Annotated in this window: 43 protein-coding genes and 1 pseudogene; 32 read left to right on the top strand and 12 right to left on the bottom strand. The window is 58.7% G+C overall.

Going from position 1 to position 45,211, the window contains the following annotated elements; all coding sequences use genetic code 11:
- The 3 genes and pseudogenes from QMX84_RS14070 to QMX84_RS14060 form a co-directional block, all read right to left on the bottom strand.
- Window positions 1–1,456: pseudogene (locus QMX84_RS14070) on the bottom strand (RHS repeat protein); the annotation flags it as partial.
- A gap of 254 nt (window positions 1,457–1,710) precedes the next feature.
- Window positions 1,711–2,355 (bottom strand): TetR/AcrR family transcriptional regulator, encoded by a 645-nt coding sequence (locus QMX84_RS14065; RefSeq protein ID WP_194289213.1) that lies wholly within the window; start codon window positions 2,353–2,355, stop codon window positions 1,711–1,713.
- 114 nt (window positions 2,356–2,469) lie between these two features.
- Window positions 2,470–3,846 carry a glutamine synthetase family protein gene (locus QMX84_RS14060; RefSeq protein ID WP_048371112.1) on the bottom strand — a complete coding sequence of 459 codons (1,377 nt, stop codon included), beginning with the start codon at window positions 3,844–3,846 and terminating at the stop codon, window positions 2,470–2,472.
- A 278-nt stretch (window positions 3,847–4,124) separates the two neighbouring features.
- Between QMX84_RS14060 and QMX84_RS14055 the strand changes: the two genes are divergently transcribed.
- The 8 genes from QMX84_RS14055 to QMX84_RS14020 all read left to right on the top strand — a co-directional run bounded on the left by QMX84_RS14055 (window position 4,125) and on the right by QMX84_RS14020 (window position 13,363).
- Complete coding sequence (locus tag QMX84_RS14055; RefSeq protein ID WP_262125319.1) at window positions 4,125–4,901, top strand: gamma-glutamyl-gamma-aminobutyrate hydrolase family protein; 777 nt, start codon at window positions 4,125–4,127, stop codon at window positions 4,899–4,901.
- A gap of 36 nt (window positions 4,902–4,937) precedes the next feature.
- On the top strand, window positions 4,938–6,296 hold the full coding sequence (locus QMX84_RS14050; RefSeq protein ID WP_262125317.1) for a glutamine synthetase family protein: 1,359 nt from the start codon (window positions 4,938–4,940) through the stop codon (window positions 6,294–6,296).
- A gap of 58 nt (window positions 6,297–6,354) precedes the next feature.
- Complete coding sequence (locus QMX84_RS14045) at window positions 6,355–7,719, top strand: aspartate aminotransferase family protein (RefSeq protein WP_123750750.1); 1,365 nt, start codon at window positions 6,355–6,357, stop codon at window positions 7,717–7,719.
- 184 nt (window positions 7,720–7,903) lie between these two features.
- Window positions 7,904–9,016, top strand: a complete 1,113-nt coding sequence (locus QMX84_RS14040) for a polyamine ABC transporter substrate-binding protein (RefSeq protein WP_282364056.1) — start codon at window positions 7,904–7,906, stop codon at window positions 9,014–9,016.
- A gap of 236 nt (window positions 9,017–9,252) precedes the next feature.
- Window positions 9,253–10,347, top strand: coding sequence for a polyamine ABC transporter substrate-binding protein (locus QMX84_RS14035; RefSeq protein WP_282364055.1), 1,095 nt, complete (start codon window positions 9,253–9,255; stop codon window positions 10,345–10,347).
- Window positions 10,348–10,416: 69 nt separating this feature from the next.
- The gene (potA, locus tag QMX84_RS14030; RefSeq protein ID WP_153390027.1) at window positions 10,417–11,559 is read left to right on the top strand and encodes a polyamine ABC transporter ATP-binding protein; all 1,143 of its coding nucleotides are present in this window, start codon (window positions 10,417–10,419) and stop codon (window positions 11,557–11,559) included.
- Complete coding sequence (locus QMX84_RS14025) at window positions 11,556–12,476, top strand: ABC transporter permease subunit (RefSeq protein WP_048371123.1); 921 nt, start codon at window positions 11,556–11,558, stop codon at window positions 12,474–12,476. Before potA ends, QMX84_RS14025 begins: the two co-directional genes overlap by 4 nt.
- Window positions 12,473–13,363: an ABC transporter permease subunit gene (locus tag QMX84_RS14020; protein ID WP_262125313.1), complete on the top strand. Its 891-nt coding sequence runs from the start codon at window positions 12,473–12,475 to the stop codon at window positions 13,361–13,363. Before QMX84_RS14025 ends, QMX84_RS14020 begins: the two co-directional genes overlap by 4 nt.
- Before the next feature lie 79 nt (window positions 13,364–13,442).
- Here QMX84_RS14020 and QMX84_RS14015 read toward each other — a convergent pair whose 3' ends face one another.
- Window positions 13,443–13,820: a hypothetical protein gene (locus QMX84_RS14015; RefSeq protein ID WP_153336157.1), complete on the bottom strand. Its 378-nt coding sequence runs from the start codon at window positions 13,818–13,820 to the stop codon at window positions 13,443–13,445.
- A 151-nt stretch (window positions 13,821–13,971) separates the two neighbouring features.
- Between QMX84_RS14015 and phoB the strand changes: the two genes are divergently transcribed.
- The 7 genes from phoB (at window position 13,972) to QMX84_RS13980 (ending at window position 22,912) form a co-directional block, all read left to right on the top strand.
- The gene (phoB, locus tag QMX84_RS14010) at window positions 13,972–14,664 is read left to right on the top strand and encodes a phosphate regulon transcriptional regulator PhoB (protein WP_048371134.1); all 693 of its coding nucleotides are present in this window, start codon (window positions 13,972–13,974) and stop codon (window positions 14,662–14,664) included.
- A 64-nt stretch (window positions 14,665–14,728) separates the two neighbouring features.
- Window positions 14,729–16,051 carry a phosphate regulon sensor histidine kinase PhoR gene (gene phoR / locus QMX84_RS14005; protein ID WP_048371136.1) on the top strand — a complete coding sequence of 441 codons (1,323 nt, stop codon included), beginning with the start codon at window positions 14,729–14,731 and terminating at the stop codon, window positions 16,049–16,051.
- Window positions 16,052–16,174: 123 nt separating this feature from the next.
- The gene (locus QMX84_RS14000) at window positions 16,175–17,515 is read left to right on the top strand and encodes a hemolysin family protein (RefSeq protein ID WP_048371137.1); all 1,341 of its coding nucleotides are present in this window, start codon (window positions 16,175–16,177) and stop codon (window positions 17,513–17,515) included.
- A gap of 231 nt (window positions 17,516–17,746) precedes the next feature.
- On the top strand, window positions 17,747–19,405 hold the full coding sequence (locus tag QMX84_RS13995; protein ID WP_282364053.1) for a Na/Pi cotransporter family protein: 1,659 nt from the start codon (window positions 17,747–17,749) through the stop codon (window positions 19,403–19,405).
- A 109-nt stretch (window positions 19,406–19,514) separates the two neighbouring features.
- Window positions 19,515–20,897 (top strand): pitrilysin family protein, encoded by a 1,383-nt coding sequence (locus QMX84_RS13990; protein ID WP_282364052.1) that lies wholly within the window; start codon window positions 19,515–19,517, stop codon window positions 20,895–20,897.
- An 88-nt stretch (window positions 20,898–20,985) separates the two neighbouring features.
- Window positions 20,986–21,912 (top strand): serine O-acetyltransferase EpsC, encoded by a 927-nt coding sequence (gene epsC / locus QMX84_RS13985; protein ID WP_048371143.1) that lies wholly within the window; start codon window positions 20,986–20,988, stop codon window positions 21,910–21,912.
- A gap of 574 nt (window positions 21,913–22,486) precedes the next feature.
- A complete protein-coding gene (locus QMX84_RS13980) occupies window positions 22,487–22,912 on the top strand; it encodes a Bro-N domain-containing protein (RefSeq protein ID WP_282364051.1) in 426 nt (141 codons plus the stop codon).
- A gap of 158 nt (window positions 22,913–23,070) precedes the next feature.
- Here QMX84_RS13980 and trpA read toward each other — a convergent pair whose 3' ends face one another.
- Window positions 23,071–23,877 (bottom strand): tryptophan synthase subunit alpha, encoded by an 807-nt coding sequence (gene trpA / locus QMX84_RS13975; protein WP_048389165.1) that lies wholly within the window; start codon window positions 23,875–23,877, stop codon window positions 23,071–23,073.
- On the bottom strand, window positions 23,877–25,097 hold the full coding sequence (trpB, locus tag QMX84_RS13970; protein WP_123750742.1) for a tryptophan synthase subunit beta: 1,221 nt from the start codon (window positions 25,095–25,097) through the stop codon (window positions 23,877–23,879). Before trpB ends, trpA begins: the two co-directional genes overlap by 1 nt.
- 113 nt (window positions 25,098–25,210) lie before the next feature.
- On the opposite strand from trpB, the gene QMX84_RS13965 reads away from it, so the two are divergent.
- The gene (locus tag QMX84_RS13965) at window positions 25,211–26,101 is read left to right on the top strand and encodes a LysR family transcriptional regulator (RefSeq protein WP_048389163.1); all 891 of its coding nucleotides are present in this window, start codon (window positions 25,211–25,213) and stop codon (window positions 26,099–26,101) included.
- On the opposite strand, the gene QMX84_RS13960 is transcribed toward QMX84_RS13965, so the two are convergent.
- Complete coding sequence (locus tag QMX84_RS13960) at window positions 26,098–26,421, bottom strand: DUF883 family protein (RefSeq protein ID WP_048371150.1); 324 nt, start codon at window positions 26,419–26,421, stop codon at window positions 26,098–26,100. The genes QMX84_RS13965 and QMX84_RS13960 overlap by 4 nt on opposite strands.
- A 155-nt stretch (window positions 26,422–26,576) precedes the next feature.
- On the opposite strand from QMX84_RS13960, the gene QMX84_RS13955 reads away from it, so the two are divergent.
- Both QMX84_RS13955 and QMX84_RS13950 read left to right on the top strand, forming a co-directional pair.
- Window positions 26,577–26,792 (top strand): dodecin, encoded by a 216-nt coding sequence (locus QMX84_RS13955; protein ID WP_048371152.1) that lies wholly within the window; start codon window positions 26,577–26,579, stop codon window positions 26,790–26,792.
- A gap of 118 nt (window positions 26,793–26,910) precedes the next feature.
- Window positions 26,911–27,135: a DUF1161 domain-containing protein gene (locus tag QMX84_RS13950; protein ID WP_048371153.1), complete on the top strand. Its 225-nt coding sequence runs from the start codon at window positions 26,911–26,913 to the stop codon at window positions 27,133–27,135.
- A 78-nt stretch (window positions 27,136–27,213) separates the two neighbouring features.
- Here QMX84_RS13950 and QMX84_RS13945 read toward each other — a convergent pair whose 3' ends face one another.
- Window positions 27,214–28,218, bottom strand: coding sequence for an LLM class flavin-dependent oxidoreductase (locus QMX84_RS13945; RefSeq protein ID WP_048389157.1), 1,005 nt, complete (start codon window positions 28,216–28,218; stop codon window positions 27,214–27,216).
- A gap of 215 nt (window positions 28,219–28,433) precedes the next feature.
- On the opposite strand from QMX84_RS13945, the gene QMX84_RS13940 reads away from it, so the two are divergent.
- Window positions 28,434–28,865, top strand: coding sequence for an OsmC family protein (locus QMX84_RS13940; RefSeq protein WP_262125305.1), 432 nt, complete (start codon window positions 28,434–28,436; stop codon window positions 28,863–28,865).
- A 144-nt stretch (window positions 28,866–29,009) separates the two neighbouring features.
- Window positions 29,010–29,243 carry a DUF1161 domain-containing protein gene (locus tag QMX84_RS13935; RefSeq protein WP_048371159.1) on the top strand — a complete coding sequence of 78 codons (234 nt, stop codon included), beginning with the start codon at window positions 29,010–29,012 and terminating at the stop codon, window positions 29,241–29,243.
- A 4-nt stretch (window positions 29,244–29,247) separates the two neighbouring features.
- Here QMX84_RS13935 and QMX84_RS13930 read toward each other — a convergent pair whose 3' ends face one another.
- Window positions 29,248–29,664 (bottom strand): hypothetical protein, encoded by a 417-nt coding sequence (locus QMX84_RS13930; protein WP_262125303.1) that lies wholly within the window; start codon window positions 29,662–29,664, stop codon window positions 29,248–29,250.
- Between the two features lie 125 nt (window positions 29,665–29,789).
- On the opposite strand from QMX84_RS13930, the gene QMX84_RS13925 reads away from it, so the two are divergent.
- Complete coding sequence (locus QMX84_RS13925) at window positions 29,790–30,857, top strand: aminopeptidase (protein ID WP_282364050.1); 1,068 nt, start codon at window positions 29,790–29,792, stop codon at window positions 30,855–30,857.
- Here QMX84_RS13925 and QMX84_RS13920 read toward each other — a convergent pair.
- A complete protein-coding gene (locus QMX84_RS13920) occupies window positions 30,854–31,492 on the bottom strand; it encodes a dual specificity protein phosphatase family protein (RefSeq protein ID WP_153372500.1) in 639 nt (212 codons plus the stop codon). The genes QMX84_RS13925 and QMX84_RS13920 overlap by 4 nt on opposite strands.
- Before the next feature lie 296 nt (window positions 31,493–31,788).
- Here QMX84_RS13920 and QMX84_RS13915 point away from each other — a divergent pair, with 296 nt between their 5' ends.
- From QMX84_RS13915 to QMX84_RS13905, 3 genes are read left to right on the top strand one after another with little or no spacing between them, the layout of a single operon-like run.
- A complete protein-coding gene (locus tag QMX84_RS13915) occupies window positions 31,789–32,535 on the top strand; it encodes a gluconate 2-dehydrogenase subunit 3 family protein (protein WP_123750736.1) in 747 nt (248 codons plus the stop codon).
- A gap of 2 nt (window positions 32,536–32,537) precedes the next feature.
- Complete coding sequence (locus tag QMX84_RS13910; RefSeq protein ID WP_048371167.1) at window positions 32,538–34,322, top strand: GMC family oxidoreductase; 1,785 nt, start codon at window positions 32,538–32,540, stop codon at window positions 34,320–34,322.
- Between the two features lie 12 nt (window positions 34,323–34,334).
- A complete protein-coding gene (locus QMX84_RS13905) occupies window positions 34,335–35,588 on the top strand; it encodes a cytochrome c (protein WP_282364049.1) in 1,254 nt (417 codons plus the stop codon).
- Window positions 35,589–35,638: 50 nt separating this feature from the next.
- Here QMX84_RS13905 and QMX84_RS13900 read toward each other — a convergent pair whose 3' ends face one another.
- Window positions 35,639–36,139: a transporter substrate-binding domain-containing protein gene (locus QMX84_RS13900; RefSeq protein WP_262125300.1), complete on the bottom strand. Its 501-nt coding sequence runs from the start codon at window positions 36,137–36,139 to the stop codon at window positions 35,639–35,641.
- A 138-nt stretch (window positions 36,140–36,277) separates the two neighbouring features.
- On the opposite strand from QMX84_RS13900, the gene QMX84_RS13895 reads away from it, so the two are divergent.
- Window positions 36,278–36,703, top strand: a complete 426-nt coding sequence (locus tag QMX84_RS13895; RefSeq protein ID WP_282364048.1) for a DUF4399 domain-containing protein — start codon at window positions 36,278–36,280, stop codon at window positions 36,701–36,703.
- 56 nt (window positions 36,704–36,759) lie between these two features.
- Here the strand turns inward: QMX84_RS13895 and serA are convergent, their stop codons facing one another.
- On the bottom strand, window positions 36,760–37,989 hold the full coding sequence (gene serA, locus QMX84_RS13890) for a phosphoglycerate dehydrogenase (protein WP_048371173.1): 1,230 nt from the start codon (window positions 37,987–37,989) through the stop codon (window positions 36,760–36,762).
- Window positions 37,990–38,195: 206 nt separating this feature from the next.
- Here serA and QMX84_RS13885 point away from each other — a divergent pair, with 206 nt between their 5' ends.
- The 7 genes from QMX84_RS13885 to QMX84_RS13855 all read left to right on the top strand — a co-directional run bounded on the left by QMX84_RS13885 (window position 38,196) and on the right by QMX84_RS13855 (window position 45,108).
- On the top strand, window positions 38,196–39,590 hold the full coding sequence (locus QMX84_RS13885) for an FAD-binding oxidoreductase (protein WP_123750734.1): 1,395 nt from the start codon (window positions 38,196–38,198) through the stop codon (window positions 39,588–39,590).
- Window positions 39,591–39,613: 23 nt separating this feature from the next.
- Window positions 39,614–40,279, top strand: coding sequence for a fumarylacetoacetate hydrolase family protein (locus tag QMX84_RS13880; RefSeq protein WP_282364047.1), 666 nt, complete (start codon window positions 39,614–39,616; stop codon window positions 40,277–40,279).
- A 206-nt stretch (window positions 40,280–40,485) separates the two neighbouring features.
- A complete protein-coding gene (locus tag QMX84_RS13875) occupies window positions 40,486–41,529 on the top strand; it encodes a DUF2914 domain-containing protein (protein WP_262125296.1) in 1,044 nt (347 codons plus the stop codon).
- A gap of 79 nt (window positions 41,530–41,608) precedes the next feature.
- Window positions 41,609–42,739, top strand: coding sequence for an MlaE family lipid ABC transporter permease subunit (locus QMX84_RS13870; RefSeq protein ID WP_153390078.1), 1,131 nt, complete (start codon window positions 41,609–41,611; stop codon window positions 42,737–42,739).
- Window positions 42,736–43,539: an ABC transporter ATP-binding protein gene (locus QMX84_RS13865; RefSeq protein WP_048371183.1), complete on the top strand. Its 804-nt coding sequence runs from the start codon at window positions 42,736–42,738 to the stop codon at window positions 43,537–43,539. Before QMX84_RS13870 ends, QMX84_RS13865 begins: the two co-directional genes overlap by 4 nt.
- Window position 43,540: 1 nt before the next feature.
- The gene (locus tag QMX84_RS13860; protein ID WP_262125294.1) at window positions 43,541–44,479 is read left to right on the top strand and encodes an MlaD family protein; all 939 of its coding nucleotides are present in this window, start codon (window positions 43,541–43,543) and stop codon (window positions 44,477–44,479) included.
- Window positions 44,476–45,108 (top strand): ABC-type transport auxiliary lipoprotein family protein, encoded by a 633-nt coding sequence (locus QMX84_RS13855; RefSeq protein ID WP_153331247.1) that lies wholly within the window; start codon window positions 44,476–44,478, stop codon window positions 45,106–45,108. Before QMX84_RS13860 ends, QMX84_RS13855 begins: the two co-directional genes overlap by 4 nt.
- The last annotated feature ends 103 nt before the right edge of the window (window positions 45,109–45,211 follow it).

The following is a 45,211-nucleotide window of genomic DNA, read 5'->3' as shown; positions in this document are numbered from 1 at the left end:
GCCCAAGGCCGTCATAGGCATACATTTCATCGTCACTGCTGCCGTTGTCCCGGGTCACCAGCGTCACGGCTTGCAGGTTATTGTTCACATTCCATTGCAGGGTCTGGCCGCGCACTAACGCCAGCTGATTGCCGTTTAAATCAAAATCACGGCCTAACCCCGGTGGTAACGCTGGGGTGTCCGTGCTTTTCAATACAGCATGGTTGCTGGATTGGGCTATCAACATCGAACGGGTGTAACCATGACCTGTGCTGACGTGGTGTTTTAACTCTGCAAGATTGCCGCCCGCATCGTAGGTATAGGTCTGGGTGTAATTGCGCCACACACTGTTATCGGTCGCGCCGAACTGAACCAGCCCTGGAATGTTCGAGGTTGAAGTGTTGTGCGCATTTTCCCGACCCGTGGCACTGATCAGCTGGTACAGCGAGTCATACAGATAGGTACTGACAGCATTGATTTGTGCATTGTTCGACCACTGCGTGGGTTGGGCCGTATCGCTGACCCGCAGCACATTCCCCACGTGGTCATAGTCGTAGGTCAAATCCTGCAACGGGGTTTTTTTCTCGCCTGAACGATAGGTCGTCAGACGTTTCAAACGGCCATCCAGGGGGGAATACTGCATCGTCGTCATGACATTGTTGCCTGAGCGCTCGGACTCCAGTTGCCCCCTTGCATTGACCACGCGCTGGTCAACCAACACTTGCTGGCTGCCGCCCTTGAGCGTCAGGGCATGTTGCTGCAATTGGCCATCGACTGCGTACTGGGTGTGTTGCGAGTTGCCCTTGGCGTCGATGTGTTCGACGACCTCTGCGAAGGCGTTGTAGTGCCAGGTGGTGCTGTAGCGCGGCGAGTCTGCTTTTAGATCATGCTCTGTCAGTGACGGGTAGAACATCCGCTGCTCGCTCAACAATTGGCCCTGCAACGAATACCCTTCGTACAGCAATGCCCCTGAAGGGTCATCGTGACGAATGAGTCGACCACTGCGGTTGGCCTGACGATTGGGCGCATCACTGGCGCCGTAGGTAAACCGTTCGGCATGCCGGACCGTGGCCTCATGCGCTGCCTGCTCGAACACATCCGTTGGCCGGAGCAACGCGTCGAACTCATAACGTTGCTCAGCACCGCGAGAGTCCCAGCGAGCGAGCACTTGCCCCGCCATGCCTCGTAACAACACACGCGTTCCCGCGTCGACACTCTGCGTGCGCAAGGTTTTGCCCGTCAGGCTGTAATGGGTTCGTTGATTGGGGCGCGTTTGTGGACGGTCAAGGCACAAGGCATACAAGCGTGGGTCCCATTGAGTTTCCAGCAAGCCCGTCGCCCCGTAAGTGTGTCGGCGGATGCGCGCCTGCGGCGCAGTGTCGGCTGACGCTCGGTGATAGGCCACACTGCGCAGCACCAGACCACGCGGGTCCATGGCCGCAAGCGTTGGCGTGTGCCGGTGTAGAAGGCTGGGCATGACAATATCCTTAAAGGAGAAATGGCCATGCGAACGTACAAACTCGGCTGAGTGGGCGGGTGGTAAATAATGCTGTGGTTGTGTGTGAATGAGTGGGGGAGCCCTTTGCCCCTCACCCCAGCCCTCTCTCGAGGGAGAAGGCGCTTTATCGCGGTGTTTTCAGGTTCAGTGCATGGCTTGCAGACCGCAGAACCTCTACAACATCCCCCAATCGGTTCCTTCTTCCTCCGGGAGAGGGCTAGGGTGAGGGAGCTTTACGGTTGTCGTTTTGGCAAAAACGGCGGCAGGTATAACCCCAAATACGCATCCACCACGCGCAGGCCTTCTTCGGCCATGCGCGGGGTGATGCTGTCGTGCAGCTGGATCGAGCGTGCATACACCCGATCACCCAGTTCCATTGCCAAGGCAAATACGTCGACGTCCTGCGGCAGTACCGGCAATTCAAAATGGCGCATAAACAGCGCGTGCAGCAGTTGCCCCAGTTCCAGGTCGTGCTGACGGTCGGCCCGGGTGACTTCGGTGAGGCCGTGCTGCGCCAGGATCAGTTGCCGGGCCGCTGCGTCTTCGCTGTAGATAGTCATCATGCGCTGCTCGACCACCCGTGACAGATCACGCCAGGTCGCCAATGCGTCGTGGTCGATGGGCGCTTGCAGGCAGGCGCGGAAAGCACCGTGCACATCCTCGGTCAGCGCTTCGAGCAAGGCCGGCACGCTGGCGAAGAAGTGATACACCGATGACGGCGGGATACCGGCATGCTCGGCCACGCTGTAGATCGACAGGCTGGCGACGCCCTGTGTCGCCAACAAGGTCCGGGCGGCCGCAAGGATCGAATCAATTCGGCCCTGGCTGCGTGCGCGGGGTTTGCGAGGGGTGGCTCGTGGTGTGGCGAGGCGCGTCATGGGTGTCTCCTGCGGGGCTGCAGGCATTGTACGAGCCGGGTTAACCGATTGCACAGCGCAAAAAAAACGCCACGGGCGGTAAAGCCCGTGGCGTTTCTTGGGTACTGCAATCGCTTATACGGTATGCAGGTACCAGTTGTATTCGAGGTCGGAGATGGAGTGTTCAAACTCTTCCAGCTCGCTCTCTTTACAGGCCACAAAAATATCGATGTATTTTGGATCGATGTATTTGGCCATGACCTCGCTATCGTCCAACTCACGCAGTGCATCACGCAGGTTGTTCGGCAGGCTTTGCTCGTTTTGCTCGTAGGAGTTGCCTTCTACAGGAGCACCCGGTTCGATTTTGTTGGTCAGACCGTGGTGAACACCGGCCAGCACAGACGCCATCAGCAAGTACGGGTTGGCATCGGCACCGGCAACCCGGTGTTCGATACGCACGGCATCGGAGGAACCAGTCGGTACGCGGATCGCTACCGTACGGTTATCCAGGCCCCAGCACGGCGAGTTCGGCACATAGAACTGTGCGCCGAAACGACGGTAGGAGTTGACGTTAGGGCAAAGGAACGCCATCTGCGCCGGTAGGGTCTCGAGCACACCGCCGATCGCGTGACGCAATGCGGCGTTCTGCTCGGGATCCTCGCTGGCAAAAATATTTTTGCCATCTTTGTCCAGAATCGAAATATGGACGTGTAGCCCGTTGCCTGCCTGGCCTGGGTAAGGCTTGGCCATGAACGTGGTGTCCATCTCATGGTCGTAGGCGATGTTTTTGATCAGACGCTTGAGCAGTACCGCGTAGTCGCAGGCCTTGATCGGGTCGGCAACGTGGTGCAGGTTCACTTCGAACTGCGCCGGGGCACTTTCTTTAACGATGGCGTCAGCCGGAATGCCTTGCTCTTTGGCACCTTCCAGAATGTCCTGGAGGCAGTCGACGTATTCGTCGAGGTCGTCGATCAGGTAAACCTGTGTCGAGTGCGGGCGCTTGCCGGAAATCGGGGAGCGTGGAGGCTGTGGGCGACCGTTTACGTTCTCCTGGTCGATCAGGTAGAACTCCAGCTCAAAGGCTGCGCAAATGGTCAGGCCAAGATCGTCAAATTTGGTAACAACTTGACGCAGTACTTCGCGCGGATCGGCGAAGAAAGGGTCACCTTCAAGTTCGTGCATGGTCATCAGCAGTTGCGCGGTTGGGCGCTTTTGCCACGGCTCGTTGCACAGGGTGTCAGGGATTGGATAACAGATTCGGTCTGCGTCGCCGATGTCCAGACCCAAGCCGGTGCTTTCCACCGTTGAGCCATTGATATCCAGAGCAAATAAAGAGGCAGGCAAGTTGATGCCCTTCTCGTAAACCTTGTGGAGGCTGGTGCGTTCGATGCGCTTACCGCGCACCACACCATTCATATCCGCAATTAGAAGGTCTACGTACAGAACCTCAGGATGATCCTTAAGGAACGCGTTCGCTTCGTTAAGCTGAACGGCACGCGGGGGTACCGACATGATGCAACACCTTTGTTGTTAAAAATATCAATCATTGAGCGCTACGGGTTTCAGTCAACCCGAACGGCATACCGAAGTCAAGCAACCTATTTTTTGCCCCAAAAAAGCGCTTGAAGGGCATTTTTGACGCATTTTAGGGCGAATTTCGCCCTTATATCGCTTCACTACCCGCAGGCTTGAGCGGGCCGTGTTGTATTTTTTACGGGGGTGTTGTGTAAAAAAATGAACGAGGCTAAGCTCGATTCAAACCCATAACAGCAATAATACCGGGGTGTTACATGTCACGCCTGCCGATAATCGGCGTCACCGCCTGCACCAAGCAGATCGGTTTGCATCCTTATCACATCACTGGCGATAAGTACGTGCGAGCGGTCGCGGTGGCAGCCAAAGGCTTGCCTCTGATCCTGCCGTCACTGGCAGAACTCATTAAACCGTCCGATATTCTGGACGGTCTGGACGGCCTGCTCTTTACCGGGTCACCCTCCAATATCGAACCGCATTTGTATCACGGCCCGGCCAGCGCGCCAGGCACGCTGCATGATCCTGAACGTGATCGCACCACCCTCCCCTTGATCCGCGCCGCACTGGCAGCCGGCGTTCCGGTGCTCGGCATTTGCCGGGGGTTTCAAGAATTAAATGTAGCCCTGGGTGGCTCACTTCACCAGAAATTGCACGAAGTCGAAGGCTTCATCGAGCACCGTGAAGACCCGAGCGCACCGCTTGAGGTGCAGTACGGTCCCAGCCATGCCATGCACGTTCAACCGGGCGGCGTGCTGGCGGGCTTGGGCCTGCCGAGCGACTTCGACGTCAACTCGATTCACACCCAGGGCATTGACCAGTTGGCCCCGGGGTTGCGCATTGAAGCCACTGCACCGGACGGGCTGGTAGAAGCGGTCTCGGTAAAAGACGGCAAGGCTTTTGCTTTAGCAGTTCAATGGCACCCCGAATGGCAGGTAAGCTCTAACCCGATTTACCTCGCAATCTTCCAGGCATTCGGAGATGCCTGCAGACGGCGCGCACACCAACGCGACGCCGATGCGTCAGTAAACGCCTGACTTATTCAAGTCAGGAAACTCAGCCCAGAGGCATTTATGAGTAACAACCTCGACCAGCTCACCGATTGGTTGAAAGACCACAAGATCACAGAAGTCGAATGCATGATCGCCGACCTTACCGGCATTGCCCGCGGTAAGATCTCGCCGACCAACAAATTCATTGCCGAAAAAGGCATGCGCCTGCCCGAGAGCGTATTGCTGCAGACCGTTACGGGCGACTACGTCGAAGACGACATCTATTACGAACTCCTCGATCCGGCCGACATCGACATGGTCTGCCGTCCCGATCAGAACGCCGTCTATGTTGTGCCCTGGGCCATTGAGCCAACCGCTCAAGTGATTCACGACACCTACGACAAGCAGGGCAACCCGATTGAGTTGTCACCGCGCAACGTGCTCAAAAAGGTCCTCAAACTCTATGCCGACCACGGCTGGCAGCCGATCGTGGCGCCAGAAATGGAGTTTTACCTGACCAAGCGCAGCGAAGACCCGGACTACCCGTTGCAGCCGCCGGTTGGCCGCTCGGGCCGCCCGGAAACCGGCCGTCAGTCCTTCTCTATTGAAGCAGCCAACGAGTTCGACCCGCTGTTCGAAGACGTGTACGACTGGTGCGAGCTGCAAGAGCTGGATCTGGACACCCTGATCCACGAAGACGGCACCGCGCAGATGGAAATCAACTTCCGTCATGGCGATGCCCTGTCGCTGGCTGACCAGATCCTTATTTTCAAACGCACCATGCGCGAAGCCGCGCTCAAGCACAACGTGGCTGCCACCTTTATGGCCAAGCCCATGACCGGCGAGCCGGGCAGCGCGATGCATTTGCACCAAAGCATCATCGACATCGCCACCGGCAAAAACATCTTCTCCAATGAAGACGGGACGATGAGCCAGCTGTTCCTCAACCACATCGGCGGGTTGCAGAAGTTCATTCCTGAGCTGCTGCCGCTGTTTGCACCGAACGTGAACTCCTTCCGCCGCTTCCTGCCTGATACCTCAGCGCCGGTGAACGTGGAATGGGGCGAAGAGAACCGAACCGTCGGCCTGCGCGTACCGGATGCCGGCCCGCAAAACCGCCGTGTCGAAAACCGTTTGCCGGGCGCCGATGCCAACCCGTACCTGGCCATTGCGGCCAGCTTGCTGTGTGGCTACATCGGCATGGTCGAAGGCATCAACCCAAGCGCGCCTGTAGTAGGCCGCGGCTATGAACGCCGCAACCTGCGCTTGCCGTTGACCATCGAAGACGCCCTGGAGCGGATGGAAAACAGCAAGACCGTCGAGAAGTACCTCGGCACCAAGTTCATCACCGGTTACGTCGCCGTCAAACGTGCCGAACATGAGAACTTCAAGCGCGTCATCAGTTCGTGGGAGCGGGAATTCCTGCTGTTCGCCGTCTGACACGCCGGGAGCCGCACCTGGAAGGTGCGGTTCCCCAACTGAATAAAAGGAGAGCTGTATGACTAGCAAGAACCCGCAAACGCAAGCCTGGCAACAATTGAGCAACGATCACCACCTGGCCCCTTTCAGTGACTTCAAGCAATTGAAAGAAGTTGGCCCGCGCATCATCACTCACGCCAAGGGCGTGTACCTCTGGGACAGTGAAGGTCACAAGATTCTCGACGGCATGGCCGGCCTGTGGTGTGTTGCCATTGGTTATGGCCGTGACGAACTGGCCGATGCCGCCAGCAAGCAAATGCGCGAACTGCCGTACTACAACCTGTTCTTTATGACCGCTCACCCGCCGGTGCTTGAGTTGTCCAAAGTCATCGCCGACATCGCCCCCGAAGGCATGAACCATGTGTTCTTCACCGGTTCCGGTTCGGAAGGCAACGACACCATGCTGCGTATGGTCCGCCACTATTGGGCGATCAAAGGCCAGCCGAACAAGAAAGTCATCATCAGCCGTAAAAACGGCTACCACGGTTCGACCGTGGCGGGCGCAAGCCTGGGCGGCATGACCTACATGCACGAACAGGGCGACTTGCCGATCCCGGGCATTACCCACATCCCCCAACCGTACTGGTTCGGTGAAGGCGGCGACATGTCCCCGGAAGAGTTCGGTATCTGGGCGGCCAATCAACTGGAAGAAAAGATCCTTGAGCTGGGCGTCGACAACGTCGGTGCTTTTATTGCCGAGCCTATTCAGGGCGCCGGTGGCGTGATTGTTCCGCCAGACACCTACTGGCCGCGCATCAAAGAGATCCTCGCCAAGTACGACATTCTGTTCGTGGCTGACGAAGTGATCTGCGGCTTTGGCCGGACTGCCGAGTGGTTCGGCAGCGATTTCTACGACCTCAAACCCGACATGATGACCATCGCCAAGGGCCTGACCTCGGGCTACATCCCGATGGGCGGCCTGATCGTGCGCGATGAAGTGGTGGCCGTGCTCAACGAAGGCGGCGATTTCAACCACGGGTTCACCTACTCCGGTCACCCGGTTGCCGCCGCCGTTGCCCTCGAAAACATCCGCATCCTGCGTGAAGAAAAAATTATCGAGAAGGCCAACGCCGAAACGGCACCGTATTTGCAAAAGCGTTTACGCGAACTCAACGATCACCCGTTGGTGGGCGAAGTGCGCGGTGTTGGCCTGTTGGGCGCCATTGAACTGGTGCAGGACAAAGCCACTCGCAAACGTTATGAAGGCCGGGGTGTGGGCATGATCTGCCGCCAGTTCTGCTTTGATAACGGCCTGATCATGCGCGCCGTCGGCGACACCATGATCATCGCGCCACCGCTGGTCATCAGCAAAGACGAGATCGATGAGTTGGTGACCAAGGCGCGTAAGTGCCTGGATCTGACCTTGGAAGCATTGCAGGGTTAACTGCTAGGCTTTGGGCGCAAGAAAACTGCGGATTTTATGTAGGCAATTGCGCTTAGAGCCTTAAGAATCAAGGCTCTTCCCTTGAAAGCCTGCCCTGGATCTTGCCAGACTAGCCGCCGGCTTTGGTTACCCTGACATCAGGTCGCTGAATCGGTGGTTTAAAAGAACAATTGGAGCATTACAGATGAAGGCATCAGGTTTTAAAAAAGCTGGCAAGACCCTTCTCGCCCTGTCCTTGATAGGTGTGATGGCCGGGGCAGCACAAGCAGCAGACAAAGTGCTGCACGTTTACAACTGGTCCGATTACATCGCACCCGATACCGTCAAAAAGTTTGAAGACAAGACCGGTATCAAAGTGGTTTACGACGTGTTCGACAGCAACGAGACCCTTGAGGCCAAACTGCTGGCGGGCAAGTCTGGCTACGACATCGTCGTGCCATCCAACAACTTCCTGGCCAAGCAGATCAAAGCCGGCGTTTACCAGGAGCTGGACAAGTCCAAGCTGCCTAACTGGAAAAACCTCGACCCTGCTCTGCTCAAGGCCGTGGGCGATGCCAGTGACCCGGGCAACAAATTCGCGTTCCCGTACATGTGGGGCACCATTGGCATCGGCTACAACCCTGAGAAGGTCAAAGCCGCTCTGGGCGTCGACACCATTGATTCCTGGGACGTGATCTTCAAGCCCGAGAACATCGAGAAGCTGAAAAAATGTGGCGTGAGCGTGCTCGACTCGCCAACCGAAATGCTGCCAGCGGCGCTGCACTACCTGGGCTTGCCGACCAACAGCCAGAAGAAAGACGATCTGCAGAAAGCCGAAGAGCTGTTCCTCAAGGTTCGCCCTTCGATCGCTTACTTCCACTCCTCCAAGTACATCTCTGACCTGGCCAACGGCAACATCTGCGTTGCAGTGGGCTACTCGGGCGACCTGGAGCAATCCATCACCCGTGCCAAAGAAGCCGGTGACAAGGTCAAACTCAAGTACGTGATTCCGAAAGAAGGTGCTGGCAGCTTCTACGACATGGTCGCCATCCCTAAAGATGCCGAAAACGTTGATGCCGCTTACGCCTGGATGAACTACCTGCTGGAACCGGAAGTGATGGCCGAGATCACTAACAGTGTGCGTTTCCCGAACGGTAACAAAGCTGCAACACCGTTGGTGAATAAAGACATCTCGGGTGACCCAAGCATCTATCCGTCGGATGAAGTCAAAGAACATCTGTACGCGATCAGTGACTTGCCACCTGCAACCTTGCGCCTGCTGACCCGCAGCTGGACCAAGATCAAATCCGGTAAGTAACACGGCAATCCTGGAGCGAGCTTGCCTCGCGATCTTTCAAAAGATCAAAAGATCGCGAGACGAGCTCGCTCCTACAAGCCAGATTTCATGTGAAATCAGCGTGTTATCGCAATAAATCGCAGAAAACTTTGCTGTGCAGGTTTATCGAGGGTAAGTTGCGCGCCGGTTTTGTCTTTAGCGGTTCAGCTGCCGGAAGACACGGGCAACTCAGGCCCAACTATTTAGAGGACCACCACGTGTCTATTTCCCTGTTTCGCAAGACCTTGATGGTCGGAGCCGGTTTAGCGCTTGCAGTCAGCGTTCAAGCAGCTCCCACCGTGCACATTTATAACTGGTCGGACTACATAGCACCCGATACCTTGGCCGATTTTGAAAAGGCCACCGGCATCAAACCGGTGTATGACGTCTTCGATTCCAACGAAACGCTGGAAGGCAAGCTGCTGGCTGGCCGTACCGGTTATGACGTGGTTGTGCCGTCTAACCACTTCCTGGGCAAACAGATCAAAGCGGGCGCTTTCCAAAAGCTCGACAAATCGCAGCTGCCCAACTATTCCAACCTGGACCCTGCCTTGCTCAAGCGCCTTGAGCAGAACGATCCGGGCAACCAATACGCCGTGCCGTACCTGTGGGGCACCAATGGCATTGGTTACAACGTCGATAAAGTCAAAGAAGTCCTGGGCGTCGACAAAATCGACTCGTGGGACGTGGTCTTCAAACCAGAGAACATCAAAAAGCTGCAAGCCTGCGGCGTGTCGTTCCTGGATTCGGCCGATGAAATGATGCCGACCGTGCTCAACTACCTGGGCCTGAACGCCAACAGCACCAACCCTGAAGACTACAAAAAGGCCGAGAAAACCCTGTTAGCGGTGCGTCCCTACGTCACCTACTTCCACTCGTCCAAGTACATTTCCGATCTTGCCAACGGCAACATCTGTGTAGCGATTGGCTTCTCCGGTGATGTGTTCCAGGCCAAAAACCGTGCCGAAGAAGCGAAAAAAGGCGTCAACATCGCCTACGTCGTGCCCAAGGAAGGCGGCGCCCTGTGGTTTGACATGCTGGCGATTCCAAAAGACTCCAGCAACGTGAAAGAAGCCCACACGTTCATCAACTACCTGCTGCAACCTGAAGTCATCGCCAAGGTCAGTGACTACGTTGGCTATGCCAACCCAAACCCTGCGGCTGACAAGGTAATGGATGAGTCCATTCGCACCGACGAAGCGGTTTACCCAACCCAGGCGGTGCTGGACAAGACTTACGTTTCGACCGAGCTACCGCCGAACATTCAGCGTCTGATGACGCGTTCGTGGACTAAGGTCAAAACGGGTAAATAGCTCGCAAGACCACCTATCCAAGGCCCGAACCTCTTGTTCGGGCTGCTAAATTTGTTGGGAGTTTCGTAAATGGCTGTTGCCTCCGGCGCCTATAAGAAAGCCCTCGAGGGCGATCAGACCCCTAAACAGGTTCTGGTCAAAATCGACCGGGTCACGAAAAAATTCGACGAGACGATTGCAGTGGACGATGTGTCCCTGGAAATCAACAAAGGCGAGATCTTCGCCTTGCTCGGCGGATCGGGATCGGGCAAATCCACCTTGCTGCGCATGCTCGCCGGTTTCGAGCGCCCAACAGAGGGCCGTATTTTCCTCGATGGCGTCGACATCACCGACCTGCCGCCCTATGAGCGGCCGATCAACATGATGTTCCAGTCCTACGCCCTGTTCCCGCACATGACCGTGGCGCAAAACATCGCCTTCGGCCTCAAGCAGGACAAAATGGCGAGCGCTGAAATCGATGCCCGCGTTGGCGAAATGCTCAAGCTGGTGCACATGACCCAGTACGCCAAGCGCAAACCGCACCAATTGTCGGGCGGTCAGCGCCAGCGTGTGGCCCTGGCCCGTTCGCTGGCCAAGCGTCCTAAATTGCTGCTGCTCGACGAACCCATGGGTGCGCTGGACAAAAAACTGCGTTCGCAGATGCAACTGGAGCTGGTGGAAATCATCGAGCGCGTCGGCGTGACCTGCGTCATGGTGACCCACGACCAGGAAGAGGCCATGACCATGGCCCAGCGCATCGCGATCATGCACCTGGGCTGGATCGCCCAAATCGGCAGCCCGATCGACATCTATGAAACTCCGGTGAGCCGTCTGGTGTGCGAATTCATCGGCAACGTCAACCTGTTCGAAGGTGAAGTGGTCGACGACGCCGAAGGCTACGCGCGCATCAACAGCCCGGAGCTGGAAAACGACATTTACGTCGGGCATGGCGTGACCACCTCGGTCGAAGACAAACACATTACCTACGCGATCCGCCCGGAAAAGATGCTGATCACCACCGAAAAGCCGTCCTACGAGTACAACTGGTCGCGCGGCAAGGTGCATGACATCGCTTACCTGGGCGGCCACTCGGTGTTCTACGTCGAATTGCCTTGCGGCAAGCTGGTGCAATCGTTCGTGGCCAACGCTGAACGCCAGGGCGCTCGTCCGACCTGGGACGATCAGGTCTATGTCTGGTGGGAAGACGACAGCGGCGTGGTACTGCGCTCATGAACATGCGAAAGCTTAAACGCCGACTGCAACGAATAACCCCCGGTGGCCGTCATGTGGTCATCGGGATTCCATTCCTGTGGCTGTTTCTGTTTTTCATGCTGCCGTTCTTCATCGTTCTGAAGATCAGCTTTGCTGAGGCAGACGTCGCGATTCCGCCGTACACCGAGATCCTCAACTACGTTGACCAGAAGCTCGAGATCCTGCTTAACCTGGGCAACTACGCCATGTTGGGCGACGATGAGTTGTATATCGCCGCTTATCTGGGCTCGCTGAAAATGGCCTTTATCAGCACGCTGTTGTGCCTGCTGATCGGCTATCCGATGGCCTACGCCATCGCCAATGCGCGCAAAGAGATGCAGACCGTACTGGTGCTGCTGATCATGATGCCGACCTGGACCGCGATCCTGATCCGCGTTTACGCGTGGATGGGCATTCTGAGCAACAACGGCCTGCTCAATGGCTTCTTGATGTCCATGGGCTGGATCGACCAACCGTTGCAGATCCTCAACACCAACACCGCGGTGTACATCGGTATCGTCTACTCGTACCTGCCGTTCATGATCCTGCCGTTGTACGCCAACCTCGTCAAACACGACCACAGCTTGCTGGAAGCCGCGTCTGACCTGGGTTCGAGCACCTTCAACAGCTTCTGGAAAATCACCGTTCCGCTGTCTAAAAACGGCATCATCGCGGGCTGCATGCTGGTGTTTATCCCGGTGGTGGGCGAATTCGTGATCCCGGAACTGCTGGGCGGCCCGGAAACCCTCATGATCGGTAAAGTGTTGTGGCAAGAGTTCTTCAACAACCGTGACTGGCCGGTTGCTTCTGCACTGGCGGTGGTCATGCTGGCGATCCTGATTGTGCCGATCATCCTGTTCAACCGCAGCCAGGCTAAAGAGCTGGAGGGCAAGATATGAAGCGCATTCGTTTCTCTAGCTTTATGTTGGTGGTAGGGCTGTTGTTCATCTACCTGCCAATGCTGATCCTGGTGATCTACTCCTTCAACGCCTCCAAACTGGTGACGGTGTGGGGCGGCTGGTCGCTGAAGTGGTACATCGGCCTGACCGATAACACCCAACTGATGGGTGCGGTGATGCGCTCGCTGGAAATCGCCTGCTACACGGCGATTGCAGCGGTCGCACTGGGCACCCTGGCAGCGTTCGTGCTGACCCGTATCAGCCACTTCAAGGGCCGTACGCTGTTCGGCGGCCTGGTGACGGCGCCGCTGGTCATGCCTGAAGTGATCACCGGTCTGTCGCTGTTGCTGCTGTTCGTGGCGATGGCGCAGATGATTGGCTGGCCGCAAGAGCGCGGCATCGTCACCATCTGGATCGCTCACACCACGTTCTGTGCGGCCTATGTGGCGGTGGTGGTGTCGGCGCGTCTGCGTGAGCTGGACCTGTCCATCGAAGAAGCGGCCATGGACCTGGGTGCCAAGCCGTGGAAGGTGTTCTTCCTGATCACCATCCCGATGATCGCCCCGTCCCTGGCGGCGGGCGCCATGATGTCCTTTGCCCTGTCGCTGGACGACCTGGTACTGGCCAGCTTCGTGTCCGGCCCGGGCTCCACGACGTTGCCGATGGAAGTGTTCTCGGCAGTGCGTCTGGGGGTTAAACCCGAGATCAACGCCGTGGCCAGTTTGATTTTGCTGGCGGTGTCGCTGGTGACCTTCCTGGTGTGGTTCTTCAGCCGCCGCGCCGAAGAGCACCGCAAAAAGGCCATCCAGCAAGCCATCGACGAAGCCGCTGCCGAGTCCTGGAAACAACCCGATGTACGCCGTCCAAAGTCGCCTGACGCCGCTTAAGCCTGCGATTTAAAAAACCTCGCCTCCTGTCACAGGGAGGCGAGGTTTTTTATGGGCGCTTCTGACCAAACAGCAGGCTTTATGGCTTGGCCACGTGCCACACACCGCCTTTGCCGTCGCCGGTCTTGTCACCGGGGTTCTTGTCGCCTGCAAAGGTGTACAGCGGTTTGTCCTTGTAGACCCATTGTTTCGTGCCGTCTGTGCGCTCGGTCGTTTTCCAGTCACCCATGTCCTTGGCCTCAGACTTGGCGGGCAGCGGTGGCCAGTTCTTGGCGCAGGTGTCGTAGCACGTCGACTTACCGTCAGCATCCTTGTCGTACGTGTAGAGCGTCAAGCCGACGTGATCAACCAGAAAGCCGTCCTTGACCATGGCCGGCTCGTCAGCAAAGGCCAGCCCCGGTAGCGCCAACGCGGCGGCCAGCAACAATGCCTTTAGGGAAGTAGTGTTATAAGTCATCGGAATCGTCCTTTTTGTGGTTGTACGATTTGAGATCAAAGCGTAGTCCACTAATCTGCGGAGCGCTTTTAGGCCCAAAGCTGTCACACGACTGCAATAATTCCGTTATCTAATGCGCCACAAGACAGTTAAATGACACGAGGGTTACGGCATGGTTGGCAGGAGCATTTTGATCGTAGATGACGAGGCACCGATCCGCGAGATGATCGCGGTGGCCTTGGAAATGGCTGGCTACGATTGCCTGGAAGCCGACAATGCTCAGGACGCTCACGCCATCATCGTGGACCGTAAGCCTGACCTGATTCTGCTGGACTGGATGCTGCCCGGCGGCACATCGGGGATCGAATTGGCCCGTCGCCTGAAACGCGAAGAGCTGACCAATGACATTCCGATCATCATGCTCACCGCCAAGGGCGAAGAGGACAACAAGATCCAGGGCCTGGAAGTGGGCGCTGATGACTACATCACCAAGCCTTTTTCCCCGCGTGAACTGGTCGCCCGCCTCAAGGCCGTGCTGCGCCGTGCAGGCCCCGCCGACAACGAATCACCGATTGAAATCGGCGGCCTGCTGCTCGACCCCATCAGCCACCGCGTCACCATCGACGGCACCCCGGCCGACATGGGCCCCACCGAATACCGCCTGCTGCAATTTTTCATGACCCATCAGGAACGCGCCTACACCCGCGGCCAGTTACTTGACCAAGTGTGGGGCGGCAACGTGTACGTTGAAGAACGGACCGTCGACGTGCACATCCGTCGCTTGCGCAAAGCCCTCGGCGAAGCGTATGAAAATCTGGTACAAACCGTGCGCGGCACCGGTTATCGGTTTTCAACAAAAGCGTAATGAAGCAGCGGCAAGCTAAAGGCTGAGCCGCTTCTAGCGTGAGGCTCACAACGGGACGTGTGACTTGAACCCAAATTGGCATGGCACTCTGATTCGCCATCTATTGCTTTTGATTACCGGCTGCCTGTTCATCGGGCTGATCAGTGGGTATTACGGCTGGAGCCTGGTCGTCGGTCTTGGCCTTTATCTGGGCTGGACCCTTAAACAGTTGCTGCGTCTGCACGATTGGCTGCGCAATCACCAACCCGACGAAGCACCGCCCGATGGCTACGGCCTGTGGGGCGAGGTGTTTGACAGCATCTACCACCTGCAACGCCGCGACCAGCGCGTACGCGGGCGCCTGCAAGCGGTGATTGACCGTGTGCAAGAGTCTACCGCCGCCCTCAAAGACGCCGTGGTCATGCTCGACAGCCATGGCGACCTGGAATGGTGGAACCGCGCCGCCGAAACCTTGCTCGGCCTCAAGACCCCGCAAGACAGCGGCCAGCCGGTCACCAACCTGGTTCGCCACCCGCGCTTCAAGGAATATTTCGACAACGGCAACTATGCCGAACCGCTGGAAATTCCTTCGCCGGTCAACGACCACCTGCGCATCCAGCTCTACATCACCCGCTATGGCAACAACGAGCACCTGATGCTGGTGCGCGACGTCACCCGCCTCCACCATCTGGAGCAAATGCGCAAAGACTTCATTGCCAACGTGTCCCATGAACTGCGCACGCCGTTGACGGTGATTTGCGGCTATCTGGAAACCCTGCTTGATAACGTCGATGACGTGAACCCGCGCTGGAAGCGCCCGCTGTCACAAATGCAGCAACAGGGCGAACGCATGCAGACGCTGCTCAATGACCTGCTGTTACTGGCCAAGCTGGAAGCCACCGACTACCCCTCGGACAACCAGCCGGTGCCTATCGACGCCTTGCTGCGCTCGATCAAGGGCGACGCCCAGGCGCTGTCCGGGCAACGCAACCAGACCATCACCCTGGACATCGACACCAACGTGGCCCTCAAGGGCAGCGAAGCCGAGCTGCGCAGCGCGTTTTCCAACCTGGTGTTCAACGCCGTCAAATACACCCCGGACGGCGGCTCTATCCGCATTCGCTGGTGGGCAGACCACTTGGGCGCGCACCTCAGCGTGCAGGATTCGGGGGTCGGCATCGACAACAAACACCTGCCGCGCCTGACCGAACGCTTCTACCGCGTAGACTCCAGCCGCAACGCCAGCACCGGCGGTACGGGCCTGGGCCTGGCCATCGTCAAACACGTGCTATTGCGCCACCACGGGCACCTGGACATCAGCAGCGTATTGGGCCACGGCAGCACTTTTACCTGCCAATTCGACCCGGTTCAGGTCATAAAACCCAGGATTAGCGCCTCTGTCAGCTGACCCGTGTGGCAAAAGCCCACTAGGCAAGCATCGCATCAGCCGCTACATTGCTTGGCCGGGGCCTGTTTTAGCAGGCCCTGAAACCCTCAACTCGTTGAATATTGGAACCCGTAAAACTCCATCATGGACCCTTCCCCTGGCTTGACCCTCGCAACACTCTTCGCCGACTTCGGCATGATTCTTTTTGCTCTGATCCTGGTACTGCTCAACGGTTTTTTCGTTGCGGCTGAATTTGCCATGGTCAAACTGCGCTCGACCCGGGTCGAGGCCATCGCAGACGTCAACGGCTGGCGCGGGCAGATCCTGCGCACCGTGCACAACCAACTCGACGCTTACCTCTCCGCCTGCCAATTGGGTATCACCCTGGCCTCGCTGGGCCTGGGCTGGGTCGGCGAGCCGGCGTTTGCCCACTTGCTCGAACCGCTGCTCGGCGCGCTGGGCGTGCAATCGCCAGAAGTGATCAAAGGTGTGTCGTTCTTTACCGCCTTCTTCATCATTTCGTACCTGCACATTGTGGTCGGCGAACTGGCCCCTAAATCCTGGGCCATCCGCAAACCCGAAACCCTGTCGCTGTGGACAGCCGTGCCGCTGTACCTGTTTTACTGGGCCATGTACCCGGCCATCTACCTGCTCAACGCCAGCGCCAACGCCATATTGCGGATTGCCGGCCAAGGCGAGCCCGGTGCTCACCATGACCACGCCTACAGCCGCGAAGAACTCAAACTGATCCTGCACTCCAGCCGTGGCCAGGACCCGAGCGACCAAGGCATGCGCGTGTTGGCCTCGGCCGTGGAAATGGGCGAACTGGAAGTGGTCGACTGGGCCAATTCACGCGAAGACCTGGTGACCCTGGACTACAAGGCGCCGCTCAAGGAAATCCTCGCACTGTTCCGCCGTCACAAGTTCAGCCGCTACCCGGTCTACGACGCCGACACCAACACCTTTGTCGGCCTGTTGCACATCAAGGACCTGCTGCTTGAGCTGGCCGACCTCGATCACCTGCCCGAAACCTTCAACCTTGAAGAACTGATCCGCCCGCTGGAGCGCGTGTCACGCCACATGCCGCTGGCGCAGTTGCTGGAGCAGTTCCGCAAGGGCGGCGCGCACTTTGCCCTGGTGGAAGAAGCCGACGGCAAAGTGGTCGGCTACCTGACCATGGAAGACGTGCTCGAAGTGCTGGTGGGCGACATTCAGGACGAACACCGCAAGGCCGAGCGCGGCATCCTCTCGTACCAGCCGGGCAAACTGCTGGTGCGCGGTGACACGCCGCTGTTCAAGATCGAGCGCCTGCTGGGCGTCGACCTTGACCACGTCGAAGCCGAAACCGTTGCGGGCCTGATCTACGACACCCTCAACCGTGTGCCCGAAGAAGAAGAGCAACTGGAAGTTGAAGGCCTGCGCATCATCATCAAAAAGATGAAAGGCCCGAAAATCGTCCTGGCCAAAGTGCTGAAGCTCAACTAACCCGGCTCTCCTGTAGGAGCGAGCTTGTCTCGCGATCTTTTGAGCGTTTAAAAGATCGCGAGGCAAGCTCGCTCCTACAGTGAAGATGCAAATGTTTCACAAATGTTTCAACACACCGCCAGCTGTGCGATGCTGGCGTTCTGCTCAATTGCCGACTACAGCTTAAGAAACATCTGTAAGAACGGCCTGCAGCTATCTGATCCTCCAAAGTATCGACCACAGGGAGCCAGCATGCTGACCCTGCTCAATCTTCTCTCTGCCGTGACCCTGCTGATCTGGGGCACGCACATCGTGCGAACCGGTATCTTGCGGGTTTACGGCACCAACTTGCGCCATGTCATCGGGCAAAACGTGTCCAGACCGATACTCGCGTTTATCGCCGGTATCATCGTCACCGCCATGGTGCAAAGCAGCAACGCCACCGCCCTGCTGGTGACCTCCTTTGTCGGCCAGGGCCTGATGACGCTCACACCCGCGCTGGCAACCATGCTCGGGGCCGACGTCGGGACCGCGCTGATGGCACGGGTGCTGACCTTCGACTTGTCGTGGCTGTCACCGCTGCTGATTTTTTTGGGCGTGATCTTCTTCCTGTCACGCAAACAAACCCGCGCCGGGCAACTGGGCCGCGTCGGGATTGGCCTGGGCCTGATTATTCTGGCGCTGCAACTGATCGTCGAAGCCGCCTCGCCCATCACCCATGCCCAAGGGGTGAAGGTGATTTTCGCCTCGTTGACCGGCGACTTGCTGCTCGATGCCTTGGTCGGCGCGGTGTTTGCGATGGTCTCGTACTCCAGCCTGGCCGCCGTGTTGCTCACCGCGACCCTGGCCGGCGCCAGCGTGATCAGCCTGCCCGTGGCCGTTGGCCTGGTGATCGGCGCCAACATCGGCAGCGGCGTGCTGGCGTTTCTCAGCACCAGCATGCAAAACACGGCGGGGCGGCAGGTGGCGCTCGGTAGCCTGCTCTACAAATTGATCGGTTTGCTGTTGATCATGCCGGTGCTCACGCCGCTGGTGGACTGGATGGACAGTCTTAACTTCAGGCCGCAAGAGCTGGTCATCGGCTTCCACCTGCTCTACAACACCACGCGCTGCTTCTTGATGCTGCCCACCATCGGCCTCATGGCACGGCTGTGTGCCCGGCTATTGCCCGAGCGCGACATCGCCAACGGCAGCATCACCCCACGCCACCTCGACCCTGCAGCACTCGACACGCCCACCCTGGCGCTGACCAACGCCGTGCGCGAAACCCTGCGCATTGGCGACCTGATCGACACCATGTTGGTCAATATGCTCGACGTTCTGCGCGGCAAGCAAACCTCGATGACGCAAGCAATGCGCCCCCTCAGCGATGACGTCGAAGTGCTCTACAGCGCGGTCAAACTGTACCTGGCGCAAATGCCCCGCGAAGACTTGGGCGAACACGACAGCCGCCGCTGGGCCGAGATCATCGAACTGGCGATCAACCTCAAACTGGCCAGCGACCTAATCGAGCGCATGCTGCGCAAAGTCCAGCAGCAGAAAACCTCGCAACGCCGTTCGTTTTCGGCCACGGGGCTTGAAGAGCTGGTAGACCTGCAAACCCAGCTCATCGAGAACCTGCGCCTAGGCCTCACGGTGTTCCTGAACTCGGACCCACACATCGCCCGCCAACTGCTGCGCGAAAAACGCCGCTTTCGCGCACAAGAGCGGCGCCTGGCCCACGCCCACGTGAACCGTTTGCAACAAAAAATCACCCAAAGCATCGAAACCAGCTCCGTGCACCTGGAGCTGATTGCCGACATGCAGCGCCTGAATTCACTGTTTTGCGGCAGCGCTTACGTGGTGCTGGAAAACACCGATACCGGCGCGCTGGAACCTGAAGACAACGCCGACACCCTACATTCGCCCTGAACGTTGCACGCGACCGTGTTGTCAGTCTGTAAGCAGCGTCTAACCTGCACAGACTGACACGCTGCGCCACTCGCCCTCTCAAAACGGATTCAGAGATCCAGGGATTTTTATGCGTTGCCTGCTGTTTATCTGCGTGCTGCTGGGAGCAGCTCAGAGTTTTGCCCTCGACCGCTTCAGCGTAGAAGGCTATCAACTGCCTAACGGCTTGCAATTGATCCTCAAGCCCGGCTACGAGCGCGGCCATGTGTCCATTCGCTTGGTGGTCGGCGTGGGCATGGATGACTTCAGTTGCGCCGATCAACAGTTACCCCACCTGCTTGAGCACTTATTGTTCAGCGGCGTCGACGACAGCGGTGAAGGCGGCCTGGAAGAGCGCATGCAAGCGCTGGGCGGCGAATGGAACGCCTACACCAGCAACGCCGACACCACCTTTGTGATCGAAGCCCCGGCGAAAAACCAGCGCAAAATCCTCGACCTGCTGCTGAGCCTGCTGACCCGCACGCAAATGACCGAACAGCGCATCAGTGAGGCCAAGCAAGTGGTTGAGCGCGAAGACGGCGGCCACTATTCGCACCTGCAGCGCTGGCTGGATCGCCAGGACCTCGGGCACAGCGCCAGCAACCAGTTGGCGGTGGAACTGGGCCTCAAATGCGCCGAACGCGCCGAGGTACATAACCTCACGCGCCAACAGCTCGAAGCGGTGCGCAACACGTGGTATGCCCCCAACAACATGACCCTGATCATGGTCGGCGACCTCGACCGCCTGCTGCCGGCGTATCTGGAACGCACCTACGGCGCACTCGAACCGGTCGACCCCAGCGAGCACCTGCCGCTGCCCGCCATCGAAGCCAAGGCTGACACCGAACGCACATTGGTGCGCGGTGTAGTCGGCGAAACGGCCAAGCTGCATTGGTTGCTGCCGGAGCCGGTGATCGACGACCAGAACGATGAAACCTGGGACCTGCTGCGCGATTACCTGGAGTGGTCGCTGTACAGCGAGCTGCGGCTCAAGCACGGGTTGTCTTACGGGCCTTGGACCGAGCGCGAAGTGTTCGGTGGCGTGAGCTTTTTAAGCCTCAACGCCGACCTCGCCCGCGATGACGTGGCCAAGGCCCAACAGGTGATGAGTGAGCTCAAACAACGTTTGCTAAAGGACGGCCTCGATCCGCAGACCTTTACCCGCCTCAAAAACGCCGCGGTGGCGCGCCAGGCCTGGGCTGTGCAGGGCAACAGTGCCTTGGCTGATTATTACTGGAGCGCCTTGGGCGACTACGACGGCGGCCGGTTTGCCGACCCGTCCAAACGCTTGCAAGCGGTGACACTTGAGCAAGCCAACAGCGCGTTGCGCCAATTGTTTGCCAAGCCCGGTTATGTGCGTATCGAAAAACCGCTGTTCAGCTATAACGGCTTGACCGTGGCGCTGGCGGCGGCGTTGAGCGTGTTGGTGCTGATGTTCGTGGGCTGGCGAATCTGGCGTCGACGCACGCGTTGATTGGCTAAGCCCGAAACAGTTTGATACCGTAAAAATCATTGCCCATTCGCGGCTGATCAATCAGCCCCCAGCGCGCGGAGAATTCAGCGTGAGTGAACGTTCCAACCCTTGGCAGTTGCAAACCATCGTCGGCCAATTGCGCACGGCCCGTAACCAGTGGCGTTCGCAAAACGGCCGTGTCAGCGGTGAACTGGGCGGCCGCGAGCTGCCTTCACGCGCCGCGATGGCCGAGATCCTTGAGGCCCTGTGCGGCGCGTTGTTCCCGATGCGCCTGGGCCCGGTCGACCTTCGCGAAGAGAGCGAAGACTTCTACGTGGGCCACACCCTCGACGTAGCGCTCAACGCGCTGCTGGCCCAGGCGCGGCTTGAGCTGCGTTACGCGGCGCGTCAGGCCGGATTGCCGGATGCGGGCGTGGACGAGACGGCGACCGTATTGATCCAGGACTTTGCCCTGGCCTTGCCGCGCCTGCGCAGCATCCTCGACACCGACGTCCTGGCCGCCTACCACGGCGATCCGGCGGCGCGCAGTGTCGACGAAGTCTTGCTGTGCTATCCGGGGATTCTGGCGGTGATTCACCACCGCCTGGCGCACCACATGTACCGCGCCGGTCTGCCCTTGCTGGCCCGCATCAGTGCCGAAATCGCGCATTCGTCCACCGGCATTGATATTCACCCGGGCGCGCAGATTGGTCGCAGCTTCTTTATCGACCACGGCACGGGCGTGGTGATCGGAGAAACCGCGATCATCGGTGAACGTGTACGTATTTACCAAGCGGTGACCTTGGGCGCCAAACGTTTCCCGGCGGACGAATCGGGCCAACTGCAAAAAGGCCACCCGCGCCATCCGATCGTTGAAGACGACGTGGTGATCTATGCCGGCGCGACCATTCTGGGGCGCATCACCATTGGCAAAGGCTCGACGATTGGCGGCAACGTCTGGCTCACCCGCAGCGTTCCGGCGGGCTGCAACCTGACCCAGGCCAACTTGCAGCATGACGACGGCTCGCAGAAGTAAAACCGCGTGATGCCTTGCCCTCACCCTAGCCCTCTCCCGGAGGGAGAAGGAACCGATTGGGGGATGTTGTAGAAGTTTTGCGGCCTGCAAGCCATGCACTGCCCCTGAGAACACCTCGGTAAAGCTCCCTCTCCCGGAGGGAGAAGGAACTGATTGGGGGATGTTGTAGAGGTTCTGCGGCCTGTAAGTCATGTACTGAACCTGAGAACACCTCGGTAAAGCTCCCTCTCCCGGAGGGAGAGGGTTGGGGTGAGGGCGACTTCTCGGACATTTCCTGCAACCCGTAGCGGCGTTGACCCGCTTGTGGGGCCGGGTTGGCAGGCCTAGTCTTGGGGCTGTCACTGCAAAATCAGTGACAGGGCGTAGGAACCCTTTTTTACCCTCGGCGCGCAAGTGTCCACCTTTCTGATTGCGGCACTTTTTTTGTGTCCGTACCATCAGTCATGGCGGTCGTGCGCGGGCACGTTTCGACGTGGCCGGTTACCCTGGGACCCGGTTCCTACCCCGCGCATGACTGCCACCCAGCCCGTAGGAAGGCTATTGGCAGTTCCTCAACGCCCAGGAACCGCACCTCATGAAAACCATCACACCCGACCCACCCCGCTCAAACACCGACTACACCCACACCTTGCTCAGCGACCACGCCGCCACCCGGCGTGCCTTGGCGCATTACGAGATTGATCCCGAGCCACTTAACAGCCGAATTTTTGTGCGTCATCGCCTGCAATTGCGAGTGGTGTGGTTGGGGGATCAAATGTGGTGTTGCGCACGCGATCTCGGCCGTTTGATGGGCCGCACGCTAGGGCGTAAAGGGTTGGCCAAGCTGGATGCTGATCAGCATCAGGAATTACCGATCCGTAGCCACGGCGCCGTGCAAGACACCTTGATGCTCAGCGAATCGGGGGCGTATGCGATGTTGCTGTACCACTACCACCCCGAGAACCGCCATTTGCGCCAATGGCTGACCCATGAAGTGGTGCCCGCCATGCGCGGCGGGTGAAGCCTTGCCCTCACCCCAACCCTCTCCCGAGGGAGAGGGAGCTTTACCGAGTTGTTCTCAGGTTCAGTGCAAGGTAACAGGCTGCCAAAAATCTTCAGCAACCCCCAATCAGTCCCCTCTCCCTCCGGGAGAGGGTTAGGGTGAGGGGCTTTTGACTTTTAGCGAGCAGTCCGCACGCCTTCGGCCAAGGCAGCGCACAGGCTCAGTACGCCATCGACCGCTTGTTCCGGGGTGGCTGCGTTTTCGATTTTGTCGATCAAGGCCGACCCCACCACCACACCATCCGCCAAGCGGGCAATCGCCGCCGCTTGCTCCGGGGTGCGAATCCCGAAACCTACGCTGATCGGCAAGTCGGTGTGACGGCGCAGGCGCGCAATCGCTTCGCTCACTTGGTCTGTGGTCGCGGAGCCGGCGCCGGTCACGCCTGCCACCGACACGTAGTACACAAAGCCCGAGCTGCCATTGAGCACTTTAGGCAGGCGCGCATCGTCAGTCGTTGGGGTGGTCAGGCGGATGAAGTCCAGGCCCGCCGCTTGCGCAGGGTCGCACAGCTCTGAGTTGTGCTCGGGTGGCATGTCGACCACGATCATGCCGTCAACGCCAGCCGCTTTGGCGTCAGCGATGAATTTAGCCACGCCGTAATGGTGGATCGGGTTGAAGTAGCCCATGAGCACCAGCGGCGTGTCGCTGTTGCCTTCGCGGAACTCGCGCACCATTTGCAGGGTTTTCGCCAGATTTTGCTTGGCACCCAGCGCACGGATGTTGGCCAGCTGGATCGCCGGGCCATCGGCCATTGGATCGGTGAAGGGCATGCCCAGCTCGATCACGTCAGCGCCCGCAGCAGGCAGGCCTTTGAGGATGGCCAGCGAGGTGGCGTAATCCGGGTCACCGGCGGTGACAAAGGTCACCAGCGCAGCGCGGTTTTGTTCTTTGAGTTCGGCAAAACGCGTTTGCAGGCGGCTCATCAGTGTTTCTCCTGCTGGGACTGTTCAACGTGGTGCATCACGGTTTGCATGTCTTTGTCGCCTCGGCCAGACAGGTTGACCACCATCAGGTGATCGGCCGGCAAGGTCGGTGCACGCTTGAAGACTTCGGCCAGCGCGTGGGCGCTTTCAAGGGCCGGGATGATGCCTTCAAGGCGGCAGCATTTATGGAACGCATCCAGCGCTTCGTCGTCGGTGACCGAGGTGTACTGGACGCGGCCGATGTCGTGCAACCATGCGTGTTCCGGGCCGATGCCGGGGTAGTCCAGGCCCGCCGAGATCGAGTGGGCGTCGATGATCTGGCCGTCGTCGTCTTGCAGCAGGAAGGTGCGGTTGCCGTGCAACACGCCCGGCTCGCCGCCGTTGAGGCTGGCCGCGTGTTTGCCGGTTTCAATGCCGTAACCGGCCGCTTCAACACCAATGATTTCAACGCCGGTGTCGTCCAGGAACGGGTGGAACAAGCCCATCGCGTTGGAACCACCGCCGATGCACGCCACCAGACTGTCCGGCAGGCGGCCTTCCTGGGCTTGCATCTGCTCGCGGGTTTCCTTGCCGATCACGGCCTGGAAGTCGCGCACCATCGCCGGATACGGGTGCGGGCCAGCCACGGTGCCGATCAGGTAGAAGGTGCTGTCGACGTTGGTCACCCAGTCACGCAGCGCTTCGTTCATGGCGTCTTTCAAGGTGCCGGTGCCGGCCACGACCGGGATCACTTCGGCGCCCAGCAGTTTCATGCGGAACACGTTGGCCTGTTGGCGCTCGATGTCGGTGGTGCCCATGTAGATCACGCATTGCAGGCCAAAACGTGCAGCCACGGTAGCCGTCGCAACGCCGTGCATGCCAGCGCCGGTTTCGGCGATGATGCGTTTTTTGCCCATGCGCCGCGCCAGCAAAATCTGACCGATGCAGTTGTTGATCTTGTGCGCGCCGGTGTGGTTCAGCTCTTCGCGCTTGAGGTAGATCTTGGCGCCACCGCAGAACTCGGTCAGGCGCTCGGCAAAGTACAGCGGGCTCGGACGGCCCACGTAGTCGCGCTGGAAGTAGGCCAGTTCTTTGATGAACTCAGGGTCTGTTTTGGCCAGCTCATACTCGCGATCGAGGTCGAGGATCAGCGGCATCAGGGTTTCAGCGACGTAGCGGCCGCCGAATGAGCCGAACAGGCCATTGTCGTCCGGGCCGTTACGCAATGTGGATTGGGTCATGTGACGCTCCAGATAAAGAGGTGCGAAGGTCGATGGGCCTGACTTTACGCGCGACAACGTCAGATGAAAACCGATAAGATCGCCACAACCTGTCAGGAAAACTCACAGATACCATGAGCCGCGACCTCCCGCCCCTGAACGCTCTGCGCGCGTTCGAAGCCACCGCCCGCCTGAACAGCGTCAGCCAGGCGGCCGAGCAGCTTAACGTCACCCACGGTGCCGTTAGTCGGCAAATCAAAGTGCTTGAAGAACACTTGGGGGTCAGCCTGTTTGTGAAGGAAGGCCGCGGCCTGAAGCTTACGGACGCCGGGATCCGCCTGCGCGATGCCAGCAGCGAAGCCTTCGACCGCTTGCGCAATGTATGCACTGAACTCACGCAAAGCCATGTCGACGCGCCGTTTGTGCTGGGCTGTTCGGGCAGCTTGCTGGCGCGCTGGTTTATCCCGCGTCTGGGCCGTTTAAAAGCCGACTTGCCGGATTTGCGTTTGCACCTGTCGGCCGGTGAGGGCGATCTGGACCCGCGCCGCTCCGGGCTGGACGCGTGGCTGGTGTTTGCCGAGCCGCCATGGCCCGCCGACATGCAGGTGTACGAATTGGCCAGTGAGCGCATCGGCCCGGTGCTGAGCCCGCATTACGCGCATTACCCGCAACTGTGTCAGGCACCGGCCAGCGCCCTGCTGGATGAACCGCTGCTGCACACCACGTCGCGACCACAGGCGTGGCCCAGCTGGGCACAGCAACAGGCGATCGATGCGAAGGCGTTAAATTACGGGCAAGGGTTTGAGCACTTGTACTACTTGCTCGAGGCCGCAGTAGCGGGCCTGGGTGTGGCGATTGCCCCCGAGCCGTTAGTGGCGGAGGACGTGCGGGCCGGGCGCCTGGCTGCGCCGTGGGGCTTTACTCAAACCCCGGCGCAGCTGGCGTTGTGGGTGCCCAAGCGCGCCGCAGATGGGCGCGCTCGGCAACTGGCGCAATGGCTCAAGGCTGAGCTAGCGCAAGATTAGTTACGTTTGCAGAGCAGAAAAGCCGCCAGCAGGCCCAATGCACCCAGCGCAACACCGGCGGTGGCATACGGATGCTCTTGTGCGTATTCACGGGTGGCGATGGCGGTTTCGCGGGTTTTGTCTTTCACTTCTTCATACGCGTCGCTGAGCAGGTGACGCGAATGTTTCAGCGCGTTCTCGGCATTGCTTTTGAGGGCGCCAAGGGTCTTCTTGGACTCGTCAGACGCGTCGTGCTTGAAGCTCTCCAGAGACTTGAGCAGGCTCTCGATCTCGGCTTCCATGCTTTGCAATGACGCTTTACGTGAAGTATTGCTAGCCATTAGGGCTCTCCTGCATTTGTGAGTGAGGGTGCGTGTTTAGTCCGACTGCGCCGTTTTCAGAAAGTGCAAAAAACCTGAACTTTTCCTTGCGAACGGCCCACGAAGTATTCAGCAGATTCGCTGCTAGGCTTTGATTGACGACAAAGGAGAACGTTATGTCTGACCATCACACCTACAAGAAAATCGAACTGGTAGGCTCGTCCCCAAGCAGCATAGAAGACGCCATCAGTCATGCACTGGCCGAAGCCAACAAAACCATCAAACACCTGGAATGGTTTGAGGTGCTGGACACGCGCGGGCATATCAAGGACGGCAAGGTGGCGCACTATCAGGTGACGCTGAAGGTCGGTTTCCGGATCGCCAGCAGCTGACCTGCGTCAGACTTTTAGCCAACAAACTGGCCGTTTGCCACAAAGTCCGCTAAACCCTCTGGGTGCGACATGAGCAGTCGTGTCGCACCCATTTTGTTTTGATCTGGGGAACTGACCGATGAAAAAGATTTTAGTGGCTGTAGCTTTACTGAGTCTGGCGGGCACTGCTTTCGCAGCGGGCAAGCCTTGTGAAGAACTGAAGAGCGAAATTGCTGCGAAGATTGATGCTAATGGCGTCCCGCACTATTCGCTGGAAGTGGTCGACAAGGGCACTGCCTCTGACGGAAAAGTCGTGGGCTCGTGTGAAGGCGGCACCAAAGATATCGTTTACAAGCGCGGCTGATTCTGTGGGAGCGGGCTTGCTCGCGATCTTTTCAATGATCAAAAGATCGCGAGACAAGCTCGCTCCTACAGAAGCGGTTTAGGCCCCTTTCATGACTTGCGACAGCAGTTCGTAGGAATGAATACGGTCTGCATGCTCGTACAGGTCACAGGTAAAGATCAGTTCATCCGCCTGGGTCTGTTCGACCAGCACTTGCAGTTTGGCGCGGATTTTCTCGGGGCTGCCGACCATCGCCAGGCCCAAAAAGCTCATCACTGCTTCTTTCTCGTGGGGTAGCCACAGCCCGTCCATGGTTTTCACCGGCGCGCGCTGTACCAGGCTCTGCCCACGCATCAAGGCCAAAATACGTTGCAGCACGGAGGTGGACAGGTATTCAGCCTGCTCATCGGTATCGGCCGCGACTAACGGCACACCCAACATCACGTACGGCTTGTCGAGCACCGCCGAAGGCTTGAAGTGGTTGCGGTAGACGCGAATCGCTTCGTGCATCAAACGCGGTGCGAAATGTGAGGCGAAGGCGTAGGGCAAGCCACGCTCACCAGCCAGCTGCGCACTGAACAGGCTCGACCCCAGCAGCCACACCGGCACGTTGGTGCCGGTGCCCGGCATGGCGATCACTCGCTGGTCCGGGGTGCGTGGGCCCAGGTAGCGCATCAGCTCGGCGACGTCTTCAGGGAAGTCGTCCGCGCTGCCGGAACGCTCACGGCGCAGGGCGCGGGCGGTCATTTGGTCGGAGCCCGGCGCACGACCCAGGCCCAGGTCGATGCGGCCAGGGTAAAGGCTTTCGAGCGTGCCGAACTGCTCAGCAATAACCAGCGGCGCGTGGTTGGGCAGCATCACCCCGCCCGAACCGACGCGAATGGTCGAGGTGCCACCGGCCAGATAACCGATCAGCACCGAGGTCGCCGAGCTGGCGATGCCGTCCATGTTGTGGTGTTCGGCTACCCAAAAACGGTTGTAGCCAAACTTTTCTACGTGTTGGGCCAAATCCAGCGAGTTGTGCAACGACTGGGCGGCGCTACCGTTTTCGCGCACAGGCACCAGGTCGAGGGTCGAGAATTTGACATCAGACAATCGTTTCATCAGCTGGCTACTCCAAGTGAGGGGCAGGTTCAGGCACTCGCATAAACCCGCCAGTGATGACAGCAATATGGGCATATACCCGAGTTTCAATGGCATTCATCATTTGAGCCACGAAAAAATGCGATTTGTCCGACAGGATGAACTTTGTTGACCCGATACCCCTCACAACTCCAGTCAAGGCGTGAAACCTTCACGCCGTTCTTCAGGAGGCACGTATGAGTATTAAAAAGACTGCATCGGCACACTGGGCAGGCGACCTTAAAACCGGCATCGGCTCCATCTCTACCGAGACGGGCGTGTTGCGCGACGCACCGTATGGCTTCAAGGCCCGCTTTGAAGGTGGCAAGGGCACCAACCCTGAAGAACTGATCGGCGCCGCCCATGCCGGCTGCTTTTCCATGGCCCTGTCGATGATTTTGGGCGATGCCGGGCTTAAGGCCGAGAGCATCGACACCAAGGCTGAAGTCACCCTGGATCAAGTCGACGGCGGGTTTGCGATTACAGCGGTGCACTTGATCCTCAAGGCCAAAATACCGGGCGCGACCCAACAGCAATTCGATGAGCTGACCAAAAAAGCCAAAGAAGGCTGCCCGGTGTCCAAGGTGCTGAACGCCAAAATCACCCTCGACGCCACGCTGCAGGCCTGATCGATAGACCCAACGTACGCCCCGTCTGCAACGCAGTGGGGGCGGCGTTTGCCCGGACAGTTCGCAGACACCGCCGAATGTGATCGAATAGCCGCCGATTGCGTCTGACCATTACTGTGCGTTCTGCAAGAAGGGAGTCTCATCATGAAACGTTTTGCTTTAGCGGTAATCAGTTGTGCCCTGGCCACCTCGGTATGGGCCGCGCCCAAGCCTTGCGACGAGTTGAAGGCTGAAATCGAAGCCAAGATTCAGGCCAATAACGTGTCGTCTTACACGCTCGAGATCGTGACCAATGACGAAGTACACGATCAGAACATGGTGGTAGGTTCGTGCGAAAACGGCACGAAGAAGATCATCTATCAGAAAAACGATAACTGACGGACTAAGGCAGGCAGTTCACCAGCCGCTCCTCGGCCAGCACCTTGCCTTCGGCGTTGTACAACCGCGCGTAAGCGTTAAAGCCCAGTGAGCGTGCCTGCAACCGGTAGCGTTGGCCGGGCTGGAAATCCGCGTAGTTGACGGAGAGGTAACACAGCCGCTCTTGCGGCTCGCTGAACATGCCCATCCCGCCGATAAACACTTCGTAGTCAAAGCGCACCATCAGCTCGTGGTTGCCGGGAGTTACCTGAAAATAACGCCCGTCGTTCAGGCGCTGGTTATCCAGACGCTCGGCCATGATCAGCTTGCCGGTTTGGGTTTCCAGGTCGACCCAGGCCATGTTCGGATCGTGTGGCGGCAGAGGCGTGCTGGCACAGGCGCTGAGCAGGCTGGCCGTGAGCAAGAGCAAAAACGTGCGCATGGGAGTGTCCATCAGGATGTGATGCATCAGCATAGCGCCAGACCGCTCTCACAGGGTGCTGTGCTTTTTCACACGCGTCACATAGGGTGTGCTGGATGAGCACTTGTCGCCCACTGGACCGCACCATGCCCCTGACTTTTCGCTGCCTGCTTGCCCTCGCCTTTCTACCTTTTTTATACGGTTGCTCCAGTACGGGTTACTACGCGCAATTGCTCACCGGCCAATGGCACGTGTTGCAGGCCCGCGAGCCGGTGGCCAAGGTAGTGGCCGACCCTCAGCGTGACCCTGTGCTGCGCCAGCATCTGGCCCGGTCCCAAGCGGCCCGGACCTTTGCCAGCGAACATTTAAAGCTGCCTGACAACCAGAGTTATCGCCTGTACGCCGATATCCAGCGACCGTATGTGGTGTGGAATGTGTTCGCGACAGCGGAGTTTTCGCTCGACCCGGTGACCTATTGCTTCCCGGTGGCCGGGTGCGTGGCCTACCGGGGGTATTACTCACAGGGTGCCGCTCGTGGGGATGCCGCGCTCAAGCGCGAGCAAGGTATGGATGTGTGGGTCAGTGGGGTTGAAGCGTACTCGACCTTGGGCTGGTTTGATGACCCGATCCTTAACAGCATGCTGCACTGGGGCGATGAGCGACTGGCCACGCTGATTTTTCACGAGCTGGCGCATCAGCGTTTTTATGTGAAGGACGACACTGAGTTCAACGAGTCATTTGCCAGCTTTGTCGAGCAGGAAGGCACGCGCCAATGGCGCGCCTACCAAGGGCTGCCAGCAGCACACACCAAGGGTTTGCAGCAGCGCGAAGCGTTTATTGCCTTGGTTCTGAGCACGCGCCAGCGCCTGCAGCAGCTGTACACGCAAACGTTGCCAGCGGCTGAGATGCGCCAGCGCAAAGCCGCGGAGTTTGAGCGCATGCGCCGTGAATACCGTGCGCTTCGCGACCAGCAATGGGCGGGCAACAACCGCTACGACGCGTGGATCAATGCCCCGATGAACAACGCCAAGCTGCTGCCGTTCGGGTTGTATGACCAATGGGTGCCGGCCTTTGCGGCGTTGTTCAAGCAAACCGGCGGTGACTGGGCGGTGTTTTACAAGGAGGTTGAACAGTTGGGCAAGCTCCCACCGTTGCAGCGCAAAGCGGCGCTGCGCCAGTGGGCCGGGCCTTTAGCCAAGGCCAATAACCCTTAAACCTTGGGGCTGAGCCAGTTCTTGACCACACAAGAGGCGAACGGGCTGGTGCTGCACGCGCCGCTGGCCAGGGCTTGACGCAGTTTCGGGATATTGGCTTGCATCATGTATTTCTCGCCATCCTTGAAGTGCGAGTTTTCGCCAAAACCACCTTGAGTCATTTCTTTGAGGGCGTCTTCTTTGCTCCAGTCTTGCACCACCACGCGGTACATCGCTGCCATCAAGCCTGTGCGGTCGACACCATGTTTGCAGTGCATCAATACCGGGCCATGGGCCTGAGCCGTCTGGATGGCGCGCAAGGCGGCCAGCACATCGGCGTCATCGACATGATTGGTGCGGTACGGCAATTGGACTTGTTCAACCCCCGGGGTTTTTAACCAGCTGCTGTCGGCTTCGGGCAAAAAGTTGATCACGGTGCCGATGTGCAGTTTTTCCAGCAACGGCTGGGCCTGGTCATCCGGCAAGGCGCTGCGGTACAGCGTGGGGGACATTTGGTACAGGTTGTATTGCGCATCAACCGGCTGCGCCCACTGGGGCGGGCGCGCCACGGCAAAATCATCGGCCATCGCCTGGGGCAGCGTAAACGCCGCCAATAATGTCAGGCACAGGGCAGGAGCAAACCGGGCTTTGGGCATGTCAGCGCAACCACTTCGACTAAAGGATAAGGAGGTGGCGCTAGAGTGAGACAGGCCTGATAAAAACTGTGTGAGCCACTTGTCAAAAATTCGTGATTAGCCAGCGCTGTTGCAGCGCTGAGGTGCGGCAAAATTACGCATGAATCGATTCAGCCGCGCCCCTTACCTGCTAGTATTTGTAACTATTAATTGCTGATACCTATTTTTTAAGCTCATCTGCGACGCTTGTCGCTGCCAAAATGAAAGTTGCCACTGAGCAACTGCTACCCGTGAATGTCTGAAGAGGTGCCCCTCCCATGTCTGAACAAGACAACCCGCGGCGTGAGTTTTTGCGCAAAACCCTAACGCTGATTCCGGTGGTCACTGTGGCAAGCACCGGCCTCGGCGGTTCTGTGCTAATGGCGACACCCGCTGCGGGCGCCACAGCCACACCTGAACCTGTGGGGCGCACGTCTTCCCCTGCCACACCTTATGAGCCGACGTATTTCACGGCCCAGGAGTGGGCATTTCTGAACGCTGCGGTAGCACGCCTGATCCCCGCCGACGAGCAAGGCCCTGGCGCTCTGGAAGCTGGCGTCCCGGAATACATAGACCGGCAAATGCACACACCGTACGCCAGCGGTGCCTTGTGGTTCATGCAGGGGCCGTTCAATACCGATGCGCCAGCCGAGATGGGCTGGCAGAGCAAGCTTGTGCCCAAACAGATCTACCGCCTGGGCATCGCTGCCACGGAGGCACTGTGCAAAACCACCTATAACTCAACATTTGCTGGGCTAGACAGCGCTACCCGAGACGAAGTGCTCAAACAGCTGGAGGCCGGAACGCCCCACTTCGAGAACGTCCCGGCCAAGATGTTTTTCAGTTTTCTGCTGCAAAACACTAAGGAAGGCTTCTTTTGCGACCCCATTCACGGCGGCAACAAGGGCATGGTCGGCTGGACCATGATCGGCTTCCCCGGCGCTCGCGCTGACTTTATGGACTGGGTCGAACGCAACGAGCAGTACCCCTTCCCGGCAGTTTCCATTCGCGGCGAGAGGGCCTGAGCATGTCGACCGTTATGAAAAAAGTTGATGCCGTCATCGTTGGTTTCGGCTGGACCGGCGCGATCATGGCCAAAGAGTTAACCGAAGCGGGTCTAAACGTTGTGGCCCTTGAACGCGGCCCGATGCAGGACACCTACCCGGACGGTAACTACCCTCAGGTCATCGACGAACTGACGTACAGCGTGCGCAAAAAGCTCTTTCAGGATGTATCGAAAGAAACCGTGACCATTCGCCACAGTGTCAATGATGTGGCCTTGCCGAATCGCCAGTTGGGGGCGTTTTTGCCTGGCAACGGTGTGGGCGGCGCCGGGTTGCACTGGTCGGGGGTACATTTTCGGGTTGACCCGATTGAACTGCGCATGCGCAGCCACTACGAAGAACGCTACGGCAAAAACTTTATCCCCAAGGACATGACCATCCAGGACTTCGGCGTCAGTTATGAAGAACTGGAGCCGTTCTTCGATTACGCCGAAAAAGTGTTCGGCACCTCGGGCCAGGCCTGGACCGTGAACGGCCGCATTGTGGGCGAAGGCCGGGGTGGCAACCCGTATGCGGCGGATCGTTCCGACCACTTTCCGCTGGTATCGCAAAAGAACACGGTGTCGGCCCAGCTCTTCCAGAAAGCGGCCACTGAGGTGGGCTACAAGCCGTATAACCTGCCGTCGGCCAATACATCAGGGCCTTATACCAACCCGTATGGCGCACAAATGGGGCCGTGCAACTTCTGCGGTTTCTGCAGTGGTTATGTCTGCTACATGTACTCCAAAGCCTCGCCAAACGTGAACATTTTGCCCGCGCTCAAGCCGCTGCCCAACTTTGAGTTGCGCCCTGACGCCCATGTGATTCGGGTCAACCTGGACAGCACCAAGAGCAAAGCCACGGGCGTTACTTACATCGACGCGCTGGGCCGTGAAATCGAACAACCGGCAGACCTGGTCATTCTGGGCGCTTTCCAGTTCCACAACGTTCGCTTGATGCTGCTCTCGGGCATCGGTAAACCGTACGACCCGAAAACCGGCGAAGGGGTGGTCGGCAAAAACTTCGCGTACCAGAACATGGGCACCATCAAGGCCTACTTCGATAAAGAGGTGCACACCAACAACTTTATCGGCGCAGGCGGTAATGGCGTGGCCATTGATGATTTCAACGCCGATAACTTTGACCACGGGCCACATGGCTTTGTGGGTGGCTCGCCGATGTGGGTCAACCAGGCCGGCAGCCGGCCCATTGCCGGCACGTCCAACCCGCCTGGCACACCGGCTTGGGGCAGTGCCTGGAAAAAAGCCACCGCCGATTACTACACCCACCAGGTATCAATGGACGCGCACGGCGCGCATCAATCCTACCGTGGTAACTATCTCGATCTAGACCCGGTTTATCGCGATGCCTACGGCCAGCCTCTTTTGCGGATGACCTTCGACTGGCAAGAAAACGACATCAAAATGAACCGTTTCATGATGGAGAAAATGGGCAAGATCGCCGAGGCGATGAACCCCAAAGCCATCGCCCTGCTCGGTAAAAAAGTGGGTGAGCACTTCAACACTGCGTCCTACCAGACCACTCACCTGAACGGCGGCGCGATCATGGGCACTGACCCGAAAACCAGTGCGCTGAACCGTTACCTGCAATCGTGGGACGTACACAACGTGTTTGTACCGGGCGCTTCGGCGTTCCCGCAGGGGCTGGGTTACAACCCGACCGGTCTTGTGGCCGCGCTGACCTACTGGTCGGCCCGGGCGATTCGCGAACAGTACCTGAAAAACCCCGGCCCGCTGGTTCAGGCATAAGGAGCGATGACCATGAAAACAGTTGTTATCGCGACCTTGGCCCTGCTGGGCAGTTTTTCGGCGCTGGTTGCTGAGGTCGATCAGGCAGCCTTGATCAAACACGGTGAATACCTGGCGCGAGCCGGAGACTGTGTGGCGTGTCATACGGCCAAAGGTGGCAAGCCTTTCGCTGGCGGCCTGCCCATGGAAACCCCGATCGGTACGATTTACTCGACCAACATCACTCCCGACCCGAGCGGCATCGGCGCCTACAGCTTTGACGATTTCGACAACGCCGTGCGCCATGGCATCGCCAAAAACGGCAGCACGTTGTACCCGGCGATGCCTTACCCGTCTTACGCGCGGGTCAACCAGGCCGACATGCAAGCGCTGTATGCCTACTTCATGCAGGGCGTTAAGCCGGTCGCTGCCGAGAACCGGGCGGTCGATATTCCCTGGCCGTTAAGCATGCGTTGGCCATTGGCTATGTGGCGCTGGAGCTTTGCCCCTGCAGTGGCCGACTTCACCCCTGCCCCTGGGCAAAATCCGGTGGTGAGTCGCGGGGCGTATCTGGTGGAAGGTCTAGGACATTGCGGTGCATGCCATACCCCACGGGCGCTGACCATGCAGGAAAAAGCCTTGAGCGCGACAGAGGGCAGCACGTTTCTGTCGGGCAGTGCGCCGCTGGAAGGCTGGATCGCGAAGAACCTGCGCGGCGACCACAAGGACGGCCTGGGCAGCTGGAGCGAAGAACAACTGGTGCAGTTTCTCAAGACCGGCCGCAGTGATCGCAGCGCGGTATTCGGCGGTATGAGCGACGTGATCGTACACAGCATGCAGTACATGTCTGATGCCGACCTGACCGCTATCGCTCGCTACTTGAAGACATTGCCTGCGGTCGACTCGGCAGACAGACCCCATAAATATGACCCGACAGTGCCCGATGCCTTATGGAACGGTAACGACAGCATGCGCGGTGCGGCGGTGTACATCGACAACTGTGCGGCCTGCCATCGCACCGACGGGCATGGCTACACCCGTGTGTTCCCGGCATTGGCGGGTAACCCGGTGTTGCAATCAGATGACCCGACTTCGCTGATTCACATTGTGCTTAAAGGCGGCACCTTGCCGGCCACGCACTCCGCGCCCTCAACCTTTACCATGCCGGGTTTCGACTGGAGGCTGTCGGATCAGGAAGTAGCCGATGTGGTCAATTTCATTCGTACCAGTTGGGGCAATAAAGGCGACGAGGTGAAACCTGCAGAGGTGAAGGCGTTGCGCGACTAAGGACGCGGGCATACACCATGGCCCCGGGCACTCATGCGCAGCGCCTGGGGTTATTGATCTGAAGCCTGGGGATCAGTGGCGTCATTGGCCAGCCATTTTTCGGACAACGCCGCCAGACGGCCATCCGCCTTGATGCGCTGCAAGGCTTTGTCCAGGCTGCCCTGGAACGCCGGGTTGTCTTTCTGAAAAGGGATCGCCACCTCGGGCGAGGCTAAATAAGGTTCGCTGAAATCGAACCGATCCTGAAGTTCAGGAGTCATAGCAATGTGGTTGATGGCCACGTCGTACTTGCCGCTCTCGACCCCCGAAAGCAGGTCATCACTGTCTGTGACCAAGAGCGAGGAATTGACCTCCAGCTCCCGGGCCAGCATTTCGCCCAGCTCGACGTCAAAGCCGGTTAAGTGGCCATCCTGCTGGAAGCTGTATGGGGCCTGGTTACCCTCAAGTGCGATGCGCAATTCACCACGATCGTTTACGTCGTCCATCAGTTCTGCGTGAGCAAAAGGACTCGCCAATGGCAATAAAAGCATCAGGCCTGGCAAAAAACGCATGGTCACTCCTTTGAATTTAATGAAAGCGATTCGCAATGAGCGCTCGCTTTGCTTTATGTTGGTCAACTGCGGCGTTGGACAGCGGATCTGCTCAAAGTTGTGCATGCCCGACGATTTTTTCAAAAACCGGAGATACAAATGAAAGCTCTACTGTCTCGTGTTGCGTTGGCTTCTGTGTTGATGGGCGCTTCGGTTCTGGCCCTGGCTGCCACTCCCGCGCCTGAGGGCGCAAAAGTGTCGATTATCTCCCCGGCGGATGGCGCCACGGTGGATAAAACCTTCACCGTAAAGTTCGGCATTGAAGGCATCGACCTCAAACCTGCTGGCGATCCGGCTCCACACTCTGGCCATCACCACTTGCTGGTCGATGTAGACCAGCCGATTGCACCGGGCCAGGTGATCCCGACTGACGAACACCACCTGCATTTCGGTAAAGCGCAGACTGAAACCCAACTGACCCTGGCCCCAGGCAAACACACCCTGCAGCTGGAGCTGGGCGACACCGGCCACCAAGCCTTCGACCCGGTGATCGTGTCGAAGAAAATCACGGTGAATGTGAAGTAAGGACAGCAGTCAAAAAAAAGGGAGACCCGAGGGTCTCCCTTTTTATTGCGCGCGATTTAGAACAGCACGCGGCAACGGATGGTGCCGTTGATGCTTTGCAGTTTCTCTTGCGCCAGGTCCGAGGACTCGGCGTCGACGTCGATCACCACATAACCCACTTTTTCGTTGGTTTGCAGGAACTGGCCGGAGATGTTGATACCGTTTTCGGCGAAGACCTTGTTGATCTCGCTCATCACACCCGGGATGTTTTCGTGGATGTGCAGCAAACGGTGCTTGCCAGGGTGAGCCGGCAGGGCCACTTCCGGGAAGTTGACAGACGATACGGACGTACCGTTGTCGCTGTACTTGACCAGTTTTTCTGCCACTTCCAGGCCAATGTTGGCTTGGGCTTCAGCGGTGGAACCACCGATGTGCGGGGTCAGGATCACGTTATCCAGGCCACGCAGCGGGCTTTCGAACACGTCGTCGTTGGAACGCGGCTCAACCGGGAACACGTCGATAGCGGCGCCGATCAGGTGCTTGTCCTTGATCGCGTCAGCCAGGGCGTCCAGCTCAACCACGGTGCCACGTGCGGCGTTGATCAAAATGCCGCCCTTTTTGATGGCGCGGATTTCTTTCTCGCCGATCATCCACTGGGTAGCCGGGGTTTCAGGCACGTGCAGGGTCACGATGTCGGACATGCCCAACAGTTCGTGCAGGTTGCCGACCTGAGTGGCGTTGCCCAATGGCAGCTTGGTCACGGTGTCGTAGAAGAACACTTGCATGCCCAGGCCTTCAGCCAGTACCGACAGCTGAGTACCAATCGAACCATAACCAACGATACCGAGCTTTTTGCCACGAATTTCGAAGGAGTTGGCCGCGCTTTTGATCCAGCCACCACGGTGGCAGGAAGCGTTTTTCTCAGGGATGCCGCGCAGCAACAGGATCGCTTCAGCCAGCACCAACTCGGCCACCGAACGGGTGTTGGAGTAAGGGGCGTTGAATACAGCGATACCGCGTTCGCGAGCAGCGTTGAGATCGACTTGGTTGGTGCCGATGCAGAAACAACCAACAGCCACCAGTTTCTTGGCGCAGTCGAACACTTCTTCGGTCAGCTGAGTACGGGAACGGATGCCGATGAAATGGGCATCAGCGATCTTTTCCTTCAGCAGGGCTTCAGGCAAGGAACTGGTGATGTACTCGATACTGGTGTAACCAGCAGACTTCAGTACTTCAACAGCGGATTGGTGGACGCCTTCTAAAAGAAGGAACTTGATCTTGCTCTTATCGAGAGAAGTCTTGCTCATCTGCGTAAACCTGTGTCCCAGAGAAAAAATGGCAGGGAATGGACAGCCTGAGCTGGCCTGGCCGGCGTGAAGACCGGCACCGTGAATCGTCCTACGGCTCGATTCGACGGGGGGGTCGTATGCTAGCATAAGCGCCCCGCTAAACACCCATTCCTGCGACGTGAAGCGTACTCAGGATGACCATGAATTGTTCGAGAGTTCTGTTGATGACCCATCCTGCCGTAATTGAAGAGCTGAAGACCCTGGTAGAGCCTGGCAAGGTTCTCACCGATGCTGATTCCCTTAATGCTTACGGCAAGGACTGGACCAAGCATTTCGCTCCAGCGCCCACCGCGATCGTCTTTCCGAAAACCATCGAACAGGTCCAGGCCATCGTGCGTTGGGCCAACACCCACAAGGTCGCGCTGGTGCCATCGGGCGGGCGTACTGGCTTGTCGGCAGCGGCCGTTGCGGCGAATGGCGAAGTGGTGGTGTCTTTCGATTACATGAACCAGGTGCTCGATCTCAACCTGACTGACCGCACAGCGGTTTGCCAGCCGGGCGTGGTCACTAAGGCCCTGCAAAACCTGGCCGAAGAAAACGGCCTGTACTACCCGGTGGACTTCGCCTCGGCCGGTTCCAGCCAGATTGGCGGCAATATCGGCACCAATGCCGGCGGGATCAAGGTGATTCGTTACGGCATGACCCGCAACTGGGTGGCGGGCATGAAAGTCGTGACGGGCAAGGGCGACGTGCTGGAACTGAACAAAGACCTGATCAAAAACGCCACCGGCTATGACATGCGCCAGTTGTTTATCGGCGCCGAAGGCACGTTGGGCTTTGTGGTCGAAGCCACCATGCGCCTGGACCGGGCACCGAAAAACCTGACCGCCATGGTGCTGGGCACCGCCGACTTCGACGCCATCATGCCGGTGCTGCATGCCTTCCAGAGCAAACTGGATCTGACGGCTTTTGAGTTCTTCTCTGACAAGGCATTGGCCAAAGTCATGGCCCGTGGCGACGTACCTTCGCCGTTTGACACCGAATGCCCGTTCTACGCGCTGCTGGAATTTGAAGCGACCACTGAAGAAGTGGCCAACACCGCGCTGGAAACCTTCGAGCACTGCGTCGAGCAAGGCTGGGTACTGGACGGCGTGATGAGCCAGAGCGAAACCCAGCTGCACAACCTGTGGAAGCTGCGTGAGTACATCTCCGAGACCATTTCGCACTGGACGCCGTACAAAAACGACATTTCGGTCACCGTGTCGAAAGTACCGGCCTTCTTGAAAGAAATTGACGCCATCGTCGGCGAATACTACCCGGACTTCGAGATTGTCTGGTTCGGCCACATCGGCGACGGCAACCTGCACTTGAACATTCTCAAGCCCGAGAACCTGAGCAAGGACGAGTTCTTTGCCAAGTGCGCGACGGTCAACAAATGGGTCTTTGAAACGGTCGAGAAGTACAACGGCTCGATCTCGGCAGAACACGGCGTGGGCATGACCAAACGTGATTACTTGACCTACAGCCGCTCGCCGGTTGAGATCGAGTACATGAAAGCCCTCAAGGCCGTGTTCGACCCGAACGGCATCATGAACCCAGGCAAGATTTTTGCGGTTTAACTAACCCCCAGCGGAGTCGATCCATGAGCTATCAGCACCAATACGTCGACGGTACCCGGATTCACTTTCCTATCGGCAAAGTCGTGTGCATCGGCCGTAACTATGCCGAGCACGCCAAAGAGCTGGATAACCCGATCCCGACTGAGCCGCTCTTGTTTATCAAGCCCGGCAGTTGTGTAGTGCCGACCGAAGGCGGGTTTGCCATCCCGCACGATCGCGGTTCGGTGCATTACGAAGCCGAAATTGCGGTGTTGATCGGCAAGCCGTTGTCCAACAACCCAAGCGCCGAAGAAGTGCTGGACGCGATCTCGGGCTTCGCGCCGGGCCTGGACCTGACCCTGCGCGACAAGCAATCGGAGCTCAAGGCTAAAGGCCTGCCGTGGGAAGTCGCCAAGTCGTTCGATGGTGCCTGCGTGCTCGCACCGTTCGTACCGAGCTGCACGTTCGAGGACGTGGCTGACATTGGCATCCGCCTGACCATCAACGGCGAAGTACGCCAGGACGGCAACAGCGCCCTGATGCTCAACCCGATTGTGCCGATGATTCAGTACATGGCCGGGTGCTTCTCGCTGCAAGCGGGCGACGTGATCATGACCGGCACCCCGGTGGGTGTTGGCCCGCTGAACGTGGGCGATGAGCTGGTGCTGGAACTGCCGGGCGCCAGCCGCTTCGAAAGCACCGTTCGCTGAGACAACACGCAAACCTTGTAGCCGCTGACGAGGCACGAGGCTGCGATGCGGGCCGCAGGACCGCCCTTTGGGGTCGCTTCGCAACCCATCGCAGCCTCGTACCTCGACAGCGGCTACAGTTTTAAAAGGCGCAATCCCCCGGACGCCAAGGGCGCTAAACCGTTATTCTGTTGTGGATTTTTCCTACGCAGAATGTGAATCACCTAATGCCAAACTGGAACCACTACGTACAGCGCGTCCTGGAGTTGATGAAGCGTTACCCAGGGCTGATTGCGCTGTTCGGTTTTTGCTCGGGTGTGGGCAGTTTTATTCTGGTGGACCGCCAGCAAGGCATGGCCCGCTGGATCGCGGTGATCCTGGTGGTGAGCTGGGTCTGGCTGATGCTGGAAAACACCCTGACCCAATGGTTTGCCCGCGTCTTTAAACGAGAAATCCCCCCGCCTTTGCTGCGCTATGCAACGCAGATGATCCATCAGGAAAGCCTGTTTTTCGTCCTGCCGTTCTTTTTCATCACCACCACCTGGAACAGCGGCCAACTGGTGTTTACCGGCCTGCTGGGCGCCGCCGCGCTGGTGACCATCACCGACCCGCTGTACTACAAATGGCTGGCACCACGGCGCTGGTTGTACCTGGGCATGCACACGCTGGCGCTGTTCGCGGCGTTGCTGACTGCATTGCCGATCATCCTCAACCTGACTACCGCCGAAAGCTACAAGTTGGCGCTGGGTGCGGCCGTGCTGCTTTCCATCCCCAGCATGGCGGTCAGCTTGCCGCTAAAAACCTGGCGTGGCTGGCTGGTGCTGCCGCTGATCGTCATCGCGCTGGGGGCGACGGGCTGGCTGCTACGCTCGTGGGTGCCGCCCGCGACGCTGTGGATGACCGAAGTCGCGGTCACGACGCAAGTCCAGAGCCGCACGCCCGGCGAGAGCATTGAGCAGATCAGCGTCAGCCAGCTGCGCAGCCAGGGTTTGTATGCCTACACCTCGATCAATGCACCCCGTGGTCTCAACGAACGGATCTACCACGTGTGGCTGCTCAACGGCCAAGAGGTGGACCGTATCGCCCTGGATATTCACGGCGGACGCAAGGAAGGCTACCGGGCCTGGACCCATAAAATGAACTTCCCGCCCAACCCGGTCGGGCGCTGGCAGGTCAAAGTGTTGACCGAAGACGGACAGATGATTGGTGTGCTGCGCTTCAAAGTCACCGACACAGATCAATCCACGCCCACCGATGTACAGGCAAACTGAAACACTTTTACAAGAGTGTGCTATTACATAAGGTCTGCGTTTAAGCGTACTGAGCATGGAGCCTACGACTATTACTGCCATGGCGGGCGATGCCCAACTAGACACGTCAAGTAATCCTGCGCGGCTGATAATCAGTGGCCAATGGACGCTGGCCAATTATGCCCGGCTGAAAAAGCTGACTGAACAGCTCGCGGGCAAATACGACGCCAGTACCCACATTGACCTCGACGACGTGTCCCGCCTGGACACTGCAGGCGCGTCGCTGCTGGTTGAGTTGCTGGGCGCCGAGCGCGTCAGCCAACTGGCCGACAGCGCCACCAAACTCCCCGAGGCCGACCGCGCCCTGCTGCAAACCGTGTATTCCTCGATGCGTGACTTTTGCGTACCGGTTAAAGCGGTCGAAATCAACATCGGCCTTTTGCTGCTGAGCCGCATCGGCAGCGCGGTCTACAAGCTCTGGCAAGACACCTTGCAGTTGCTGGGGTTTATCGGGGTCATTCTGCAAAGCCTTGCCCGCAACTTGTTGCGTCCCAAGCAATGGCGGGTCACGCCGGTGGTGGCGCAGATCGAACAGATCGGCCTCAACGCCACGCCGATTGTGGCGCTGCTGACCTTTATGGTGGGCGCCGTGGTGGCGTTTTTGGGGGCCACGGTGCTGGCCAATTTTGGCGCCGGGATCTACACCGTCGACCTGGTGGCGTTTTCATTTCTGCGCGAGTTTGGCGTACTGCTGACCGCCATCCTGCTGGCGGGCCGGACGGCCAGTTCTTTTACCGCGCAAATTGGCTCGATGAAGGCCAACGAAGAGATCGATGCGATCCGCACGCTGGGCCTGGACCCCATGGACCTTTTGGTGGTGCCACGGGTGCTGGCGCTGCTGATCGCCCTGCCGATGCTGACCTTTCTGGCCATGATGGCCGGGATTTTGGGCGGCGCGGTGGTGTGCGTGGTGTCGCTGGGCATCTCGCCGGACATGTTTATTTCGATGCTGCACTCCGACATCGGTGTTAAAAACTTTTTGGTGGGCATGGTCAAGGCGCCGTTCTTTGCGTTTTTGATTGCCGCCGTCGGCTGCCTTGAGGGCTTTAAAGTCAGCGGCAGCGCCGAGTCGGTGGGTGCGCACACCACCTCCAGCGTGGTGCAGTCGATCTTTATCGTGATCCTGCTCGACGCCGTGGCCGCGCTGTTCTTTATGGAGATGGGCTGGTGAGTACGCCAACGAAGACGCCCCGCGAGGCGGTGATCGAAGTGCGCGACCTGTGCAATCGGTTTGGCACTCAAACCGTGCACGAGCACCTCGATCTGGATGTGTACAAAGGCGAAATTCTCGGAGTGGTCGGCGGCTCCGGCACGGGCAAATCGGTGCTGTTGCGCAGCATTGTCGGCCTGCGCCGCCCCACAGAGGGCGAAGTGCGGGTCTTCGGCCAAGACCTGCTGAGCCTGCCCGAAGCCCAGCGCTCGTTGATTGAGCGACGCTTTGGTGTGCTGTTTCAGCAAGGCGCGCTGTTTTCGTCGCTGACGGTCACCGAAAACATCGCCATGCCCTTGATCGAACACGCCGGGCTGAGCCGCCCCGACGCCGAGCATCTGGCGCTGGTCAAGCTGGCCTTGGCCGGGCTGCCGCTGTCGGCTGCCGACAAGTACCCTTCGGCGCTGTCTGGCGGGATGATCAAGCGCGCCGCCCTGGCCCGTGCCTTGGCGCTGGACCCGGACATCCTGTTTCTTGACGAACCTACGGCCGGGCTCGACCCGATTGGCGCGGCGGCGTTCGACCAATTGATTCTTACCCTGCGCGATGCGCTGGGTTTGAGTGTGTTTCTGGTCACCCACGACCTCGACACGCTGTACACCATCACGGACCGGGTGGCGGTGTTGTCGCAAAAACGGGTCTTGGTCGCCGCGCCAATCGCCGAAGTCGAAAACTTCGACGACCCTTGGATTCATGAGTATTTCCATGGCCCTCGTGGCCGCGCCGCGTACGAAGCGGCAACCCAGCGTAAGGAGCATTGACATGGAAACCCGCGCCCATCATGTATTGATCGGCCTGTTCAGCGTGTTGGTCGTCGCAGGCGCCATGCTGTTTGGCCTGTGGCTGGCGAAGTCGAGCATAGACAACACGTTCACGGACTACGAAGTGGTGTTCAACGAGGCCGTCAGCGGCTTGTCCAAAGGCAGCTCGGTGCAATACAACGGGATCAAGGTCGGTGACGTGATTGAACTGCGTCTGGACGACAAAGATCCGCGTCGCGTACTGGCGCGCATTCGTCTGGCCGCTGGCACGCCAGTTAAAGTCGACACCAAGGCCAAACTGGCACTGACCGGCGTGACCGGCACCTCGATCATCCAGCTCAGCGGCGGTGATCCGGGCAGCCCGATGCTCAAAGGCAAAGACGGCAAATTGCCGGTGATCGTGGCCTCGCCCTCGCCGATTGCCCGGCTGCTGACCGATGGCAACGACATGCTGGCCAACATCAACATCCTGCTGCACAACGCCAACCGGCTGTTCTCCCATGAGAACGTCGACAGCGTGGCCAAGACCCTGTCGAACTTTGAGCAAACCACCAGCGCCATTGCTGACCAGCGCAACGACATCGCGCAGACCCTCAAGCAACTGTCGCAAGTGGGCAAGCAAGCCTCGGCCACGCTGGAGCAAACCACGGCGCTGATGCGCAACGCCAACGGCTTGCTCAACAGCCAGGGCAAGCAAGTGTTCACCAGCGCCGAGCAGGCCATGCACTCGCTGGAGCAGAGCACGGCGACCATCAACACGCTGATCAACAACAACGAAGCCTCGCTCAACAGCGGGCTGCAAGGGCTTAATCAGTTGGGCCCGGCGGTCAATGAGTTGCGCGAGACGCTGAACACGCTGCGGGGCATTTCGCGGCGTCTGGAAGCCAACCCGAGCGGTTACTTGCTGGGCCGCGAGCAGAACAAGGAATTCACCCCATGATCCGACCTTATCGCCTGGCAGGCTCCCTCTTCCTGGCCGCCAGCCTGAGCCTGCTCAGCGCTTGCTCGATTTTCCCCAAGCCCGAAGTGGTGGACGTGTATCGCCTGCCCGATGCGCAAACGCCGATTGCGGCCAGCCAGGGCGCCCCGGTGAAGTGGTCGCTGCGCCTTGAAAAACCGATGGCCAGCAACACGCTGAACAGCCAGAACATCGCCGTGGTGCCCGAGGGCAACCTGATCAGCAACTACAAGGGCGCACGCTGGAGCGACCCGGCCCCGGCATTGCTGCGCAATCGCCTGCTGGACGCCTTCTTGCAAGACGGCCGGGTACAGGCGCTGAGCACCGATGACAGCAACTTGCAGTCCGATTACGAATTAGGGGGCGAGTTGTTGGCGTTCCAGACGCACTACAACGGCAAAAGCCCGGAAGTGCTGGTGCAATACAACGCCCGACTGGTGCGCAGCAGCGACCAGCGCATCATCAGCTCCAAGCGTTTTGAAGCACGCCAACCGCTGAGCAATCCGATGGTGCCGCAGGTTGTCGCAGGCTTTGGCCAAGCAGCCGACACGCTGATGCCGCAAGTGGTGCAGTGGGCGATCCAGCAAGGGCAAGCGCACTCGCAACATTGACAAACCTGTGTAGGAGCGAGCTTGCCTCGCGATCTTTTGATCTTAAAAGATCGCGAGGCAAGCACCCTCCTACAGGATTTAAGCCTGGCTGAATTTGTTGGGC

The organism is Pseudomonas sp. PS01297 (assembly GCF_029959305.1).
In the GTDB taxonomy this organism is placed as follows: Bacteria; Pseudomonadota; Gammaproteobacteria; order Pseudomonadales; family Pseudomonadaceae; genus Aquipseudomonas; species Aquipseudomonas helleri.
This window is presented reverse-complemented; position numbering and strand designations above follow the sequence as displayed.

Coding starts and splice junctions, on each gene's coding strand:
- QMX84_RS14065 (WP_194289213.1), bottom strand. CDS start 2,355: ATGACGCGCCTCGCCACACCACGAGCCACCCCTCGCAAACCCCGCGCA.
- QMX84_RS14060 (WP_048371112.1), bottom strand. CDS start 3,846: ATGTCGGTACCCCCGCGTGCCGTTCAGCTTAACGAAGCGAACGCGTTC.
- QMX84_RS14055 (WP_262125319.1), top strand. CDS start 4,125: ATGTCACGCCTGCCGATAATCGGCGTCACCGCCTGCACCAAGCAGATC.
- QMX84_RS14050 (WP_262125317.1), top strand. CDS start 4,938: ATGAGTAACAACCTCGACCAGCTCACCGATTGGTTGAAAGACCACAAG.
- QMX84_RS14045 (WP_123750750.1), top strand. CDS start 6,355: ATGACTAGCAAGAACCCGCAAACGCAAGCCTGGCAACAATTGAGCAAC.
- QMX84_RS14040 (WP_282364056.1), top strand. CDS start 7,904: ATGAAGGCATCAGGTTTTAAAAAAGCTGGCAAGACCCTTCTCGCCCTG.
- potA (WP_153390027.1), top strand. CDS start 10,417: ATGGCTGTTGCCTCCGGCGCCTATAAGAAAGCCCTCGAGGGCGATCAG.
- QMX84_RS14025 (WP_048371123.1), top strand. CDS start 11,556: ATGAACATGCGAAAGCTTAAACGCCGACTGCAACGAATAACCCCCGGT.
- QMX84_RS14020 (WP_262125313.1), top strand. CDS start 12,473: ATGAAGCGCATTCGTTTCTCTAGCTTTATGTTGGTGGTAGGGCTGTTG.
- QMX84_RS14015 (WP_153336157.1), bottom strand. CDS start 13,820: ATGACTTATAACACTACTTCCCTAAAGGCATTGTTGCTGGCCGCCGCG.
- phoB (WP_048371134.1), top strand. CDS start 13,972: ATGGTTGGCAGGAGCATTTTGATCGTAGATGACGAGGCACCGATCCGC.
- QMX84_RS14000 (WP_048371137.1), top strand. CDS start 16,175: ATGGACCCTTCCCCTGGCTTGACCCTCGCAACACTCTTCGCCGACTTC.
- QMX84_RS13995 (WP_282364053.1), top strand. CDS start 17,747: ATGCTGACCCTGCTCAATCTTCTCTCTGCCGTGACCCTGCTGATCTGG.
- QMX84_RS13990 (WP_282364052.1), top strand. CDS start 19,515: ATGCGTTGCCTGCTGTTTATCTGCGTGCTGCTGGGAGCAGCTCAGAGT.
- QMX84_RS13980 (WP_282364051.1), top strand. CDS start 22,487: ATGAAAACCATCACACCCGACCCACCCCGCTCAAACACCGACTACACC.
- trpA (WP_048389165.1), bottom strand. CDS start 23,877: ATGAGCCGCCTGCAAACGCGTTTTGCCGAACTCAAAGAACAAAACCGC.
- trpB (WP_123750742.1), bottom strand. CDS start 25,097: ATGACCCAATCCACATTGCGTAACGGCCCGGACGACAATGGCCTGTTC.
- QMX84_RS13965 (WP_048389163.1), top strand. CDS start 25,211: ATGAGCCGCGACCTCCCGCCCCTGAACGCTCTGCGCGCGTTCGAAGCC.
- QMX84_RS13960 (WP_048371150.1), bottom strand. CDS start 26,421: ATGGCTAGCAATACTTCACGTAAAGCGTCATTGCAAAGCATGGAAGCC.
- QMX84_RS13955 (WP_048371152.1), top strand. CDS start 26,577: ATGTCTGACCATCACACCTACAAGAAAATCGAACTGGTAGGCTCGTCC.
- QMX84_RS13950 (WP_048371153.1), top strand. CDS start 26,911: ATGAAAAAGATTTTAGTGGCTGTAGCTTTACTGAGTCTGGCGGGCACT.
- QMX84_RS13945 (WP_048389157.1), bottom strand. CDS start 28,218: ATGAAACGATTGTCTGATGTCAAATTCTCGACCCTCGACCTGGTGCCT.
- QMX84_RS13940 (WP_262125305.1), top strand. CDS start 28,434: ATGAGTATTAAAAAGACTGCATCGGCACACTGGGCAGGCGACCTTAAA.
- QMX84_RS13935 (WP_048371159.1), top strand. CDS start 29,010: ATGAAACGTTTTGCTTTAGCGGTAATCAGTTGTGCCCTGGCCACCTCG.
- QMX84_RS13930 (WP_262125303.1), bottom strand. CDS start 29,664: ATGCGCACGTTTTTGCTCTTGCTCACGGCCAGCCTGCTCAGCGCCTGT.
- QMX84_RS13925 (WP_282364050.1), top strand. CDS start 29,790: ATGCCCCTGACTTTTCGCTGCCTGCTTGCCCTCGCCTTTCTACCTTTT.
- QMX84_RS13920 (WP_153372500.1), bottom strand. CDS start 31,492: ATGCCCAAAGCCCGGTTTGCTCCTGCCCTGTGCCTGACATTATTGGCG.
- QMX84_RS13915 (WP_123750736.1), top strand. CDS start 31,789: ATGTCTGAACAAGACAACCCGCGGCGTGAGTTTTTGCGCAAAACCCTA.
- QMX84_RS13910 (WP_048371167.1), top strand. CDS start 32,538: ATGTCGACCGTTATGAAAAAAGTTGATGCCGTCATCGTTGGTTTCGGC.
- QMX84_RS13905 (WP_282364049.1), top strand. CDS start 34,335: ATGAAAACAGTTGTTATCGCGACCTTGGCCCTGCTGGGCAGTTTTTCG.
- QMX84_RS13900 (WP_262125300.1), bottom strand. CDS start 36,139: ATGCGTTTTTTGCCAGGCCTGATGCTTTTATTGCCATTGGCGAGTCCT.
- QMX84_RS13895 (WP_282364048.1), top strand. CDS start 36,278: ATGAAAGCTCTACTGTCTCGTGTTGCGTTGGCTTCTGTGTTGATGGGC.
- serA (WP_048371173.1), bottom strand. CDS start 37,989: ATGAGCAAGACTTCTCTCGATAAGAGCAAGATCAAGTTCCTTCTTTTA.
- QMX84_RS13885 (WP_123750734.1), top strand. CDS start 38,196: ATGACCCATCCTGCCGTAATTGAAGAGCTGAAGACCCTGGTAGAGCCT.
- QMX84_RS13880 (WP_282364047.1), top strand. CDS start 39,614: ATGAGCTATCAGCACCAATACGTCGACGGTACCCGGATTCACTTTCCT.
- QMX84_RS13875 (WP_262125296.1), top strand. CDS start 40,486: ATGCCAAACTGGAACCACTACGTACAGCGCGTCCTGGAGTTGATGAAG.
- QMX84_RS13870 (WP_153390078.1), top strand. CDS start 41,609: ATGGCGGGCGATGCCCAACTAGACACGTCAAGTAATCCTGCGCGGCTG.
- QMX84_RS13860 (WP_262125294.1), top strand. CDS start 43,541: ATGGAAACCCGCGCCCATCATGTATTGATCGGCCTGTTCAGCGTGTTG.
- QMX84_RS13855 (WP_153331247.1), top strand. CDS start 44,476: ATGATCCGACCTTATCGCCTGGCAGGCTCCCTCTTCCTGGCCGCCAGC.